We start from the raw sequence: 57,671 nt of genomic DNA, 5'->3' as shown, positions 1-57,671 counted from the left end.
CTCAAGGCCGGCGTCACTACCCTGGTGGCGGCGCTTGGCACCGACAGCCTGACCCGCACCCCCGCGCAGGTGCTCGGCAAGGTGCGCGAGTTTCGCGCCGCCGGGGTGAGCGCTTTTATGTATACCGGCTCCTACCATCTACCGGTCAAGACCCTGACCGGCACGGTGGAGTCGGACATCATCCTGATCCCCGAGGTATTGGGGGTGGGGGAGGTGGCCATCAGTGACCACAGATCCAGTGCGCCGACCCACGACGAGCTGGCCAGGCTTGCCAGCGAGGCGCGAGTGGCCGGGCTGCTTGCGGGCAAGAGCGGGGTCAGCTTCTTCCATGTCGGGGATGGAAAGGGGGCATTGGCCCCCCTGCGGGCGCTGCGCGATGAGACCGATATTCCGCTGCGCCAGCTCTATCCCACTCACTGCAACCGCAACCCCTGGCTCTTTGCCGAGGCCATCGAGTGGGGCAAGGCGGGAGGTTGGGTCGACCTCACTACATCGAGCTTTCCCGATCTGCTGGAGGATGGCGAGCGGCTGGCCGCCGATGCGCTCCTCGAGCTGCTGGCCGCCAACGTGCCTGCCGATCGCATCACCTTCAGCTCGGATGCCAACGCCAGCCTGCCGCGCTTTGATGGCGAAGGGCGGCTAATCGAGATGTGCTGTGGTCAGATTGCCAGCCTGTGGCTGCAGTGTGTGCGCGCGACCCGGCTCGGTGTCTCGCTGGAGAGGGCGTTGGCCGTGGTGACGAGCAATCCGGCGCAGGCGCTGGGGCTCTGCAGCAAGGGCCATATCGGGGTCGGACAAGATGCGGATCTGCTGCTGGTGCACGACCGGACGTTTGCTATCGAACGGGTAATGAGTGGCGGCCAGTGGCGCGAATAAGGCTGCGGGTAATATCGCAGTCAGTGCGTGGTTGCTTCAAACAGCAAAAGCCCGACAACAAGGTCGGGCTTTTTTATCTGCAATGTGGGAATCAGGCTTAGAGCGCCAGAAACCCGAGGATCAGAATGGGGCCGAGCAGGCTCAGGATAAAGCCGGAGACAATGGCCACCGGCACCACCTGAATGCCCCCTGATTTCTGGATGACCGGCAGGGTGAAGTCCAGCGCCGTGGCACCGCCGTAACCGATGGCCGCCGAGGGGTGGCGTCGCATCAGGACCGGGATGATCAGAATAGCGATAAGCTCGCGCCCAAGATCGTTGATAAAGGCAGCAGAACCGAGCACCGGCCCCAGTTTGTCGGCCACCAGAATGCCGGAGAGCGAATACCAGCCGAAGCTCGAGCTGATCGCCAGACCATGGGTAAAGGGCATACCCAGCAACTGGGCCGCCAGCAGGCTGCCCAGCCAGCTGCTGAGGATGACGGTGGCGGCTATCTTCATCCCCCAGGGGTTGAGCAGGATCTGGCGCAGCCGCATGCCGGAGTTGCGCATCTGCACCCCGATGAGAAACAGCAGCAGCATCAGGGCCCATTCGCTCCACTTGTCGATGGGCAGGGCGCGCAGATCCACCAGCAACCCGAGCAGCACACCGCCGAGCACCACAAAGCAGAGCTGCAGGGATTCCCACAGCAGATGCAGCTTGCTCGGCATCTTGGTATCACTCGCCTCATGGGTCGGCGGTGTGCGCTTGTCGAGCCACCAGAGGGCCAGCAGGTTGCAGACCGTGATCGCGGTGAGCATCACCCCGGCGACCTTGAAGATCACCGCCAGATTGCTGCCCAGGTTCTCCACATAGGCAAGCCCGAGCCCCATCAGAAACAGAATGAGGTAGACCATCTTGCCCAGACTCTGGTTGACCAGCTTGATCAGCCGGGCAGAGGAGAGGGGAATCAGATAGCCGATTGCCAGTGGCAACAGGATCAGCAACACATTGAACAGCATCGAGGCCTCGATCACAAAAACTGATAAAAACACCACCTTATCATTACTTATTGGCTCTGTGTCACATATCTCTCGCTTTCATGGCCGAAAACAGCCCTTTTGGGGGCAGATTGTTACTTTTTTGCCACAACCTCTCTGTTTGATAAGGTTCTGTGCGAGCCCGAGTGCACCAATGAAATCAAGTTGATCCGATCGGGGAGCCGATAATTCGCTCGGTAAGGGTGTGCATAAAGCCATTTTGGTGCCGGTTTGGCACACATCACGCTTTTCTCTTGCCACTGATATGATTGGGGTATAAAAAGGCGGTATCGGAATAGCCATTGAAACGGCTGTTTATGCAAACAAAGTGCTGAAAAATACGCAAAGAGCGAATAAAAATAGAGCGAATCCCCTGAAGACCCTCGTTCTGTATTGTTTTTTCACTATCCGGGTGATATTTTCGCTGAAGGTTGCCATCGGTTAACTTTTTGTTAAATGGACGATGGTTGAGTCACGCCCCCTGCGGCGTCTAGGGACAGACAAGGTTGTAATGGATGAGCGACGTTGCCGCACTGGAAGTACGTGATCTGCACAAATATTTTGGCACCCACGAAGTGCTCAAGGGCATCGACATGACCGCCCACAAGGGGGATGTGATCTCCCTTATCGGCTCCTCCGGCTCGGGGAAGTCGACCTTTCTTCGCTGTATCAATCTGCTCGAAACCCCCTCATCCGGCACCGTCTCGCTCCATGGCGAGCTGATCCGGATGAAAACCAGCCGCGCCGGCGAGCGGTTGCCCGAGGATATGCGTCAGGTGGAGCGGATCCGCAGCCGACTGGCCATGGTGTTTCAAAGTTTCAATCTCTGGTCACACATGACCATCATGCAGAACATCATCGAAGTGCCAATCCAGGTGCTCAAGGTGCCTCGCGCCGAAGCACTGGCCAAGGCGGAGCAACTGCTCAACCGGGTTGGACTCTGGGAGCGGCGTGACTACTATCCCGGCCACCTCTCAGGTGGTCAGCAGCAGCGGGCCGCCATTGCCCGTGCGCTGGCGGTAGAGCCCGAGGTGATGCTGTTTGACGAACCCACCTCGGCGCTGGATCCCGAGCTGGTGGGGGAGGTGCTCGGCCTGATGCGCGAGCTGGCCGAAGAGGGACGCACCATGCTGGTGGTGACCCACGAGATGTCGTTTGCCCGGGATGTATCGAACAAGGTGATGTTTCTGCATCAGGGGCGGGTGGAAGAGGAGGGCAACCCCAAGGAGATTTTCGCCCATCCCAAATCCGAGCGGTTCAAGCAATTCATCTCCTCCATCTACTGATGGCGGGATGCCTGGTTACCCAATCAACTGTTTTATCAAGGAGAGATACATGAACAAGCTGATGCTGGCGACAGCCGTAGTTACTGCCCTCGCGTCCGGTAGCCTGATGGCCAAGGAGTGGAAAGAGGTCCGGATCGGGGTTGAGGGTGCCTATCCCCCCTTCTCCTGGACCGAGCCCAGTGGCGAGGTGAAAGGTTTTGATATCGACATCGCCAACGCCCTGTGCGAAGAGATGAAAGTGAAGTGCACCCTGGTCAAGCAGGACTGGGACGGCATCATTCCGGCGCTGTTGTCGCGCAAGTTTGACGCCATCATCGCCACCATGGACATCACAGAAGAGCGCAAGAAGAAAGTGGACTTCACCCAGAAGTACCAGCACATTCCGGCCCGCTTTGCCGCCAAGAAGGGCACTGATGTGCAGCTCGACAAAGCCTTTATGGAAGGCAAGTCCGTCGCGGTGCAGCGTGCGACCTCTATGGATACCTTTATTACCGACAACTTCCCCAACGCCACCATCAAGCGTTACGGCACCGCCGATGAAGCTTATCTCGATCTGAAATCCGGTCGTGTGGACTATGTGCTGGCCGACTCTGCCGCCATCACCGACGGTCTGCTGAAGAAAGAGGGTGGTGATGCCTTCGAATTCGTCGGCCCGAAACTGACCGATCCCAAGTGGTTTGGCGAGGGTGCCGGTATTGCGGTGCGCAAGGCTGACAAGGATCTGAAAGAGAAATTCAATGCCGCCATTCTGGCGCTGCGTGCCAACGGCAAGTACAAGGAAATCAACGACAAGTACTTCGAGTTCGACGTTTACGGAGAGTAAAACAAAGAGACGTTTACGGCGAGTAAGTCCAAAGACGTCTACGGCAAGTAACGACAGGTTGATCCCGTCAGTAGTCATCGGGCCCGTCACCTCCCTGAAGGAGTTTACGGGCCCGCATTGATTGCAATGGAGCTGCACATATTTTATTCGGACTGCTATGGAGCCTTCTGGTTAGCAGGTGCGTGAAGATTCAGTGGCGATGGAGCTGCATATGTTTGATTTGAAAGGATACGAAGCCTCGCTGCTGGAGGGCGCCTGGGTCACCCTGGAAGTGGCGCTGGCCTCCCTGCTGCTGGCGTTGCTGCTGGGGATGCTGGGGGCGCTGGCCAAACTCTCTCCCTACAAGTGGGCCCGGGCCATCGCCACCGGCTACACCACCATTATTCGCGGCATCCCCGATCTGGTGCTGATGATGCTGCTCTTCTTTGGCGGCCAGGTGCTGATCAACGGCATCTGCACCTGGGTCAACGAGACTTACAACAGCTGGTTACTGGAGAGCAATCCCAATCAGGAGTGGGTCTCCCTGCTTCCGGACTATATCGACATCAGCCCCTTTGTGGCCGGTGTCGCGACCATCGGCTTTATCTTCGGCGCCTACATGACCGAGACCTTTCGCGGCGCCATTCTGGCGGTGGACAAAGGTGAGCTGGAGGCCGCACGGGCCTTTGGCATGCGGGCAACCCAGGTGTTTGTCCGGATCCTCTTCCCCCAGATGATGCGCCACGCGCTGCCGGGGTTTGGCAACAACTGGCTGGTACTGCTGAAAACCACCGCGCTGGTCTCCATCATCGGCCTCGATGACATGGTGCGCAAAGCCTCGCTGGCGGCGGGCTCGACCCAGCAACCCTTCACCTTCTACATGGCGGTGGCGCTGATCTTCCTGATTTTCACCGCAGTCTCCACCTCGGCGCTCAAGTGGGCCGAGCGTCACTATGCCATCAAGACGAGGTAAGCCATGGATTTCTCAATCATTCTCAAAGAGTGGCCCACCTACTGGGAGGGGCTCTATACCACCGTCTGGCTGGTGGCCCTCTCTCTGATCCTTGGGTTGATGCTGGCGGTGCCCATGGGCATCCTGCGTAATAGCCGCAACTGGCTGATCAAGGGGCCGATCTGGGCCTATATCTACTTCTTTCGCGGTACCCCGCTGCTGGTGCAGCTCTTTATCATCTACTACGGCGCCGCCCAGTGGGAGTGGCTGAAGAACAGTGCCGCCTGGTCGCTCTTCTCCGAAGCCTGGTTCTGTGCGCTGCTGGCTTTCACCCTCAATACCGCCGCCTATACCGCCGAGATCGTGCGCGGGGCGGTGCACAATATGCCGCGCGGCCAGATTGAGGCAGCCAACGCCTTTGGCATGACCCGCTGGCAGACTCTGACCCGGATCATTTTGCCCAACTCGTTTCGTCGGGCACTGCCGGCTTACAGCAACGAGGTGATCTTCATGCTGCAAGGCTCAGCGGTGGCGGGCATCATCACCATCGTCGATCTGACCGGCGCGGCGCGGATCATCAACTCTCGCTACTACAGTCCGTTCGAGGCCTTTTTGACCGCAGGGCTGCTCTATATGCTGCTCACCTTTGTCATCGTCTGGCTGTTCAAGAAGTGGGAAGCGCGCTGGCACGCCCACCTGCGCCCGCGCAATGTGTAAGGTGTGATCTGCCAAGATGAGCGAAAATGGCCCCGCCTGTTGCAGGCGGGGCCATTGTTTATCTTTATCCTCCGCCCGTCCGGTTTGCCAAATGGCGGACGAGCAGGGAGAATGCAGCACTCCCGAGCGCCGCCAGCCGTTGGCTGCGTGCCTTATCCCCCAGTTCCCGAGGTTTTATGTACCGGATATTGTTTGAGCATCCCGCTTTCCTGGTTATCGACAAGCAGCCCGGCATCGGCATGCACGACGAGAAGGGGGACGGTGAGTCGGTCAATCCGGGGCTGGTCAATCGCGTGAAGGCCGATACCGGGCTCACCCTCTATCCGGTACACCGGCTCGACAAGATGACCTCCGGTCTGGTGCTGCTGGCCCGCACCACGGAGGCGAATCGTGAGCTGAGCATGGCTTTTGCGGCCCGTGAGGTGAGCAAGCAGTATCTGGCGCTCTCCGATCGTAAACCGAAGAAGAAGCAGGGTTGGGTGAAGGGGGATATGCAAAAGGGGCGCGGTGGCAGCTGGATGCTGGCTCGCACGCTGGAAAACCCCGCCATCAGCTGGTTTGATTCGGTGTCGGTGCGCGAGGGGCTGCGGCTCTATCGCATCAAGCCCCAGACCGGCAAAACCCACCAGATCCGGGTTGCCCTCAAAAGTATCGGCGCCCCCATTCTCGGGGATGAGCGCTATGGCGGCACGCCAGCCGATCGCGGCTATCTGCACGCCTGGCGACTGAGTTTTACCCTGGCGGGCGAGCCGTTCGACTTTGTCTGTCCGCCCGATGTGGGGAGTGAATTTGTCACTCCCGAGCTCATGGCCGCCATCGCAGCCCTTGCGCCCTGATGCTGATGCGCCCAGCACCTGACACCATGATCCATTCAGCGAAAGAGCGTGATCCTGACGGACGTGCACCGCGCTGGATCCTGGCCGACTTTGACGACACCCTGGCCCCCGGCGACAGCCACGCTGGTCTGCTGCGCTATATCCTGCGCCGCCGGATCTGGCCGCTGCTGCTGTTGCCAGTGATTGCGCTGGGTGGGTTGGTCTATTTGTTACCAAGTCAGCTGCTACCCAGCCAGCGGTGGCGCGGTATCTCCCTTATCTGGTGGGCCATCACGTTGGGGCTTTCCCCTTTGGGCTGGCGCAAGCTGGTGCGCGCCTATTGCCGCACCAGGCCGGGGCTGTATCGTCAGGCTCGCGAATTGCTGCAAAGCGAGGGCGCGCGCTGCTGGGTGATCTCCGCCAGCCCCTGCGCACTGGTGCGAGCCCAGCTCTATCAGCAACTGCCCGGCCAGTTGCCCCACCGGATCATTGGCTCGCAGATGCGCTACCGTTTTGGCGGTCTGATGCCGTGCTTCTATTGCCACGGTCAGCACAAGCTGCTGCCGGAGATCTGCGCCCTCGAAGCCGAGCTGGCGCTTAGCGACAGTCTGCACGATCTGCCGCTGCTGGGGTTGGGGAAAGAGGCGTGGCTGATCAATCCGACGCCCACGCGACTGCAAAAAGCTCGGGGGCTGTTGCCTCATCTCATTCCACTGCGCTGGCAGTTGTAAGGCAAAGCTGACACCCTTGCCGTCCGCAATGAGCGTTGTGGCAAGGGGACTCACTGTTTGTCACACTTCATTTACATCTTTTGCTGCCAGTTGCGAAAAACTATCTGCAACTCGCCTCTTCTCTTCCTGCTACGCCCTGCTTCTAATGAAACAAGTTGTTAACACTTGCCGCGCCGCTGGGTGCTGCAATCCGTTTTAACCGAATCAAGAGCAAGGAGCGCCCGATGAATGCCACCTCTTCCGCCACCCATACCATCAATCCGTTAGGCACAGACGGTTTCGAGTTTGTCGAGTACACAGCCCCCGATGCCAAGGGGATTGCCGCCCTCAAGAGCCTGTTCGTTTCGCTCGGGTTTGCCGAGGTCGCCAAGCACAAACACAAGCAGTGCTGGCTCTACCGGCAGGGGGATATCAACTTTGTGGTCAATGCTGAGCCTCACTCCCAGGCGGAGCAGTTTGCCAGCCTGCACGGGCCGAGCGTTTGCGGCATGGCATTTCGGGTGAGCGATGCGGGCAAAGCCCAGCAGTACGCCATCGCCAAGGGGGCCAAGCCCTTTGTCGGCAAGATTGGCCCGATGGAGCTCAATATTCCCGCCATCTACGGTATCGGCGAGAGCACGCTCTCCTTTGTCGACCGCTACGGCGACAAAGGCTCCATCTATGACGTGGATTTTGTCTTCTACCCCGACTGGCAGGCCCGGATGGCGGAGGTGGATGCCGGTCTTATGGAGATCGATCACCTGACCCATAACGTGCATCGCGGCAATATGGATGTCTGGTCCAACTTCTATGAGCGGATCGGCAACTTCCGCGAAATTCGCTACTTCGATATCGAGGGCAAGCTGACCGGGCTGCACTCTCGCGCCATGACTGCTCCCTGCGGCAAGATCCGCATCCCCATCAACGAGTCGGCGGATGACAAGTCCCAGATCGAGGAGTACCTGCGCCAGTACAAGGGGGAGGGGATCCAGCACATCGCCATGGCCTCCAGCGATATCTACCAGACCATCCGCACCCTGCGCAGCCGCGGTACCGGTTTTATGCCGACGCCGGATACCTACTACGAGAAGGTGAACAGCCGGGTCGAGGGGCACCAGGAGGATCTGGCGGCCCTCAAAGAGCTGCGCATCCTCATCGACGGCTCCCCCACCAAGGATGGCATCCTGTTGCAGATCTTCACCGATACCGTGATAGGCCCGGTCTTCTTCGAGATCATCCAGCGCAAGGGCAACGAAGGGTTTGGCGAGGGCAATTTCAAGGCGCTGTTTGAATCGATCGAGCTGGACCAGATCCGCCGTGGCGTGCTGGATGGCGGCGAGGATGAGAAGGGGGCCCGTAAAGAGGGAGCGAGCAATGCGTAACTGGATTAACTTTCCCCACCGGGAGGGAACCCACTCCCGACAGGCCCATGCCGACCTGCCGGAACAGGCCATCTATGAGCGCGAGCTGGGGCGTAGCGGCTTTTTCGGCCCCGCCACCCACATGCACCACAAGCATGCCCCCACCGACTGGAGCAGTTGGGAGGGGCCGCTGCGGCCACGGCTGTTTGACCTCAATGCCCTGCAGGAGGAGGTGAGTTCCCTCTCCCCCTGGGTGGCCCCCGACATTCTCAGCAACCCCCACTGCCGCTATCGCATCTGGCGGCTCTCCGAGGCGATGCCGTTTCTGGTGCGCAACGCCGACGGTGACGAGCTGCTCTTTATCCACGAGGGGGGCGGTGAGTTCTTCTGCGACTACGGCCACCTGACTCTTCGCGATGGCGACTACGTGGTGATCCCCCGTGGCACCATGTGGCGCATCGAACCCAGCGCACCCATGTTCATCCTGATGATCGAGGCGACCAACGACAGCTATCAGCTGCCGGACAAGGGGCTGGTGGGCAATCACGCCATCTTCGACCCGGCGGCGCTGGATGTACCCGCCATCAACGAGCGCTTTTTGGCCCAGCAGGATGAAAATCCCTGGTCGCTGCAGGTCAAGCGTCACGATCAGGTGTCGGTTATCACTTGGCCGTTCAACCCGCTGGATGCACAAGGGTGGCACGGGGATTTGTGCGTGGTGCGCCTCAACTGGCGGGATATCCGCCCGCTGATGAGCCACCGCTACCATCTGCCGCCGTCAGCTCATTCGACCTTTGTGGCGAGCCGCTTCGTGATTTGTACCTTCGTGCCGCGCCCCATCGAGAGCGATCCCGGCGCCCTCAAGGTGCCCTTCTATCACAGCAATGACGATTATGACGAGGTGCTCTTTTACCACGCCGGGGACTTCTTCAGCCGGGACAATATCGAGCGGGGCATGGTCACCTTCCATCCCGCCGGTTTCACCCACGGCCCCCATCCCAAGGCGTTTGCGGTAGGGCAGGCCTATGCCAAGAAGTTCACCGACGAGGTGGCGGTCATGCTCGATACCCGCGATGCGCTGAACGTTGGCAGTCTGTGCGAAGGGATCGAGAACACCCGGTATGTCTCCAGCTGGCAGCGCCCGGACGCTGCTGCCGGTAAATAAGGAATCGCTTATGAAATTGGCAACATTGAACAATGGCAAGCGCGATGGCGCTTTGGTGGTGGTGAGCCGGGATCTGACCCGGGCGGTACGGGTGAGCGAGATTGCCCCGACGTTGCAGACCGCCCTCGACGAGTGGGCCGAGGTTGCCCCCAGGCTGGAGGCTGTCTATCAGCAGCTTAACGAGGGCCGTGCGGTAGAGGCGTTCCCCTTTGATGAAGCGTCTTGCCTCTCTCCGCTGCCGCGCGCCTACCAGTGGGCTGATGGCAGCGCCTACGTCAACCATGTGGAGCTGGTGCGCAAGGCCCGCGGCGCCGAGATGCCGGAGAGCTTCTGGCACGATCCGCTGATGTATCAGGGGGGCTCCGACAGCTTTTTGGCTCCCCGTAGGCCGATTGTCATGGGATCGGAGGAGTGGGGGATCGATTTCGAGTCGGAGGTGGCCATCATCACCGACGATGTGCCGATGGGGGTGAGCCCGCAGGGGGCCGCCAGTCACGTCAAGCTGCTGATGCTGGTCAACGATGTGAGCCTGCGCAACCTCATTCCGGGCGAGCTCGCCAAGGGCTTTGGTTTCTTCCAGTCCAAACCGTCCAGCGCCTTCTCGCCGGTGGCCATTACCCCGGATGAGCTAGGGGATGCGTGGCGTGATGGCAAAGTGCATCTGCCGCTTCTGACTCATCTCAACGGTGCGCTGTTTGGTGCGCCCGAAGCCGGGGTGGACATGACCTTCAACTTCTTCGAGCTGATTGCCCATGCGGCCAAGACCCGTCCCCTTGGTGCGGGCTGCATCATCGGCTCGGGGACCGTCTCCAACTACGATCGCAGCGCCGGTTCATCCTGCATCGCCGAGCGCCGCATGCTGGAAATTCTTGATTGTGATCAAGCTATAACCCCCTATTTGCAGTTTGGTGATAGAGTGTCGATCGCGATGGAAGATCGCTCTGGCCAAAACCTGTTTGGCACCATCTCTCAACAGGTGGTGCCAGCGAGCGGTCAGGGAGGTTGATGGCCAGCGCCGGTTGGCGGCAAACCTATTCGGGATATGTCCGGATCACGACGAGCCCTCAACCGGTGCCGGATACACAAGGAGGCAGGTGGCGAGCACCTGCCGGGCTTTGGGCCCAGATAAGATGCAGGGACAGATTATGTTGCAGTTGTTTGGCTATTGGCGTTCGTCGGCAAGTTTTCGGGTGCGGATCGTGTTGCAGCTCAAGGGGCTCGCCTACGAGCAGCATCCCATCAATTTGCGGCAAGGCGAGCAGAGCGAGAAGGCCTATCGCCGGATCAACCCGCAAGGGCTGGTGCCGTTTCTGGTGGATGGCGATGTGCAGATCGGTCAGTCGGTCGCCATCATGGAGTACCTTGACGAGACCTATCCCGCCTACTCACTGATGCCCTCTTCCCCCGACGCGCGGGCCCGGGTGCGCCAGATCGTCAATATGATCGCCTGTGATATCCACCCGCTCAACAATCTGCGGGTGCTCAACTATCTGGAAGAGCACTTCAGGGCCAACAACGAGCAGGAGGCTCGCTGGTATCGCCACTGGATTGACGAGACCTTCACCGCCCTCGAACAGCTGTTGATGACCACCGCCGGTGTCTACTGCGTCGGCAACGAAGTGACCCTGGCCGACTGCATGCTGGTGCCCCAGGTCTACAACGCCCGCCGCTACGAGATGACCCTGGACGATTACCCCACCATCCGCCGCATCGTCGCCAACTGCGAACAGTTGCAAGCCTTTATCAAGGCCGCCCCCGCCAACCAGCCGGACGCGCAGTGACCTACTGACTTGAATCGCGGGATGGCATCAACACGCCATCCCGCGCGTTATATCTCCTCATCTCTTTATTTCCCTTCTGTATGCGCCTTGCGTGCCTCGTGTTGACGACTGAATGTCGCCAAGGATCCTGCACTTGTCACACTTATCAATATTTTGCATTGATTGAGTCTTTATTGTTGGTGTTTTGGGCTGCCAGTCACACTCAAGTCAGTTGATTGGGCCTAGTATCGCCACGCCAGCGGAACAGCGGAAAGCAGAAATGCGCACAGGTCGCCTATCAGGGGGCCTTGGCTACCTCCCTGGTTTCCACGGTTTATCCGCACAGCTCTTTTTCGTGTTTACGGTTTGATGGCCCGCATTGTCCGGCCCGTGTCACCGCGCAGATCCCTTGTGACAGCGGCAGGTTGACTGGCGCGCTACCGCTTATTTGCAACCACTCTGTGCAACAAGGAGATCTCATGCATTCCTTCAAAAAGTGCGTCGTCGCACTCTCCATCAACCTTGCTCTCTTCTCGTCGGCGTTCGCCTGTACCACCTTGCTGGTCGGCAGTGAAGCCAGCGTCGATGGCTCCATGATGGTGGCCCGCAGCGCCGACAGCGATGCCCTGAAAGCCCAGCATTTCGTGATCCATCCGGCCAAGCAGGGGCTGAGCGGTATGCACAGCTCCAAGGCTCACAACGGTGCCAATGATTTCAGCTATCCCTTGCCGAAAAACTCCCTGCGCTATACCACGGTACCGAACTGGAAGACCCAGCTGCACGGCGCCACCGGGTTCAACGAGAAGGGGGTCGGGGTGAGCGGCACCGAGTCCATTTTTTCCTCACCCGAGGCGCTCGCCTTCGATCCCTATGTGGAAGAGAAGGGGATTACCGAAGACGACATTCCCGATGTGTTGCTCTCCCGTTCTACGTCGGCCCGCGAGGCGATCTCGTTGCTTGGCAACATCATCGAGACCATAGGCGCGGGAGAGGGATTTGGTGTCGCCGTGGTGGATGATAACGAGCTCTGGTATCTGGAGACTGCCACCGGCCATCACTGGATGGCGCAGCGTCTGCCGAAAAATCACTACTTTGCCACCGCCAATCAGGGCCGCCTGCAGCAGTACGATCCGGCCAGTCCCGACATGATGGGATCGAAAAATCTGATCGAATTTGCCACCGAGAAAGGGCTCTACCATCCGCAAAAGGAGGGGGCGTTCAATTTCTCGAAAGCCTATACCCGCGATGACGAGCGGGACCGTACCTATAACGATCCGCGGGTCTGGACCATCCAGCAGATGTTCAACCCCTCGCTCAAGCAGGCGGTGGATGCCGGTCGCCAGTTCCCGGTCACCCTCTCCCCCGAGAAGAAGATGACGCTGGAGGAGGTCAAGGCGGTGCTGCGCAATCACTATGACGGCACCGAACACGATCCCTACAGCAAGGGGTTGAACGGTCAGGAGCCGTGGCGCCCCGTCAGCGTGTTTCGCACCTACGAGTCCCATGTGATGCAGGTACGCCCCTGGATGCCGCGCGAGGTGGGGGAGGTGACCTATGTGGGCCTCGGCATGGCGGATCTGACCGCCTTCGTTCCCTACTACAGCGGTCTGGAAGCCTATCCGGCGCACTATGCCATGGGTAGCGACAAGGCCGACAGCGACTCCATCTACTGGAAATATCGCAAGCTGCAGACCCTGGTGATGACCGATTACCCCAAATTGGCCCCCATGGTGAAGCAGGCGTACCAGAGCTGGGAGGCGAAGATCGCCAAAGAGCAGAAAGAGATGGAAGCCAGCTATCTGAAAACGGTCAAAACCGACAAGGCCGCCGCCAACAGCATGCTCAACGATTTCAATCTGCGGGTGATGCAGGAGGCCGAAACGCTGACCGAGGATCTGACCAACCAGATCTTCACGGTGCGCACCCAGGATATTCAGGCCGATATCTTCTTCGCCAACATGGCGAAAAAGGATTAACCGCGACGCACTCATCATGCCAAAGAGGGGCCCCGACGGTCAGTCTGAGCGGTCGCCGGGCAGATCGGTTTCTCTGATCACTTTCCCACTATCGATGCCGGAGCCTGTGTTCTGGCATTTTTCCTTTATGACATCCCGCCAATGTGTCTGGCCCGGGTAGTGGATTTCGCTACCCGATACGAAAGCAGAGACTTTCATTCAGGTTTTTATTTCGCCTTTCAGCATATCGGTTACGTGATCAGCTACCCACTTTTGGTTATCTGAGAGCTTTTATGCGGTCTTTCTGTGTTATTTATCACTACCCATTGATTCGACTGTGATGGGCACTCTCTTTATCCATCTCATTTTTTCTCGTTAATCCAAGGCGTTATCGCTTCATCAGACGGCTGTTTGCAGAAAAAAGCGGCTGCTTTCTGAATAAGGCGACCGCGCCGCCGGATCTCGTCACGGCATCATATCCGTCACTACTCACAGGACTACCGCAATGCATATTGTCGACAGATTTTTGGGATACACCGCCATCAATACCACCACCAATCGTGAAGCGGGCGCCGCCGGGGTAATGCCCTCCTCCCCGGGGCAGCGGGTGCTGGCTGACAAGGTGGCAGAGGAGCTGATCGCCCTGGGGTTGACCGTGGAGGTGGCGGATAACGCCATCCTGACCGCCACACTTCCTGCCAATGTGGCGGGGGATCTGCCCACCGTGGCCTTCTTTGCTCATCTCGATACCAGTGCTGAACAGACCAACGATACCCATGCCCAAGTAGTGGCCTATGAAGGGGGCGATATCTGCCTCAATGCCGACCAGCAGATCACACTGCGTCTGAGCGAGTTCCCCGAGCTGGCCAACTATGTCGGTGATCGGATCATCGTGACCGACGGCACCAGCCTGCTGGGGGCCGATGACAAGGCGGCCATCGCCGCCATCGTCAATGCGGTTGCCTATCTGCAGGCACATCCGGAGATCCCCCACGGCACCATCAAAATTGGTCTGGTACCTGACGAGGAGCAGGGATTGCGCGGGGCCAAGGCGTTCGATACCGAACGTTTTGGCGCTGACTTCGCCTATACCCTCGACTGCTGCGGCATTGGCGAGCTGGTCTATGAGAACTGGAATGCGGGGGATGCGGAGTTTGTCTTTCACGGTGCCTCGGCCCACCCCATGTCGGCCAAGGGCAAGCTGAAGAACTCGCTGCTGATGGCGCACAAGTTTATCGCCATGCTGCCGGGGGGCGAAGCGCCCGAATATACCGAGGGGCGCGAGGGTTACTACTGGGTCAAGCAGATGCAGGGCAACAGCGCCCAAACTGTGCTCAAGCTGGACGTGCGCGACTTCACTCAGGATGGGTATCAGCAACGAATGACCCTGCTCGACACCCTCGGCAAGAGCTGTCAGGCCCTGTGGGGTGAGCAGAGCGTGAGTTACCACTTGAGCGATCGCTACAGCAATGTTTTCAACAGCTTGCAGGGGGAGAACCGCTATCCCATCGAACTGGCGCTGGCCGCCTACGAGACCCTTGGGATCACCCCAAACCCCATCCCGATGCGCGGTGGTTATGATGGTGCCGTGCTCTCCCAGAAGGGATTGCCTTGCCCGAACCTCTTCACCGGTGCCCACAACTTTCACTCCATCTACGAGTACCTGCCGGTCAGCTCCCTCGAGGCGGCCAGTGCCGTGGTGATCGAGATAATCAAGCTCACCCACACCCGTTTCAGTCGCTAAGGAGTCGTCATGTTTCAGGTAGTTATTGCAGTGCTGGTCATCGTGCTGGTGGCCAGACTGATCCTCAAAGGCTATCGGGCCGAACCGGTGCTGTTTGCCGCCGGTCTGGTGCTGATGGTGGCAAGCCAGCTGGCAGGGTGGGGGAGTGTGCTGCCCAAAGGGGTCGAGAGCACCGGGATGGCCCTGTTCGATCCTTTTGAGGTGATGCGGGATCTCTTCAGTTCGCGTGCGGCCGATCTGGGGCTGATGATCATGGCGCTGATGGGCTTTGCCCATTACATGGATCATATCGGTGCCAATGATGCGGTGGTTCGCATTGCGATTCGTCCGCTGCGCCGGTTGCGCTCTCCCTATGTGTTGCTCTTTTTCTCCTATCTGCTGGCTAGCGCGCTGCAACTGGCGATCCCCTCGGCGACCGGTCTGGCGGTACTGTTGATGGCTACCCTGTTCCCCATCATGGTGGGGCTGGGCCTCTCTGCGGCCTCGTCGGCCGGGGTGATTGCTACTTCCCTCGGGGTGGCCTATACCCCGACTGCTATCGATGCCATCCGTGCAACCGATGCGGTGGGAATGGGCCACAACGTGATCGAATATGTCTACACCTATCAGGGCCCTGCCGCGCTGGCGACCGTGCTGGTGGTGGGCTTGATGCACGTATTTTGGCAACGTCGTTGCGATCTGCAGGAGGGGCATCAGCATCAGGGGGCCGCTGCGGTGGACGAGTCGGCAAACGAGGTCGGTGTCCCCGGCTTTTATGCCATCTTGCCGATGCTGCCCATCATCATGGCGGTGGGCTTCTCTTCCCTGTTTGTCGATCACATCAAGCTCAACGTCATCACCATCGTGATGATCTCGATGTTTATCAGCATGGTGGTCGAGGCAGCCAGAACCCGTGACATGAAGCAGGTGTGCGGTGGTTTCAGCCACTTCCTCAATGGCATGGGGTCAGCATTCAGCAACGTGGTGGGGTTGCTGGTGGCGGCGGGGATCTTTGCCCACGGCATCAAGGTGCTGGGGGTAATCGATATCATGATTGTTGGCGCCGAACATGTGGGGCTGCCTGCATTTGCCATGGCCATCGTCTTCGCGCTGGTCACCCTGGCGGCCGCCATCATCATGGGCTCCGGCAATGCGCCCTTCCTCGCCTTTGTCGAGCTGATCCCGCAGATTGCGGCCAGCATGGGGGTCAACACAGCCGCCATGATCCTGCCGATGCAGCAGGCCTCCCATATGGGGCGTGCCATGTCGCCAGTTTCCGGGGTGATTATCGCCGTCGCCAGCGGTGCCAAGCTGACGCCGTTTGCGGTGATCAAGCGTACCTCTGTGCCGCTGATGGTCGGTTTTGTCTTCCATACCCTGATCGTGGGGATCTTCTATCTGTAACTGCACCTTCGGTTATCAGGAGATGAAATAACCAAAAGCCCTTCACCATGGTGAAGGGCTTTTTGCATCGTGTTATGCCACTTGCAGTGGGGGGCGTCCAGCTAAAAACGGTACTCGATATGGAGGGTATGGCTGTCGAGCCCCGGGTTCTTGTCATACATATAGGCGTTGGACATGTGCTCATACTGATAACCGATCAGCCAATTCTTGGTGATGGCGTAACCGAGGCCGATACCCAGGGCGAACTGGAAGGGGCCGCCGTAATCCTTGTAGCCGTGGCCACGGGTGCCAAATTGATACTGATCGAGCCAGACCATTTCGCTGGGGATCCAGGTCACCCAGTTACCCCATTGGCATTCGATACGGGCGCCGCCCCCCAGTCTGGCGGTCTCTTCATCTTCTACCTTGAGCGTACCGCCACGTACCCCCAGTCCAAATTGGCAGCTGGAGTCTCCCCAACGCCAAAACATATGGTGGAACTTGGCGTCGGCGATGTTGATGTCGAGCTTTTCATTGCTGAAGGCCTTGCCAAGCTGCAGTACCACGATATTGTCATTGGCCATTGCAGCCTGACTGGCGAGCAGTGCTGTCAGCAGGCTGATCCTTGATAGAGTGTTAGCGTCCATGCCCCCTCCTGTCTTATTGCTACCTGTTTCACTTCTGATTCAATCGAACACATATCAGGCATAGACAACGGGCAAGAGTCTTGTCAATTTGTGATAGAAAACTAAAAAAATACATATTGGCTAATAAATGGTCTATTGCGTGCTTTCCATTCGGCTGGATTTTGGATGCTGCGCTCGTTTTGTTCGTTAATTGAACTGTCAGGTTCCGTGAGGGGATGAAGTTGGAGCAATGTGTTTAATTTTATTAAACTAGTTATTTGATTAATTGGTATATCTGGAAGGCATCTATAGGTGTTAATATTTTGAAATAGATTTCCCATACATTATTGAGGTTCGTTTTGCAATAGGCTAGGCTCTCAAAAATAGATAAAGCTATGGTGTCATAGTATAAATAAGAACTCTCTAAATTGGATTTTTTCTCATCATTAACTTTTGCGTAATTAAATCTCAATTGTCATTAGTAGTTTTATGATTCATAAGTCATGTAAAAACAAAAGCTTACTTGACCTCTTATGCAAGATGGTCTCTATGGTCGGTGATTATTGAGCCTTGACTCAATCGTGGCTGATTGATACGATTCTGAAAAAATAAAATAAGCATGATGTACGTCACATAATGACGCTCAATGCACGGGCTGGATGTTTACTGCGCAATCTATGCTGTTGGTTTTTTAATCGGCAGTGCTCGCTATTCCCCCCGCTTTATTTTTTGCATTCAATTTGCCTACTTTTTGTTCGGTAAGATGTCGTTGCCGTGCGGTAGCTATGTCTATTCACTTTAGTTGCAATTGTCGTGCGGTAGCCATGCATATTTTCATGGAAACCATGGGTTCGTTGCTTGCTCTTTGCTTTTCTTCGCGCTCGTTGCCGCAAGTTAAGCCAAGCCTCCCGTACACAGGCATCGTATGCGGCAAATTCAACTTGCCAATCAGAGCGTCATCTCGGTCTAACAGAGCGAAATGCGATTGCCTCTCTTGTTTCATTTCCTCAAAAGCTCGCTTCCGCCAAGCATTTACGGAACACTATTGCGCATCTCGCAATACGAACTAATGGAAAATCTTGATACATGAACAATGTCACTCCGCTCCTGGCGGCCATCTTCGCCATTCAACTCGGTGGCTGCGCATATCAACCTAAGCAGGTCGAGGCATCTCGTCCCTTGGTTAACCCGGTTGATATGAATGCTCAGCCAGTTATGCCAAGCGCTGTACAACAGGCGCTCAATACGCTGCCTCAGGGCTCGGCGTTCACCCATCACGACACCACAATTACGCTCGGGAAGCGTTATGTCTCGGCGCTTGGGCGTGAGTGTGTCGAGCTGATTTACAGTCAGCAGCAAGGGCACCAGCAACGCAGTGCAGCTTGCAAGAGTGCTGAGCAGTGGTACCAGGTTCCTCAATTGGATCAGGCATCTTTGGGCAATCTGTTTGCCAGGTAACAACGCGAAAGGGTTAGGTTTTGAAGATTAAAAGTAGCCGTTTGAGTTTGATGTTGTGGTTGATCACTGCATCTTTCCCCGTACTCTCTGCCAGTGCCCCCAATCTGGCTCAATCAGATGGTCAGACATTTGGCTATCAACTGGCAAACAACAAAGGGTTGCATTCTGCACAAGGTGGCCAAGCCAATACCGACTCGACCACCGGCACCTTTGCCCAACAGAACCGGCAAGGAATGTTGTTGCCAGGGGAGGCTGATGTACGCAAATTGTTGCCGCAAGCAGAAGCTGGATTGCCTCCTCCTTACGGTGCCAACCTGTTTGCAGGTGGCTATGAAACCGAGCGCAGTGATGGCTTGAATGACAATTACTTGATTGCCGCTGGCGACAAACTCAATATCTGGATTTGGGGAGCAGTCAATTTTTCCAATGTGGTGACGGTGGATAATCAGGGTAATATCTTCATCCCTGATGTGGGCCCCATCAATGTCAAAAATGTGCCGGCCAGTCAGGTTAACGGGCTGGTAACCAGCCGCATTGGTGATGTATTCACCAACAATGTCAATGTTTACGTCAATTTGCTTACCACGACCCCTGTTAGTGTTTATGTCACCGGCCCAGTCATCCGTCCTGGTCAATATGCCGGTCAATCGTCAGACAGCGTGCTCTATTTCCTCAAACGAGCTGGCGGGATTGACTCCGAGCGGGGCAGCTACCGCCAGATCAAGGTGCTGCGTCAGAATCGGGTGATCCAGCAGGTCGACCTCTATGAATTTATGCGCCAGGGCAAAATGCCCATTCTCTCCTTCAAGGATCAGGACGTGATTTTGGTTGAACCGCAAGGTCCGATGATCAATGTGGCGGGCAAGGTCCGTAATCCATTCCGATTTGAATTGACCCAGCGCAACACCCTGGGGGCGGAACTCATCAACTATGCGCTGCCGTTGGCCAAAGTGAGTCACGTTGGTGTGATTGGTGATCGTGCCAATGGCCCCTTCTCTGTCTATCTGCCATATAAAGACTTTGCCAACATCCAGCTCAAAGATGGTGACAAAGTGCTGTTTAACGATGACATGCATGCACAGGTATATGATGTGCAGGTCTCGGGCAGCTATATGGGTCCCTCTTACTTTACCGTACGCAAGCAGACCAAGTTGCACGACCTGCTCAACCACATCCCTATTGATCCTCAGCTTGCCGATTACCAATCTATCTATCTGATGCGCAAGAGTGTAGCGGCGCGGCAAAAAGAGATGTTGGATGAGTCGCTCAATCGACTGGAACGCAGTGTGTTCACCGCTCCTGCAAGTTCGGATGGGGAAGCCACGATTCGAGCCAAAGAGGCTGAACTGGTGATGCGCTTCGTTGAGAAAGCAAGAAAAATCCAGCCTCTTGGCAAAGTAGTGGTCGCAGATAAAGGGATTATCGCGAACATTCAGTTGGAACAGGGTGACCAAATTGTCATACCTAACAGAACTGATTTGATTCAGGTCGGAGGGGAAGTCTTGATGCCACAGGCCGTGGTCTACAACACCAATGCGACTCTCGATGACTATGTGGCTTGGGCGGGCGGATTCACCGAGCGTGCGAATGACCAGCGGATTGCTGTGGTTCATGCCAACGGATTGGTGGAGTTTAAAGATAAGGGGAGTGTCCAGCCCGGTGATCAGATCCTGGTGTTGCCCAAGGTTGACAGCAAAACCATGCAATCGGTCAAGGATATTACTCAAATCATCTATCAGATCGCCGTGGCTGCTAACGTAGCAATTAACTAAGCCGCTTCTTGCTGTAAAAAAGCAGACTCGCCAATAGGCGAGTCTGCTATGGGTAAAGCGAACTAATGAATAAACCGATTCTTAATCAAACGCCGCGCACATCCCTGCAGGTGTTGCGAGATGTTGTCTTTGGCCTGCTTATTCGTGAGCTTAAAACCCGCTTTGGTAGTTACCGGTTGGGTTATGCCTGGGCTCTGCTGGATCCGCTGCTGATGATTGGTTTTTTCAGCCTGATTTTTGGCCTGCGGAACCACAGTGGCTTTGGTGGGGCACCGGCACCACTCTTTATCACCGCCGGGTATTTGCCCTTTCTCTTTTTTAAAAATGTGGTGAGTAAACTGCAAACGGCAGTTAGTTCCAATATGGGGCTGTTTTGCTACCGTCAGGTCACCCCATTCTCGACCTTCATTGCGCGCTTTATGCTCGAAACCATGGTGGGGATGATGGTGGGTGGTGTATTGATATTGGGGTTAATCTGGTTTGGTTTTGATGCCATCCCCGCCGACCCGCTGCAGGTTATCCTTGTCTATCTGCTGTTGATGGTGTTCTCGTTTTCCCTCGGCATTGTTTTTTGTGTTATCTGCAACCTGATGCAAGAGGCCGACAAGTTTCTCGGTCTGCTGATGATGCCATTCATGTTTGTCTCTTGTGTCATGTATCCGCTAGCCACTATTCCGGCCCAATATCGGCACTGGTTTTTATGGAATCCGCTGGTGCATGCCCTCGAGCTTATTCGCAGTGGCTGGATTGCCGGCTATAGCAGCCCATATGTTAGTTGGGAGTATCTGGCTGCTGTCACCCTGATACTGCTCACTTTCGCCATGAGTTGCTATCGGTTAAGCCACCGCCGCTTGATTGCAAGTTAAAGTGATCCACATGATTGTTCTTGATTCTGTTACCAAGTATTACCCGACCAAATTTGGCCGTAATTATGTACTGCGCGATGTCTCGCTCACCCTGCCCAAGGATCGCAATATCGGCATTCTGGGGGTCAATGGGGCAGGCAAGTCAACGTTGTTACGGCTACTCGGGGGTATGGATATGCCCAACCGAGGCAAGGTGAGCCGGCATTGCCGGGTATCCTGGCCACTGGCACTGGGGGGAGGTTTTCAGGGCAGCATGACGGGGCGTGAAAATACCCGTTTTGTTTGCCGCATTCATGGGGTGCGCGAGACGGCTGCTGTTGAAGAGTGGGTCAAGGAGTTCTCGGAAATAGGTCAGCATTTCGAGCTGCCAATCAAGGGATACTCCAGTGGTATGCGTTCCAAATTTTCCTTTGCAGTTAGCATGGCGTTTGATTTCGATATCTATCTGACTGACGAAATCACCTCGGTGGGGGATGCGCGTTTTAAGCAGAAGTGTATCGATGTATTTAACCAGAAACGTGAAACTGCCAGCCTTATTATGGTGTCGCACGATATGAAAAACCTGCGTCAGCAGTGTGATATGGGTATTTTATTACGAAATAGCCGATTGGAGGTATTTGACAATATCGACGATGCGATCCGTATTTATCAAAATCTATAATAAGCACAATTAAACATGACACAACCTATCAGAACAGAAAAGCCATCACGCTTCGTGCGGAAGCTTCGCAAACTTGGCAAAGAGCCGAAGCGTTTCTTCATTGATTCCAACGGTTATAAAATTGCCCACAGGTCTTGGCAACAGAGTCTGAAACTGGGCAGCTTTTTGTGGGTTGTAGCCTGCTTTACCATGGCATCGATCTATTTTGGCGGGATTGCTTCAGACCGTTATGTCAGCCGAAGTGACATCATTATCAAGCAGGCAGATCAAATCAAAATGTTGCCCGATGCCCTGTCTATGCTGGGGCTGGGTGGTAGCAATCATCAGGACGTATTGCTGGTACAAGAGTACCTGCGCTCCTGGGATCTGTTGGCCAAGCTGGATCGCGAATTGGCGCTTAAAGCGCACTACCAAAGCCATGATGCCGACTTCTTCTCCCGTTTATCGGGGGAGGCGACCCGCGAAGAGTTTCTTGAATATTACCGTGATCACCTGACCTTGCGTCTTGATGAACTCTCCGGGGTATTAACCATCGAACTGCAGGCTTTTGATCCCGTATATGGCCAGCAGGTAGTGAGCATGATGCTGAAAGAGGCGGAAGGTTTTATCAACAAGCTGGGCCACCAGATCGCCATGGATCAGCTCGCGTTTGTCGAGCAAGAGGTTAACCGTTCCCATCAACGCTTGCAGGCAGAGAAAGCCAAGGTACTGGCGTTTCAAAATAGCCATCAGCTAATCAGCCCGGAATCGACCAGCACTGCACGCCTTGGTGTGGTCAGTGAAATTGAAGCTGAGCTGGTGCGCCAGCAGGCAGAACTGAAGCAATTGCGCAGTTATATGAAAGAGAGCGCACCAGGGGTGGTATCGGTGCAGAGTCGTGTTGATGCGTTAAGCAAGCAACTGAAACAGGAAAAGGCCAAATTGACCACCAATGATGCTGGTGCTGGCAATCAGGTGACGCCTGAGGCGATGAACGAAATCACTGCCCAATATATGGATCTGAAAACCCAGGCCACTCTGGCTGCCGACCTCTACAAGACGGGCCTTATCAGTCTGGAGCAAGCCCGCGTTGAGGCATATCGCAAGCTGAAACACCTGCTGGTCGTGACGAAGCCAACCTTGGCGGAAGAAGCCGAATACCCACGCCGCTTGTATAACCTGATCACAATTGGTGTTCTGCTTTGCCTCTTCTATGGCCTGATTGTTATGGGGTTGGCGACCTTGCGTGAACATCAGGATTGATAGGGGGATGCAAGATAGGTCAGACCTGTATTCTTGGCAGATGAGAATATCATCTGCCAAAGAGATAACGTTGAGGAATGATGTCTGCCTGTCAGAATATAGCCAAGTGACTATTTTATAAAAATTAATTGGTTTTTAATAAAAACCAGCATGCTGTTCATATTCCACGCTATGTAGATAATGGGTGGCTATGATTTTCACTTTATTATATATGTGGATCAATTTCTTTGAGCAATAATAAACGACCATGTATTGCTTTAGTGGCCGACCAGTTTACTACATTCAGTTTGGCTCCAGACGCAGATTTAATTCAAATAACACCTATAGATTGGCAATGGAAGTTAAGGTTTTACAAACCTGACTTTTTATTTGTCGAATCAGCCTGGCGTGGTTATAAGGATAGCTGGAAAGGAAAAATAGCCAGTTATGCCCATAGTTCGCCCAATAAACCAGAGCTGCGGAGGTTGCTGGAATTTTGCCACAAGCGGAAAATCACAACAATTTTCTGGAACAAAGAAGATCCGTTTCACTTCGAACGCTTTGCTGATGCGGCCGCGTTGTTTGATGTAGTCTACACCACGGACTCCGGCTCACTGGAGCGCTATCATGCGCTCCCCCATCAGCGTTTTCAGCATGTCGGTGTGCTGATGTTTGCTGCCCAGCCACGCTGGTATCAACCTGCAGAGAAGGGAGTGCGGGGTCAGGAGGTCGCATTTCTGGGTGGCTATTATGGTAACGAGCTGGCTGAGCGAAGCAGGGTTCAGGAGGATATTCTTCTGGCATTGCGAGATAAGAATCTGATTATTTTTGACCGGTTTTGGCAGAAAGGAAATGGCTGCAGCTATCCTGAGCAACTACAACCTTACTGTAAGCCTGCGATCACTCAAATGTCGGTTGCGAAGGCATATCAGCAATATCAAATATACTTAAACTTCAATACGATTAGTCAATCTTCAACAATGCTATCCCGTCGGGTGTTTGAATTGGCCGCTGCTGGCTGCCCTATTATCAGTACGCCTTCGATCGCCATGGATAACATTTTTGGCAAGAGCATTGTCGCAGTGCAGGATGGTGCTGTGGCGCGTGAATGGTGTGCACAATTACAAAAAAACATTCGACTAAGAGACGAATTGGGCCAAAACGCAATGGAAATAGTGCTGGCCCAACACACCTGGCAACACAGGCTGACACAGCTCAACAGTGAACTCAGTCTTTATTAGTTAATTTCGGATAGATAAAACCAATTAGCTCACACGGGAGTGATTATTATGCCAATTAAGGCGCAGCGAGTATTGATCGTTTTTGGTACCAGACCGGAAGCCATCAAAATGGCCCCTATCGTCAAGGCTTTCCAGGCCAATCGCAAGGTTGACGTGCGGGTCTGCGTGACCGGGCAACACCGGGAGATGCTGGATCAGGTACTCAACCTGTTCGAAGTTGAACCGGAATATGATCTCAACATCATGAAGCCGGGCCAGGATCTTACCGATGTCACGACCGCCATCTTGCAGGGGCTCAAGCCCGTTTTTGCCGAGTTCAAACCTGACCGCATTCTGGTGCATGGTGACACGGCTACGTCGTTTGCGGCGACTCTGGCCGCTTACTACCACCGTATCGCGGTTGGCCATGTTGAAGCAGGGCTGCGCACCGGCAACATCTACTCTCCCTGGCCGGAAGAGGGGATGCGGCGTTTGACTGGCGGCATCGCCGATCAACACTACACCCCGACTATCAGCTCGCTGAAAAACCTCATCATGGAGAACATCGCACCGGAGACCATCTTCGTCACCGGTAACTCGGTGATCGACGCCTTGATTGAGGTTTCCCAACGCATTGATAAAAACCTTGGCATGAAGGCTGAACTGGCCGCGCGTTTCCCTTTCCTCGACAAGAGCAAGAAGCTGATCCTGGTCACCGGCCATCGTCGCGAAAACCATGGCGATGGCTTTGAGCGGATCTGCAAGGCGCTCTCCGTGTTGGCCGAGCGTGATGATGTGCAAATCGTCTATCCGGTGCACCTCAACCCCAACGTACAAGAGCCGGTGAATCGTAATCTCAAGGGGCTCGACAATGTGCATCTGATCGAGCCGCAAGATTACCTGCCGTTCGTCTATCTGATGAAGCAGAGCTACCTGATCCTGACCGACTCGGGCGGTATTCAGGAAGAGGCACCTACCTTGGGCAAACCGGTGCTGTGCATGCGTGATACCACAGAGCGTCCCGCTGCGGTCAAGGCGGGAACGGTTCGTCTGGTGGGTACCTGTGACGCCACCATCGTCGCAGAGACCGTGCGGTTGCTGGATGACGAGCTGGCCTATCAGGTGATGACCCATGCCAACAACCCCTATGGGGATGGCAGAACCAGCCAGCGCATCCTTGAGGCTGTTCTCGGCTTGAGCGGCGCCCTCGGCCAGCAGATTGACAGCAGCCTGCAAGTGGCCTGATTTACAGATTACATAACTGCCCTTGGGGGCATATTGCCCCCTGTTTTACTTTTGAGAGCACAAGATAATGAAATTCGAAACCATCTCCGTCGTTGGTCTGGGCTATATCGGTTTGCCAACAGCAGCAGTCATCGCCAGCAACGGTATTCGTGTTATCGGTGTCGATGTCAACCAGCATGCGGTAGACACCATCAATCAGGGCAAGATCCATATCGTGGAACCGGGCCTGGAAGATCTGGTCAAGCAAGCGGTGCAGGATGGCCACCTGAGCGCACACACCAGCCCGAAGAAGGCGGATGCCTTCCTGATTGCTGTGCCGACCCCGTTCAAGGGTGAAGATCACGAACCGGATCTGAAATATATCGAGAGTGCTTCCCGTGCCCTGGCGCCCATGCTGGAGAAAGGCAATCTGGTGGTACTGGAGTCCACTTCTCCGGTGGGGGCCACCGAACAGATGGCCAAATGGCTGGCCGAAGAGCGCAGCGATCTGACCTTCCCGCACACAGTGGCAGAAGGCCAGACCCCTGACATCTTTGTTGCCCACTGCCCGGAGCGCGTGTTGCCCGGTCAGGTGATCCGCGAGCTGGTGGAGAACGATCGCATCATCGGTGGCATGGACAAGGCCAGTACCGAAGCCGCCACTCAGGTCTACAAGATGTTCGTCAAGAAGGGTGAGTGCATCGCCACCGAAGCACGCACCGCCGAGATGAGCAAGCTGACCGAAAACGCCTTCCGCGACGTCAATATCGCCTTTGCCAACGAGTTGTCACTGATCTGTGACCAGCAGGGCATCAATGTGTGGGAGCTGATCTCCCTTGCCAACCGTCACCCGCGCGTCAATATCTTGCAGCCGGGTTGCGGCGTGGGTGGCCACTGCATCGCGGTCGACCCTTGGTTTATCGTCAACCAGAATCCTGACACTGCCAAAATCATCCACCAGGCTCGCCTGGTCAACGACTACAAGCCGCACTATGTGGTGGAGCAGGTAGAAAAAGCGGTTGCCGGTCTGAGCAACCCGAAAATTGCCTGTCTGGGTCTGGCCTTCAAACCGGATATCGACGATCTGCGTGAGAGCCCGGCGCTGGATATCACCAAGACCCTGGCAAATAACCCGGTTTATAAAATTCTGGCGGTTGAGCCCAATATAGAAGCACTTCCGCCGGTATTGGAAAACTGTAACGACGTCGTTCTTTCCACACTATCCGATGCCCTGCAACAGGCTGATGTCATCGTGATTTTGGTCAAGCACAAGCAATTCCTGGGCATGACCCTGCACGATGCAAGGTCCAGCGAGATACTCGACTACGTTAACGCCATTCAGTAATTAACTACGGGGCCATGTCAACATGGCCCCGTTCACATATATAAAAACATGAAAAAACAAATAAATAATAGAATTAAAAAGAGAAAGACAGCTGCAACGTCAAAAGCTGATCTGATAAAGCAACTGGATATTGCGACCAACACGTTTTCAGAAAAAATAGATCTTCTAGAAGGTGAGGTTTTTCTATCCAAAACCCAATTGCATGAAGCCAGGGTTAAATATAGAAATATTACCCAGCAGGCCGCCAACTATAAGGAAAAAGTCTCACTCCTAGAAAAGGAGTATGATGAAGTTTGCGTACAGAGGGATTTACTTGAAGCTCAGCTTAACCAGCTTAATAATCAGGTTGAGCAACTCAATGAACACCTATTGAAAAAAGACAGCGTCCTGTCTGTCAATACGGCGATAACACAATCTATTCAGTCTGATCAAGAACACATGAAAATGGAGTTCTTGCGTTCAAGACTTGCCCTTCATGAAATGAGGCAAGAGCTGGCGTGTGTTCATAATGAACTGGAAGAGCAGCGGGTAAAAGCTGCAAAACTTAAAAATACCCTCTCTTATCAACTCGGCCACGCACTTATTTTCTCGACCAAGAGCTGGAAGGGCTTCTTCTCTTTACCACTCAAATTATTGGCACTGAAGAAGACAGCTAAAGAACGTCGTGGAATTACCTCCTCCCCAAACATCTTGCCCAAGTTACAGCTTGACATAACTGGTGCTACCAGCCGTGCCGATCTGATACATCTTGAACGTGCTATCGAGAAACTGGTTTTGGATACGGGCGATGGTATCTCCAACGCGTTAAGACGTCTAAAAGTCGCCAGTATTATGGATGAATTCACTTATCTATCCTACGAGCCTGAGTGCAACCTACTTCAGCTTACCCCGCAGAATTGGTTGACCGAGCTTGAGTCATTCCGGCCAGAGTTGCTCATGATCGAGTCTGCCTGGCGCGGTAAAAATGACCTCTGGGGCAGTAAAGTCGGCCATATGAGCCAGGAAGTCGTCAATATTGTCGAATGGTGCCGCAATAACAGTGTACCCACCGTCTTCTGGAATAAAGAAGACCCGGTTCACTTTGAAACCTTTCTTAATACAGCAAAGCTCTTTGATTATGTCTTTACCACAGACATCGATTGTATTAGCCGATATAAGACAGCTCTTGGGCACGGTCGCGTTTATTTTCTGCCATTTGCTGCCCAACCAAAGGTTAATAACCCGATTGAGAAGTATCAGCGTAAGGATGCATTCTGCTTTGCCGGTGCCTATTATACGAAATATCCTGAGCGTACCCGTGATCTCGGGGATTTCTTGTTGAGTCTGCCCGGTTTTAAACCGGTTGAAATATATGATCGTAATTTTGGAAAAAACATTCCTGATTATCAATTCCCGGAAGAGTATCAACCTTTTATTGTCGGTACGCTTCCTTATAGCGAGATCGACAAGGCCTACAAGGGTTATTACTACTCTATCAATTTGAACTCGATCAAACAGTCGCAATCGATGTTTGCGCGCCGAGTTTTCGAGTTGCTTGCTTCCAACACGATCACCGTCAGTAACTTCTCTCGTGGAGTTCGCGCCATGTTTGGCGATTTAGTCTTCACAGGGGATTCCGGGAGTGAGTTGGTCAGGCGGTTGCAGAATGTCGCCGGCAATCCGCTAAAGGTGAAGCAGCTACGACTGATGGCCCTACGCAAGATCATGCTGGAACATACCTACCAGGATCGTCTTGCCTATATCTACTCCAAAGTCAGCGACACTCAGCTTGAAAACATGCTGCCCGCTATCTGCGTCACGGGCTACGCCAGAAGCATCGAAGAGTGTGTTCTCCTGATGCAGCACTTCAATCGTCAGCAGTATGACAACAAGCGTATGGTTATTGTCACAAGCAATGGATTGGATACCTCTGGTCTCGCGCCTCAGGACGCGATCACCTTGCTAAGTGCTTCCAACGCAGAGCAGTTGCGACTACGCGAGGTGTGCGGTGGCGCCTGGCTGTCGGTCATGGTCGCTGAAGATTACTATGGCCCCCATTATCTGACTGACATCATCATTGCGACTCGCTATACCGACGCACAGGTCATCGGTAAAGGAGCCCTCTATAAGGTCAAGAGTGATGAGCTGCAATTAAATTATGGTGAGCGAATTTATCAAGAGGTGGCTAGCCTGCCGGCGCGTAGCAGCCTGGCGTTTGGTTCAGTGGTCCCCGAGAACAACCTTCGCGAATGGGTCACCAGTCTCTATACCTATCACTATGAAAATGTTCTCGCCTTCTCGGTGGATGAATTCAACTACTGCATGAATGGTGCTGAGGTTGCTGAACGCTTCGATGCGTTCAATGCCCCCACACTGGAAACTGGTTATGGCCTGTCCGAGCTCAACCATATCGCAGAAAATTGTCAGCCATTTGAGCGTAGTGTTGATGAACTGCCTGCCCTGCACGCAACAACCCTGAATGAGATGCTGGTACCGGCCAAAAATACGCAAGTTTCAGCCGTGATGGAAAATGGCCTGCTGACCCTGAGTTCCTCTCTTCCGGACGGAAAACATGAATACTGGTATGCCAAGCGCGAACACCACCTGTCGGAACTCAATGTACAAGATGGCAAGCTACGCCTGCACATGGAAACCACACCGGGGCTGAACCTGCAATTTGTCCTCTTCTTTATGGACAGTAACAAGGAGCGGCTTTCTCATGTGGTGAAACCTGCCAATCGCAATGTGGAGATCCCTCTCCCCAGCGGGACGGCATCGGTCAAGTTTGGCCTGCGGATCTATGCTGCTGGCTCGGCGTCGCTGTCATCGCTCATTCTTGACTTCAAGCCTCAGACACCCTGCCAGCAACTGGCGTGCAACCCGTACCTGGTGATTACCAATAACTATCCCAGCTACAACGACCTTTATAAAAATGCCTTCGTTCACAGTCGCGTCAAGGCTTACAAAGAGGCTGGTGTAGTCTGCGATGTCTTCCGCTTCAAGGCTGATACAGCGCTCTCTTATCATGAGTTCGAAGACATAGATGTCACCACAGGGGGAGCCGAAGCTCTCGAGGTACAACTACGGCACGGTCGTTACAAGCACATCGTGATCCATTTTATCGATCGCGGAATATGGGATGTTATCAAGCAGCATCTGGACCAGGCGCAGGTGACCGTCTGGACCCATGGTGCTGATATTCAGTCCTATGAGCGACGAGCCTTCCTCTATGACACACCGGAGCAACATGCCAAAGCACAGACCTTGAGTGATGCCCGTCTTTCTCTGTGGCGAGAGATGCTCAGCCCCATGCACCCAAATCTGAAGATAGTCTTTGTGTCACGGTATTTGGCGGAAACCTCTATGGAAGATCTGGGAATCCAGATCCCACCGCAGCAATATGCAATCATCCATAATCCGATTGACACTGACTTCTTTGAATACAAACCAAAAAGTGTTGAGCAGAGAAAGAAAATTCTTTCTATCCGACCTTATGCCTCCCGCGTTTATGCTAATGACCTGATGGTCAAAGCCATTTTGGAGTTGCAGAAATACGAGTTCTTTAAAGAGCTCGAATTCAGAATCATTGGTGACGGCCCACTATTTGACGAGATCCTAGCTCCCATCGCCGGACTGGAGAACGTCATTATCGAACGGCGTTTTGTCAATCGTCATGAGATCAAGGCACTCCATCAGCAGTATGGGCTCTTTATGTGTCCCACACGGATGGATACCCAAGGTGTCTCTCGAGATGAGGCAATGTCATCAGGGTTGGTTCCATTAACTAATTATGTAGCCGCTGTTCCTGAGTTCATTGATAAAGACAATGCAATATATGATAGTAATGAAGAGGTTATTAATATAGTGTCTGGAATTGCTAATATAGTATATTCCGATGACATTTTTCACAGCTTGTCATCAAATGCAGCTAATAAGGTTAGAGATATATCCTCACATGTAAAGATTATCAATAATGAGCTTGACTTTATTTGTAATAGAATAAAGCATTTAAATATAATGGTGAAAAAATGAAAATAGATTCTGTACAAAATCACTCCAATCATAATTTTCAACATATAGTTACAACTAATTTCGGTATTGGTATTTTTGACTACGAATGGCTAATAAACCGATTGGAAATATTTAAACTAACAACCCTAACTTCACTTTCAAACCAGTCATGCACCAACTTTGTTTGGTACATATTTGTCCATAGAGATATACCAGAATCGATTCTTGGATTATTAGAGGAATGCCTGAAACAAAAAAATAATATTTCATCTCATATTGTAAAAGTTCCTGCATATGATATGGTGCACATTGCAGTTAATAAAATAAAAAATGAAATTGACGCTGACTTTCTAATTTCGTCAAGAATTGATGATGATGATCTAGTGTATGAAAATGCAGTTTATGATATACAAAAAGAAGCATTAAAAAGAAAGAAAGAACATGCCATAATTGCTTTAGTAACCGGTGCTGACTATCTCCCGATTGATGATATTGCGATACCAAGAAACAGTGAGTCGATAGCATTAATGCTATCATTAGTTTCTGTAAAACAAGATAATAAAATTCTAAGCATTAATGAATTCGCTCATCATTTAGTCGTTAGCACTTTGGCCAACAGAGGGATTGACTGTGAGTATATAGGTATTGAAAGAACTGAACCATTATACTTATATGTTAAACACCCATTAAGCGATTCTTTTTATGCTGGCGCTAGAGCTAGGATAATAAATTCCCCTCAAAAATATAGTTTAAATCATGACCAATTCAAACGATTTGGAGTTGATAATAAAACTAGAGAAAAGCTAAAATCGATCTGTAGTGCAGTTCCTAATGGCATGCCTTATAAATACTTAGAACAGCTTAACTCCATCAGAAAGAAAACTCTTGATAAGGAACCCAAAGAATCTAATAATGCAAAATTTCTTTATCGAAAATTATCACACAAAGCAACTAAAAGTAGACCTTGGTTAACCGAAAAAAGAAAAATAAGACTTGCCATATTGGGCTCCAATGTATCAAGAGACTTATTTGACATATGCCCAGAAATTAATGACACCTTTGAAATTTGCTTCTTTAATGCTAGAACCTCATTACTATCTTACGTATCACCACCCAGTTTTAACTCAAAGCTAAAAACTCCAAACAAAACCTTTGAAGACTTATGTGCAACTCTTGATATAAATAAGAAATATTGGGATGAGCTCGAAAATTCTTGTCCTGATATGATCTTGATTGACTTTATTGATGAGCGAATTGGAAGTGTTCGCCATGATTGCACTTGGATAACGGCCAGTGGCCCAATAATAAAGTCTTTTGAACGTGAAAACTTAGACATTGAAGTAATTAGACCGTGGTCAAATATAATCAACCATCTTAGGCCATGGGCACTAAAAATGTTTATGAATAAAATACTTTCGATCACAGATAACGTTGTACTTCACCAAGCTTCTTGGTCAGAAAAGATGCTTTCTGATGAAGGAAATAAGATTGATGTCGATGAGAAATGGCATAAACTAATTGAACTTAACAATCTTATTCTAAAAAAATTATTTACGCTTGTTGATGATAACTTCCCTATGGTTGAGAAGATTGGCGGAATAGATACAGGCATGTACGCTGGTGGAAATCATCTATGGGAATTTACTCCATTTAATTATGACAAATCATATTACAAATCTCTTTCGAAACAACTTTTATATCGAGCATTTTGACCACTAAGGATATGAAAGTATCTAACTACAAGACAGACCTAAGTATAGTTATTCCATTTTCTGAGCGACTTTTTATTAAAGAAGACTTTAGATTGGAAAAGCTAGTTTGTCATGCAATAGAAAAAACCTCCTGTGAGGTTTTAATAATTTATTCTGGCTCACTTTCCTCGCATCGGCATAAATGGAGTCAAGGTCATGAGAGAGTAACATGGTTACATGCACCTGAATATGACGTTTTTAGCCCAGGAGCGCTAAGGAATTTTGCAGCAAAGCATGCCAATGGAAAATATATTTTCTTTGTAGATGCGGATCTAGACCTCTCACATAACAATTGGAAAACACTAATATGTAAATTACAAAAAATAATATATACCAACCAACAAGCATTCTTGATGTACCCCTGCCTCTATCTGACCAAAGAAGAGACGGAGCGCTTTGACGGGGATTTTCAGGGGTGCCTGGAATCCTTTCTACGCGGGGAGAATCACCGGGTGGAGGGCATCGCCCTAGCCAGCAGTTGCCTGCTGATCAATCGCGAGTGGTTTTTGCAGCTGGGGGGCTTTGACGAGCAGTTTGTCGGCCATGGCGGCGAAGATCTCGAACTGATAGACCGCCTTACCCGTCATTACCCCATCGGGCCGAGACCGGATGACTATGCCCTTAATATCAAGGCACAGCATCCGGGGGATTATCAGGGGTTTCGGCGCTATTTCAGCTATTATGCGCTGCCCCATCTGTTTGCCGGCCGGTTTCTGGTTCACCAGTGGCATCCGCGCCCCCTGACTCACCCTTACCACAAGCGGCGGGCTAACAATGATCAGCTGCTTGAGCAGATGCTAGCCTGCAGCGAAGCAGAGCGAGGCCCGTTGAAAGGGCCTGTGGTGCCCTGTGACGATCTTGGCGGGGAGTTGCCGGATTTTCGCGAGTGGATGATCCGTTTGCAGGAGGAGGCTGGCTATCCGGTGAACGAATATCCGGGGCTGTTGCGCTGGCAAGAGGGGGTGCAGCGCAAGCGGCCACTGTGGCGCAAGCTGCGCAAGCTCTATCTCAACCCTCGGGCCTTTTTCAGAGATATGTTTAAGCCCACATCTCGCTGAACTTTTTATCTGAGCAATTTGCATGACTCTATGGACACAATCCAGCGGCATACTGGCCCGCAGCACTCAAATCAGCGCCTGTCTGGGACAGCCATTGGCGCGCTTTGCGTCCCCTGATGCCGTACAGCCGGGTGATGTGCTGATCGGCTGGGGCCAGAAGGCCAATACCCACCAGATCAAGGAGCAGGCCAAGACTCTGAGTTTGCCCTATTGGCAGCTGGAAGACGGCTTTATCGGTTATATCGGTCACCCCGCCAGGGGGGCAAGGCGGTCTCGTTGATCGCCGATCCGGTGGGGATCTATTACGATGCCCGCCAGCCTAGCCAGCTTGAGCAGTTGATTGCCACCCCGTGCGAGCCACAGATGTTGGCACGGGCCGAACGACTGATTGGTGAGCTGGTACGCCTCGGGGTCACCAAATACAACTGTTATGCCACTGCCCCCGGTCAGTCGATTGTCAGCGGCAGCGTGACCGCCCTCTCTGCCGTCGGGGACTATGGCGGCTTGCCATCAGGGCTTGCCACTCGTCTGCAGCAGAGCGCCAAACCCAGGATCCTGCTGGTCGATCAGGTCTCGGGGGATCTCTCCATCCCGGGCGCCCTAGCCAGTGAAGCAGATTTTGTGGCGATGGTGGAGGCGGCCCGCCGCAATCATCCCGATGCGCGCCTGTTGCTGCGCACCCATCCCGATACTCGCTTTGGCAAGAAGAGTGGGGTGTTGGCCCGTCTGAACCTGGATGATGTGGAGATTGTTGCCGATCACTGCCATCCCCATGCGCTACTCAAGGTGGTGGATGCTGTCTATACGGTGTCATCCCAACTTGGTTTTGAGGGCCTGTTGCTTGGCAAGCCGGTCTATTGCTTCGGTATGCCGTTTTATGCCGGTTGGGGGCTGACCCATGACAGCAAGCAGTGTGAACGGCGCAACGTAAGAGTGTCGCTCCCCCAGCTGGTTGCTGCAGCCTTAATCTGCTACCCGCGCTATCTTGACCCCGTGCTTGGCCAACGTTGTGAAGTGGAAGAGGTCGTTGCCATCATTGCTCGCCAGCAAAAGCCTGCTCCACGTTGGCGCAGGCTTTATCTGGTCGGTTTCTCGCTGTGGAAGCGCGCCTTTATGCAGGCGTTTTGTCATCACTTGGCCGAGGAGCTTTGTTTTGTTAGCAAGCCTCCCAAGCGGTTGACCGGTGACGAGCAGATATTGGTGTGGGGTAGTCGTCACCCTGATCTCGCCTCTGCGATCCGGGTTGAGGATGGCTTTATTCGCTCCAGGGGGCTTGGCTCCAATCTCTGTCGCCCCTCCTCGCTATCACTTGATCCGGTCGGGATCTATTTCGACAGCCGTACCCCCAGCGGGCTTGAGCAGTTGCTCAACTACCAGCGGGTGACGGAGGTGGAGGTCAAGCGCGGTGACGCCCTGATAGCGTTGCTACGTGAACACCGGGTCAGCAAATACAATGTGGGCGAGCCGCAGCATTACGCCAAGCCGGATGATGGTCGTGAGCTGGTGCTGGTGGTCGGGCAGGTAGATGGTGATGCCTCCATTCTGACCGGGAGCCCGCATATTCGCAGTAACGAGCAATTGCTGTGGGCGGTGCGGGCGGCTAAACCCGAAGCCCATATTCTCTACAAGCCTCATCCTGATGTGGTGGCGGGCAATCGTGGCGGGGCGATTTCAGCGGCCTGTCTGGCGGAGTGTGTCGATAGTCAGGTGCTCGATATTGGTCTCACCAGCCTTTATCCCCATGTGGATGAGCTGCATACCATGACATCGCTCAGCGGCTTTGAGGCGCTGGTGCAGGGGGTCAAGGTGACGACCTGGGGCCAGCCCTTCTACAGTGGCTGGGGGTTGACCACGGATGCCAATCCGCCTGTTCGCCGTCAACGTAGTCTGCCGCTGGCGGCTCTGGTCTATCTGACGCTGGTTGCCTATCCGCTCTATATCGATTGGCAGACCGGCCTCTGGATTAGCCCGGAGCAGTTGATCCGCCAGCTGGCTAAGCAAGGGCACTCATTGGCCCAAAAGGCCAGCCGTTGGCAACGCTGGCAGGTCAAGCTCGGTTACTTGTTCCAGACGCTCATGCAGCGCCCGGCTCCGTTGAGTTTTCGCTTCCCCCGTTTTTGAGAAACATCGTCAATGAAGATTTTGTTACTGCAAGGACCGCTTGGCCCTTTCTTTCAGGCCTTGAGTCGTCAGCTGACCGAAGCGGGACATCAGGTGGTGAAGATCCATTTCAATGGCGGGGATGAGTGCTGGCCCTGTGCTGGGGAAAATCTGCGCTTTTGTGGTAAACCGGAGAGCTGGAATGCATTTTTGCGCCGGGTGCTCAAGCATCACGCTATCGATTCGGTGATCTGCTACGGAGATTGCCGTTACTACCATCTGGTTGCTGGCCGTATCTGCAAGCTGAAGAAGTTGCCATTTTGGGCAATGGAGGAGGGTTATCTCAGACCCGATTACGTCACGCTGGAACAGGGGGGGGTCAATGCCTTCAGCCCCTGGTATGAGCGTCGTGATCAGCTTGCCGAGCTGGACTGGCCTGTGCCTTATGACAGTTCGCTGAAGGTGGGCAAGACCTTTGCTGTGCGCGCCTGGAATGCCAGTCGTTACCATATCAGCAAGGCGCTGATGCAGTGGCGTTATCCCCATTTTGTCAATCATCGCCCCTGGAATCTGGTGCAGGAGGCGATGGGGTGGGTCTGCGGCGCCATGGTGAAATACGGCAACTTGCGCCAGGATCGCGCTTTGCTCAAAGCGTTGCCGCAGTACGCCGGGAGGATCTTCTTTGTGCCACTGCAAGTGACCGAAGATTTTCAGATCAGGGAACACTCTGACTTGAGCGGGGTAGAGGAGATGGTTGCGCAGGTGATCAACTCCTTTGCGCAGCATGCCAAACCCGAAGATGTGTTGCTGTTCAAGCATCACCCCATGGATCGGGGCTATGTCAGTTATCGCGCCCAGATAAACAGACTCATCGCAGTGCTTGGCCTGGAGGGGAGGGTCTTTTACGGTTATGAACTGCCGCTGCCAACCCTGTATCCCTTGCTCAAAGGGGTTATCACCATCAACAGTACGGTCGGTCTCTCTGCGCTGTTGCATGATGTGCCTACCTTCTGCATGGGGCGTGCACTCTATGACATTGACGGCCTTACCACCACAGGCTCACTGGAATCCTTCTGGTACAAGCAGAGCCCCGTATGTGCCGAGACATTCAAACGGGTGCGCCACTCCTTGCTCCATCTGACCCAGCTCAATGCCAGTTTTTACCGTCATCTGAATATGAGTGCACTGGCGGTAATGGAAAAAATGAAGCTTTCACAGCAGCCTCTGAGTGATGAAGCAGTATCACCGGAACGCCGCATGAGGGTGAATAAAACGATGTGCCTTACATTACCCTGGTTGGCTACTATCGATAGTATTTCTGACCCGTTTACATCTGTGGGATCAACGGTTCTGATGTTACTCGTTTGAATTCTTACCAATTGTGACTTAGTGTTAGTGAGAGGTGAATAAATCCAGGAAGGTTAACATGAACATTCAAGGTTGCTTGTTATCCATTGGACTCTTGGGGTTGTCGACTTTTTCCATGGCGGCTAATCATGATTTTTCACTAATTATTCATGGCGCATCAATTCATAGTGATTGTGAGTCAACAGGCAAAAAAACCAAAAGTTGTGACCTCAATGGATTTAATCCTGGGTTAGGGCTGGATTGGTTTTTTTTGGGTGGGGATGATACAGGAAAGCTGTCGTTACGTGGTGGGGTGTATCGTGATTCTTTCGAAAAATCAGCTGGTTACATAGGATTTTCGTACCGTAAAGAGTGGTTTTTTTCTGAACATACCTATCTGGGATTAGGATTGCATGCAGGCTATCTTGATGGTTCAGGCATTGAGGGGTTTGCTGGATTACCATTCGTTATTTTGGGCTATAAATCACTTGCGTTAGAGGTTGGTTATGCGCCCAAGGTGAAGTGGGTACCTGGTGATACCAAGGTTGCGGTAACAACATTCTCCTTACGTTGGACGTTTTAAACTTTTTTGCAGGTGAAAAATCTTGATTTGCAATATGTATTATTCGATGTGTAGACTATAATTGAACACTTTTCTAGGATTATTGTTATTTTCGATTGCATATAATATAATCTTTTGACGGTTTTTTAATTAAAAGTCGGCATACTGTTTTTTAATAAAATTATTCGTCACTATTTAAATAAAAAGCCCTTCACCATGGTGAAGGGCTTTTGCTATCTGACGTTATGCGCTCGGTTTGGCGTACAGGCTTAGTAGCCCTGCTGGTGCACGTCCATCACGGCGCGGCCGGACGGGTCGGCCATCTCCTTGAACTTGGCATCCCACTCCAGCGCGGTGGGGGTGGAGCAGGCGACCGACTTGCCGTAAGGCACGGTACGGGCGGCGGCTTCCAGCGGGAAGTGCTCGTCGAAGATGGTGCGGTAGAAGTAGGCCTCCTTGGTGAGCGGGGTGTTGATGGGGAAGCGGAATGCGGCCGCCTCGAACATCTGATCCGTCACTTCCTGTTCCACCATGGCTTTCAGGCTGTCGATCCACGAATAGCCCACGCCATCGGAGAACTGCTCCTTCTGGCGCCACGCCACTTCGTGGGGCAGCAGATCTTCGAACGCTTCGCGCAGGATGTGCTTCTCGATCTTGCCCTTGCCACACATCTTGTCGGCAGGTTGCAGGCGCATCGCCACGTCCATGAACTCTTTGTCGAGGAAGGGCACGCGCCCCTCGACACCCCAGGCGGCCATCGATTTGTTGGCGCGCAGGCAGTCATAGAGGTGCAAAGAGGCAAGCTTGCGCACGTTCTCTTCGTGGAACTCGCGGGCATTGGGCGCCTTGTGGAAGTAGAGATAGCCACCGAACAGCTCATCGGAGCCTTCGCCGGAGAGCACCATTTTGATCCCCATCGCCTTGATGTAGCGGGCCATCAGATACATCGGCGTGGAGGCGCGGATGGTGGTGACGTCATAGGTCTCGAGGTGATAGATGACGTCGCGCAGGGCATCCAGACCCTCCTGCACGGTGAAGTGGATCTGGTGGTGGATGGTGCCGAGGTGATCAGCCACCTTGCGGGCGGCGGCGAGATCTGGCGACCCTTCCAGACCGACGGCGAAGGAGTGCAGTTGCGGCCACCAGGCTTCGCTCTTGCCATCGTCCTCGATGCGGCGCGCCGCATAGAGCTTGGTGATGGCGGAGATGACGGAGGAGTCCAGCCCGCCGGAGAGCAGCACGCCATAAGGCACGTCGCACATCAGCTGGCGTTTGACCGCAGCTTCCAGCGCGGCTTTCAGCTCGGCCTTGTCGCTGACGTTGTGCTCGACCGCGCTGTATTCCATCCAGTCGCGCTTGTACCACTGTTTGAGCTCGCCATCCTTGCTCCACAGGTAGTGTCCCGGCGGGAAGGTCTCGACGCTCTTGCAGACTGGTACCAGCGCCTTCATTTCGGATGCGACATAGAAGTTGCCGTGCTCATCGCGACCGGTATAGAGGGGGATGATCCCCATGTGGTCGCGACCAATCAGGTAGGCATCCTGTTCGGCGTCATAAAGAATGAAGGCAAAGATGCCGTTGAGATCGTCCAGAAACGCCGGGCCCTTCTCCTTGTAGAGAGCCAGCAGCACTTCACAGTCAGATTTGGTCTGGAACTGGAAGTCGACCTTGAGGCTCTTCTCCAGCTCTTTGTGGTTGTAAATCTCGCCGTTGACCGCCAGCACATGGGTGCGCTCGGGGTTGTAGAGCGGCTGGGCGCCATTGCCCGGGTCGACGATGGCCAGACGCTCGTGCACCAGAATGGCTTTGTCTGAGCTATAGACGCCGGACCAGTCAGGCCCGCGGTGACGCAGTCGCTTGGACATCTCCAGCGCCGATTTGCGCAGGGCAACTGCATCGGACTTGATATCCAGAATGCCGAAAATTGAACACATTGGCGGTAATCCTCTTGATTTTTATATGAGCCCCCCACGTTTGGGCTCGAAATTCCATTTACATTCCTCGTCAGACACAATGCCTAGCGGAAAAACCTTTTGCAAGCGGGAAAACCGCAGAAAATCATGCCGTAAGCGTCAAGCAGATCAACAGGATAAGGGCTGCTGCAACGGGGCAGGGTGACGTGAACGTCAAGCAGAGGCGGGTTCGAAGATGACGTAGACCTTGCGACAGGGAGTAAGGGTCTCCCACTCGCCGACAAAGCCTGCCGGAATCACGAATTGATCGCCGGGTTTGAGAGCAAGCTGGCCGCCCTCACTGTCGTGGATCACCACATCCCCCTCCAGCAGCTGGCAATACTCGTGCTCGGTGTAGTGGATGGCCCAGCGGCCCGGCTCGCAAGCCCAGAAGCCCACGTGAAACTGCTGGCTTGGGTCGGAGTAGTGGTTCCACACCGTTTGCGCCGGGTTGCCTGCTTTAATGCGCTCGGATGCAGGCATCAGCGGGGTAGGGGCCGCCTCATGGCGATCGAGCAGGATCCAGTCGTTGAGGGTCTTCATGGTGCCTCCTTGGCTTCGGCAGATAGGAACGCGGGGCCATCCCGGCCCCGCGTTTGTTCGTTTTATTAAACGAGGTTGTGCATAACTTAAACGATGCGCATTCCCTTGCCAAGGGCTGCTGGCCGATAACTCAAAGCGGCTGCAAGCGGCGGATCACATGGCGGGCAAAGCCGCTGCCCGCTTCGTTGTAGACGTTGAATACCGCATCCACTCCCTGCTCCTGCAAGGAGGCGATATCGTCCTCGAAACGGACGATGGCGGCGATCTTGCCGTTGAATCCGTGGCTGCGCAGCTTCTCGATGGCGTAGAGATTCCCCGAATGGTGGGGCATCGCCAGCAGCACCAGATTGACCTGATTGGAGAGCAGCACCTTGTCCCAGAAGTCGGTATCGGTGGCATCCCCCTCGATGACGTTCATCCCCTGGGCGCGCAGGGTGGGTAGCTTCTCGCTGTCGTTCTCCACCCCGAGGATGACGTTGCCGTACTTGTTCTCCAGCTCGAAGTAGGCCCCCTGACCGATCCGCCCCATACCGAGGATGATCACCTCCGCATCGCCCAATTCGATGGGTCTGTCTTCCGGATGGAGGTTGCTTGCCTGCAATCCCCGCAGCCAGTGGCCGATGCGGTGGTAAATGCGCTCGCTCTGGGCATTGAGCGGGGCAGAGATCATAAAGCTCGCCGCCAGTGCCAGCGAGACTGCCACCAGCCACTCGTGGGAGAGCCAGCCCGCCTTGGCGGCGATGGCGGCGACGATCAGGCCAAACTCCGAGAAGTTGGTGAGCGCCAGGGTCGAGAGCAGGGCGGTACGTACCCGCAGGTGAGCGCCGCTGTAGACCAGATAGTAGAGGACACTTTTGAGCGGCAGGGCCAGTACCAGCGCCAGCGCCAGCAACATGGTGTCGTGAGTCGGCAGACCGTTGAGACCAATGGTGAGAAAAAAGCAGACCAGAAAGAGGTCTTTGAGATTGAAGAGCGCCTTTGCAAGCCCTGCCGCAGCCGGATGAGAGGCGAGCAGCATGCCGATGATGAGGGCCCCCAGATCCGGCTTGAGGCCGACCACTTCAAAACCGGCAGCCCCGACCACCAGTGCCAGAAAGACTCCGAACAGCACCTGCAGCTCGCCGTGACCGGCCCGCTCCAGCAGCTTGAACAGCAGCGGGCGCAGCAGCGGCAGTCCCAGCACCCAGAGCGCCCAGATGCTGGGCCACTTGCCGCTGGAGAAGGCCAGAAACGCCACGGCGAACACATCCTGCATCACCAGCACCCCGATGGCGATACGGGCGTAGAGGGCATTCATGTCGCTGCGATCTTCCAGCACCTTGACCGCAAAGACGGTGCTGGAGAAGGAGAGGGCAAAGCCCAGCAGCAACGCCAGTTTCCAGTCCAGCGAGAGGGCAAGTTCAAGCCCCAGCCCCTTGCAGACCAGCAGCACCACGGTAAAGAGCAGGGTGGAGAGCAGCAGATGCAGGCTGGTGGTGCCCCACACATCGCGTCGCATCAGGGTTTTGATATTGAGCTTGAGACCAATGGTGAACAGCAGCAGGGTGACGCCGAGATCGGCCACTTCGCTCAGGGCGGGAGTATTTTCATATCCCATGCCGTTGAGGATAAAACCGGCGGCCAGAAAGCCGAGCAGGGGGGGCAGGCCAATCAGATTGACTACCATGCCGCAACCAAAAGCCACGGCGATCAGAATGGGTTCCATAACAGATCCTGCAAGGGCAGGAGAGACCTGCCCTGTTTAACGCTTGGGTGGTGATTAGACGATATCGATGTCGACCACGGAGTCGAAAATATGGTTCGGTCTGAACGGCATGCGGTCGATATCGGCGACCTTGCTCACCCCGGAGAGCACCAGCACCGTTTCGAGACCGGCCTGAAAGCCTGCCAGAATGTCGGTGCGCAGGTTGTCGCCGATGATGATGGTGTCGTCGGAGTGGGCCTCCATCCGGTTGAGCGCCGCACGGATGATCCAGGCGCTCGGTTTGCCGACATAAAACGGCTTCTTGCCGGTCATCCGCTCTATGGGGGCGCACAGGGCGCCGCAGGCCGGGTGCATCATGGGGCCGTGGGTGTCGGGGTTGGTGGCGATAAAGCGGGCCCCCTGATCGACGAACTTGGCCCCCTGTTGCATCATGGTCCAGTTGTAGTTGCGGGTCTCCCCCACCACCACGAAGTCGGGGTCTATGTCGGTGATGGTGAAACCGGCCTTGTAGAGCTCGTGGGTCAGCGCCCCTTCACCGATCACATAGGCCTTCTTGCCATCCTGACGCTTGAGAAAGTCGGCGGTGCCCATGGCGGAGGTGTAGAAGCACTCCTCCGGCACCTCGATCCCGGCGGAGCGGAAGCGGTTTTGCAGATCTTTCTGGGTCTGGGCCGGATAGTTGGTGAGGAACAAGAGCTTACTGCCCTGCTCCAGCAGGCGATGGACGAAACGGTCGGCACCGGGGATGAGATCGTTGTTGTGCAGGATGACACCGTCGATATCGCAGATGACGTTCTTCTTCATGAAAACTCCTTGTCAGGACGCAGGCGAGCCGCCAATCGTTAAGATGTTCAATCATTTATGATTTTTGTGACGCCATTATAAGTCTGTTTGATGACAAGTCTCCCCTGTCTCGCCACTTCGGTGCACAATAAAGCTGCCGTCGGGTCAGTCTGGTGGAGGGGCTGACGCCGGATCACTTTGCTGATGGAGCCGTCGCTATGGACACCCCGATTTCCAAGCCAGTCACACCCGAACACCTCACCGCCGCGCAATTTATCGCCGGACTGCCGAAACTGGAGCTGCACCTGCATATCGAGGGCAGCCTCGAACCCGAGCTGATGTTTGAGCTGGGCCGCCGCAACAGTATTCTGCTGCCCTGGCCCGATGTGGCCAGTGTGCGCGCCGCCTATGACTTTGACTGCCTGCAATCCTTTCTCGATCTCTACTATCGCGGCGCCAGCGTGTTGGTGAGCGAGCAGGACTTCTTCGACCTCACCTGGGCCTATCTTGAGCGTTGCGCCGCTGACAAGGTGGTGCATGTGGAGATCTTCTTTGACCCGCAGACCCACACCGCCCGCGGCGTCTCTTTTGCCACTGTGCTCGGCGGCATCGAGCGGGCGCTGCAGACCGGAGAGCGGGAGTTTGGCATCAGCTGGCGGCTGATCATGAGCTTCTTGCGCCACCTGAGCGAAGAGGAGGCGTTTGCTACCTTGGCAGAGGCGGAGCCGTTCCTCGCCCGCATTCACGGCATCGGCCTCGACTCGGGGGAGAGGGGCAATCCGCCCAGTAAGTTTGCCCAGGTCTTTGCCCGCTGCCGCGAGCTGGGGCTGCCGGTGGTGGCCCATGCCGGTGAAGAGGGGCCCGCCGACTACATCTGGCAGGCGATCAACGAGCTGCAGGTATGCCGTATCGATCACGGGGTACGCTCGGCCGATGATCCCGAGTTGCTGCGCTATCTGGCCGATACCAGGCTGCCACTCACCGTCTGCCCCCTCTCCAACACCCGGCTCAAGGTATTCGGCAATATGGCCCAGCACAATGTGTTGCGGCTGCTGGAGCAGGGGCTCTGCGTCACCATCAACTCGGACGACCCTGCCTACTTTGGCGGCTATATGAATGCCAACTTTGTGGCGCTGGCCGATGGCCTTGGCGCGACCATGAGTCAGCTCTGCCGCTTGTCGCTCAATGCGGTGGAGGCGAGCTGGCTAAGCTTGGCCGACAAGGCGCGGCTGACCCGGGAGATCCGCAGTTATGCCGAGACTCACGGGGTGATCCTGCATTGAGTCAGGCGCCAATGAAGTCGAGATGAGATGCAGTAGATATAAATAGAGGCCCGCCATCACTGGCGGGCCTCTTTCGTTTCAATGGTCGGTGTGGTTATCAGGGAAGGTCAGCGTTATGCCACTTGCACCAGAAACTTCTCGCCCTGTCCTTCGCGCTTGAAGCGCTCGAGCAGGGTAGGCAGCGCCTCGAAGTCGCCCACCACCAGCGGCGGCAGGGTCAGCTCGCCGCTCGCCATCTGCGCCATCATGGCGACACCGGCGGCGACCAGCCGACTCCACTGCTTGTCCGAGCCAAAGGCGTGCTGGGCGCCCAGCGCAATCTCGTGCAATGAGTGGCAATGGCTAAAGGCGGGTAGCGGGTTGTGCGGGATGCGCCCGAGCACAGTCACCATGTGACCGTAGTAGCCAAGGGCAGGCAGCAGGCTCTCAGCCTGTTGGCTGGAGACCAGATCGATGATCCCCTCAAACGGCTCGTTGCCGTTGGCAGTCTGCAAGGTGGCCAGCCAGTCGGGATCTCTATAATCGGCCACCCCCTGCACACCTATCTGCTTGAGCCACGGATGATGACGTGGACTGGCGCTGGCAAAGACTCGCGCTCCTTGCTTGAGGGCGAGCTGTACCGCAAAACGGCCGACACTGCTGCCAGCACCTGTGATGAGCAGCGCTTCCCCGTGCAGGCGCGGCAGCTTGGCCAGCGCCTGCCAGGCGGTGAGGCCAGGACAGGGCAGGGTGGCGGCCGCCTCATCGCTCAGGGCATCGGGCACTGGCAGCAGGGCGCGGGCTGGTACCCGGGTGTGGCGGGCAAAGCTGCCGTGGTGGCGCAGGTCGGTGTGATAGGCGACCCGGGCGCCGAGACGCAGATGGCTGACGTTGGCGCCGAGGGCCACGATAGTACCCATGCCATCGACGCCGGGCACCTGACCATCCTGCCAGTTGGAGTGGCCATATTCGATCAGCTTCCAGTCCACCGGATTGAAGGCGATGACCCGGTTTGCCACCAGCACCTCGTCAGGGGCGAGCGGTGCCAGGGGCAGATCGGCGAGGGTAAGCTGGGTCGGTTCACCGGGGGCATGCCAGCACCAGGCTTGGGTGTGATTCATGATGACTCCTTGTGAAAGCGAGGGGAGAGAAGAACGAGATTATTGAAGCAGTGATTCGGTCAGTCATATCACTGTTGCTAATGCGCAACAATACGGCAGGCCCCAACCTGTGGGGCCTGCGTTACGTAGCCGGTTGGCCATCGACAATCAGCGGCTGGTGGTTGCGTCCTCGGCCTGATAGACGGGGTAGTCGGTCAACCCTTTTTCGCCGCCGCCAAACAGGGTGGCCGGATCGTGGGGGGCCAGCGGATAGCCGTGACGCAGACGGTTCGGCAGATCCGGGTTGGCGACGAAGGGGCGGCCAAAGCCAATCATGTCGGCCCAGCCCGCTTCTAGGGCGGCTCGAGCCCGCTCGCCATCATATTTGCCAGCATAGATCAGGGTGTTGGGGAAGGCATCCCGCAGACCCTGCTTGAAGTTCTCCGGCATCAGGGGGGCATCGTCCCAGTCCGCCTCGGCAATGTGCAGGTAGACCACGTTGAGCTGGCCCAGCAGACGGGCGGCCGCCAGATAGGTCTCCTGCGGATTGGCATCCACGGTGCCGTTGAGGGTGGTGAGCGGCGCAAGACGCACCCCGACCCGGTCGGCGCCGATTTCGCTACTGACCGCCTCGGTCACCTCTTTGAGAAAGCGCAGCCGGTTTTCCAGCGATCCGCCATAACTGTCGGTGCGGGCGTTGGATTCGGAGTCGAGGAACTGGTTGATCAGATAACCGTTGGCGGCGTGAAGCTCGATGCCGTCAAAACCGGCGCTGATGGCGTTGCGTGCTGCCTGACGGAACTGGCCCACCACCGCATCGATATCGGCCTGAGTCATGGCGCGCGGAGTGACGGTCTCGACAAAGCCCGGCGCATCGCTGCCGTTATCGACGAACACCTTGACGCCCACGGCGGGCAGGGCCGAGGCCGAGATGGGTTGGGCGCCGCCGATGTTGTCCGGATGGGTGACCCGGCCCACGTGCCAGAGCTGGGCGAAGATGGTGCCCCCCTTGGCGTGCACGGCATCGGTCACAAGCTTCCAGCCAGCGATCTGCTCTGCGCTGTAGATGCCCGGCGTCCAGGCATAGCCCTTGCCCATGGGGTCGATTTGGGTGCCTTCGCTGATGATCAGGCCCGCCTCGGCGCGCTGGGCGTAGTAGCTGGCCATCATGGCGTTGGCCACATCACCGGGCTGACTGGCACGGGAGCGGGTCATGGGGGGCATGACAATGCGGTTGGCAAGGTGCAGCTGGCCGAGGCGCAGCGGGCAGAACAGGTGATCGTGGCTGATCTTGAGTTCCTCATGGTGGAAGTGAGGCCACTTTATGCCGCCATCTTGTTGTGAAAAAGAGGGGTAATTGCACAAGAGAATTGTGCTTGATGCAGCAATCAGTGCAACCCGCCGGGAAAGAGGCGTTTAGGCATAAAAAAGAGGGCCGTCTGGCCCTCTTTTGTATTCTGCTGGTGGCAGGCTCAAGCCGCGGCGGGCATCACTTTCACCCGCTCGATGCGCCGCTCGCTCACCTCGATCACCTCGAAGTTGAGCTGCTGCAGTTGCAACTGCTGACCCGGGGTGGGCAGGGTGCCGAAGTGGGAGAGCAGCATGCCCGCCAGGGTCACGTATTCATCGCTCTCGCTCACCAGCCCCTCGTGCTCCAGCACCTGCTCAACATGGTGGATGTTGGTGCTGCCGTTGATCAGCCACCCTTCGCCATCGCGCACGATATCCGGGGTTTCGTCCTCGTCCGGCAGCTCGCCGACGATGGCCTCCAGCAGATCGTGGGTGGTGACCAGCCCCTGGATCACGCCAAACTCGTCGGAGACCAGAATAAGGCTCCCCTTGGCTTTGCGCAGCTCCGCCAGCAGACGGATCACGTTGATGGTCTGCGGCACGATAATGGGATCGTTCTGCTTGGCCAGTTCGCTCAAAGATTGCCCTTCGTTCAAGGCAAACAGCAGATCGCGCGCCTTGACCACTCCGATCACCTCGTCCAGATCCCCGTCACAGATGGGGAACAGGCTGTGGGGTTCGCGCTGCAGCAGGGCGCGGATCTCGTCGCTGGAGTCGTTGATATCAATCCAGGCCATCTCCGAGCGCGGGGTCATGATGGTGCGAATGGAGCGCTCGGCCAGCGACAGCACCCCGGTCACCATATAGCGCTCCTCCTCGCCAAAGCTCACCGGCGCTACGGCCGGGGCATCCAGATCGTCATCCGGCTGATCCTGATAGGCCTTGCTCCCCATCAGCTTGAAGATGGCGGCGGTGGTGCGCTCGCGCAGGGGCTGTTTGGATTCGTGACGCATGGCGCTGCGCTGGGCCAGTTGGTTGAAAAACTCGATCAGCACCGAGAAGCCGATGGCTGCGTAGAGGTAGCCCTTCGGAATGTGGAAACCGAAGCCTTCCGCCACCAGGCTGAAGCCGATCATCAGCAGGAAGCTCAGACAGAGCACCACCACGGTGGGGTGGGCGTTGACGAAGCGGGTCAGCGGCTTGGAGGCGAGCACCATCACCACCATGGCGATGGTCACGGCGGCCATCATCACGCCAAGGTGTTCCACCATGCCGACGGCAGTGATGATGGAGTCGAGCGAGAAGACCGCATCTAGCACCAAAATTTGGGCGATCACCACGCCGAAGCTGGCGTAGGCGCCGACCGGGCCGTCATCGTGGGGTTTGGCTTCCAGCCGTTCATGCAGCTCGGAGGTAGCCTTGAACAGCAGGAACAGGCCGCCCCCCATCAGGATCAGGTCCCGACCGGAGAAGGGGTGATCCCACAGGTGCAAAATCGGGGTGGTCAGGGTGACCAGCCATGACATGACGCTCAAGAGCCCAAGTCGCATCAGCAGGGCCAGCGACAGGCCGATGACGCGGGCCTTGTCCCGTTGGGCGGGGGGCAGTTTTTTCACCAGAATGGCGATAAAGACCAGGTTGTCGATCCCCAGCACAATTTCCAGAATGATCAGGGTAAACAGACCGATCCAGATATGGGGATCCAGCAGCAATTCCATTGTGACGACCTCAATAAAAACAGACAGAGCAAACAGTGATCACGGCGCAAGATGGCCGCAGTAACAGCAAGGCAAAGGTGTTATTCAGAGGCGCTGATTAAGCAGAAAAAGATAGGCTTTGACAGAGAGAGACGAAGGGCAACTTCGGGGATTGTCCATGATGGGCAATAAAACCTCGGGTGAAAAATGAGCCCTGATGATAGCGGCTGGCGCCAATTTGGCAAGAGCAGCGTCAGCGAGGCGTGATGGGGTTGTGATGCGACAGGGGAGGCGGCGGTGCCGCGCTCCCCCGTGCGGTCGTTACAACCAGCGCTTTTCGCGGGTGAAACAGACCGAGAGCCAGGCATCCCCCAGGGTGTCGCCAAGGCGAGACCAGAGCTCCTGACGCAGGGCATCCTGACGTTCGACGGGCCACTCCTGACCCGGCGCCACCAGAATGTTCAATTCCAGATCGAAGCGGCGACCGCTTTTGGCCAGATGGCTGTAGCACTCGATGCCGTGGCGCTGGCGCAGCGCCTCGATCTCCTGCTCGACTTGCCGTGGCACATCTCCCTTGGGGGCGATCTTCAACACTTCCCGCAGGTTGCGACCGAGCACCTTGATGGGAATGAGGGTGGCGCAGAGGGCCAGCAGCGAGACCAGCACCGGGTCTATGTAGCGGTTGTATTGGCCGTAGCCGATGGCATCGAGGCCAATGGCGACCACGAAACCGATAAGCAGGGTGGCGCTGAGCAGGGTATCCACCAGCCACTCCTTGGAGTCGACCCGCACCAGCTCGGAGTCAACCTGTTCGGCAACCTGGGCTTCAATACGATAGATGATGGCGCAGAAGAAGGTGGAGACGGCGGCATAGATGAGGGCGTGGCCGAGATCGATCTCCCGTCCGCCATCCAGCAGGGTGGTGATGCCGCTATAGAGAGCGCCAAGGCAGAGCAGCAGAATAATGGTGCCATTGATGACGTTGGTGATGGGCTCGAAGTGGGCATAGCCGTACTGGAAGCGCGCATCGGAAGGGCGGGTAACGAGATAGGCAGTGATGAGGCCAAGGCCCGTCATACCCATGCTGAACAGGGTGAAGATACCATCGAGCATGATGGCGTTGGAACCGACGAAGAGGCCGTAGCCGATGCCGAAGATGGCAAAGGTGATACAACCGAACAGCGACAGGGTAAGCGCCTGTTTTTCGGTGGTGACCAGCGTACTGATAACATGGCTGTGGTGAGCCATAAAAGTCCTCCTTTCAAATGGTGAATATTGCCAAGCGCAAGCGGTTTTCTAGCTGATATACTGCCCGCTCACATGTGAGCGGACTGGCCTGACTGCCATTGACAGGCGGCTGGCCAGTCGTTGTCGCCGGCGTGCCGGCATCAAGCAAAGGATGGGAACAAGGATTCATGATCCCGAGACTCGATTACCAGGACAGTTTGTCACCCGCAACCCTGCAGTTTCTTGAGTTGCTAGAGCGCAGCGCATTTCGTGGTGATATCGAAAAGTCTTATGCAAGCCGGTTGGCGATGGCGACGGATAACAGCGTCTATCAGGTAGTACCTCAGGCGGTTCTCTATCCGCGCAGTGCGGACGACATAGCAGCAATGCTCAAGCTGGCCGCAGAGCCGGCGTTCGCCTCCCTGAGTTTTTTCCCTCGCGGTGGCGGTACCGGCACCAATGGTCAGTCATTGGGCGGCGGCATTATCGTCGATCTCTCCCGTTATATGAACCAGATCATGGAAATTAATCTGGAGGAGGGGTGGGTGCGCGCCCAGGCCGGGGTGGTGAAAGACCAGCTCAACGCCTATCTCAAGCCCCACGGCTACTTCTTCTCGCCGGATCTCTCCACCTCCAACCGCGCCACCTTAGGCGGAATGATCAACACAGATGCCTCGGGGCAGGGGTCACTGGTTTACGGCAAAACCTCGGATCACGTGCTGGGGCTCAAAGCGGTGCTGGAGAATGGCGACATCATGGCCACCGAGCCGCTGACCGGTGAGCGACTGACCGACAAGCTGGCGCTGGAGAATCGGGAAGGGGAGATCTATCGCACCCTCTATCGTATCGGCAAGGAGCGCCGCGCCGACATCGAGGCGACCTTCCCCAAGCTCAACCGCTTTCTGACCGGCTACGATCTCAAGCACCTCTATCAACCCGATACCGACACGCTGGATGTGAGCCGGGTGCTGTGCGGATCTGAAGGGTCTCTCGGCTTTATCACCGAAGCCAAACTCAATATCACGCCAATCCCGCGCTACCGCACCTTGGTCAACGTCAAGTACGACAGCTTCCCCTCCGCCCTGCGCAACGCCCCCTTTATGGTTGAGGCCCAGGCGCTATCAGTGGAGACGGTGGATTCCCGGGTGCTCGGGTTGGCCCGCGCCGACATCATCTGGCATTCGGTGAAAGAGCTTATTCAGGATGTGCCCGGCAAGGATCTGCAGGGGCTCAACATCGTCGAGTTTGCCGACACCGACGAGGCAGAACACAGGGCCAAGGTGGCGGAGCTCTGCCGTCGTATCGACGCGCTGCTGGCCAAGGGCGAGGCAGGGATCATCGGCTATCAGGTGTGTGACCACTTGCCGAGCATCGAGACCATCTACACCATGCGCAAGAAGTCGGTGGGGCTGCTGGGCAACGCCGAAGGACGCAAGAAGCCGGTGGCCTTCACCGAAGATACCGCGGTGCCGCCCGAGTCATTGGCCGATTTCATCATGGAGTTTCGCGCCCTGCTGGATGCCCACGGCCTCGACTACGGCATGTTCGGCCACGTCGATGCCGGTGTGCTGCACGTGCGCCCGGCGCTAGATTTGTGCGATCCCGAGCAGGAGGTGCTGCTGCGCCGCATCTCCGATCAGGTGGTAGCGCTCACTGCCAAATATGGCGGCTTGATGTGGGGGGAACATGGCAAGGGCTTTCGCTCCGAATACAGCCCCGCCTTCTTTGGCGAGTTGTGGGAGGAGCTGCAGCGCGTCAAGGGGGCGTTCGACCCGGCCAACCGTATCAACCCGGGCAAGATCTGTATCCCCTACGGTAGCGATGCCGAGCTGGTGTCGGTGGATGGGCCCAAGCGCGGCAAGTTTGACCGCCAGATCCCGCTCGCGGTGCGAACCAGCTACACCCGTGCCATGGATTGTAACGGCAATGGTCTGTGCTTCACCTTCGAGACCGACTCCCCCATGTGCCCCTCGGTCAAGATCAGCCGTGATCGTCGCCACTCCCCCAAGGGGCGGGCGGGCCTGATGCGCGAATGGCTGCGTCAGCTGGCAGAGCAGGGCTTCGATCCGTTGGCGGAAGAGGTGGCACTGCAATCCGGTGGCGTGCGCTTCAAACAGCTGGTGGACAAGGTGCGCAACAGCTGGGCTAAACAGCGCGGCGAGTATGATTTCTCCCACGAGGTGATGGAGGCGATGGCGGGCTGTCTGGCCTGCAAGGCATGCACCAGCCAGTGCCCGATCAAGGTGGATGTGCCCGATTTTCGCGCCCGCTTTATGCAGCTTTATCACGGCCGCTACCTGCGTGCGCCGAAGGATTACTTCGTCGGCACGGTGGAGAGCTATGCGCCGTTGCTTGCCAAGGCGCCGAAGCTGGTCAACTTTTTCCTCGAAAAAGAGTGGGCCCAGAAGGCGACCGAGAAGAGTATCGGCATGGTCGATGTGCCTCTGCTCTCGGTGCCGACCCTTGCCGAGAGCCTGCACGACAACCGTGCCCACTATTTTGATCTGCCGGGACTGGAGCGGATGAGTGCCGAGCAGCGCAAGCAGGTGGTGCTCATCGTGCAGGACCCCTTCACCAGTTATTACGACGCCCCCGTGGTGCGCGACCTGGTGAAACTCGCCAGCAAGCTCGGCTTCCAGCCCTACTTGCTGCCCTTTAAACCCAACGGTAAACCCCAGCATATCAAGGGGTTCCTGCGCGCCTTTGCCCGCACTGCTGCCAACAGCGCCCAGTTCCTCAACAAGGTAGCGGCGCTTGGCATTCCCATGGTGGGGGTGGATCCGGCCATGGTGCTCTGCTATCGCGACGAGTATGCCAAGGCGCTGGGGTCGGCTCGCGGCGATTTTCAGGTGTTGTTGCCGCAGGAGTGGCTGCTCTCGCTGCCAGCAGATCAACTGCCTGCCAGCACCGACAAGACCAAGAGCGAGGAGGGGAGCGAGCCCTGGTATCTCTTTGCCCACTGCACCGAGAAGACCGCCAAGCCCTCCACTCACGGTGACTGGAGCACCCTGTTTGGCCGTTTCGGGGCCAGCTTGCAGCCGGTCTCTGTGGGGTGTTGCGGTATGGCGGGCACCTATGGTCACGATGTCAAACAGGTGGAGAACTCCAAGGGCATTTATGGGTTGAGCTGGGCTGACCCGCTAGCCCGTTTGCCCAAAGCGCGCTGTCTGGCGACCGGCTATTCGTGCCGCAGTCAGGTTAAGCGGATGGAGGGGGAAAAGCTCAAACATCCATTGCAAGCCCTGCTGGAGCTGCTCTGATGCTGACGTTTCCCAAGCGGTTTCGGGTGCCGAAGGCCTATCGGCACCCGCGTTTCTTACTGTTACCCGCCACTCCCGCTCAGGCGGTGGTGGAGTTTGTCGCCATGTTGCGCGAGCGCGAGCAGCTCCATCAGCTGTTTCGCCCGAACGATCTCTGGCCCTCCGCCAATTTCAGTCTGAGCCAGCACGAAGGGGATCTGGAGTGGCAGCAGTCGGAGTTTCTGGCCAAGCGCTCCTTTGCCTATGGCCTCTGGAGTCCGGATCGGGAGCCGCAATTTTGGGGCGGGGTTTATCTCTACCCCTCGGTGTTGCCGGAGGTAGCGGTGGAGCTCTTCTTCTGGAAGGTGGCCGAGGCGCCTATCACGGATGAGGAGCTGGAGATTCAGCTGCGCGACTGGCTCGCCAGGGTGTGGCAGTGGCCAGAACCCCGTCTGCCGGGGCGAGAAGTGCCTTGGTCCGAGTGGCCCGGCGTTACCTACCCGTGGTAAGGGGGTAGGTTTCAGGTTTCTCTTGCCCCGGCTGCTGGCCGGGGCAGGCTTGTTGTGCAATGCAGTGATGCTCCATTTTCCCCATGCAATTGAAGGAGTTCTCTTTTCATGAGTCAGGAATCATCCCCTATCTGGCGCAGGCCCATGAGCCTTGAAGGGCTCAACGCCACCTCTCGCAACACCCTGATGGCCCATCTCGATATCGTCTACACGGCTTTTGGCACCGATTGGCTTGAAGCGACCATGCCGGTGGATCACCGCACCCACCAGCCCCTGGGCATGCTGCATGGCGGCGCATCCGTGGTGCTGGCGGAAACCTTGGGATCGATTGCCGCCAATATGGCTGTCGGGCCAGATAGCTACTGTGTGGGGCTGGAGGTGAATGCCAACCATCTGCGAGCCAAACGGGAAGGGGTGGTGACCGGGCGTTGCACGCCGCTCCATCTGGGAGCAACAACCCAGGTGTGGCAGATTGAAATTCGGGACGAACGTGAGCGTTTATTGTGCACCAGCCGACTGACCATGGCGGTGCTCAAACACAAGCGGGGCAAGGACTCCAGCGAGGAGTGATCTGCAATAACGCACTATGAGTGCAAAATAAGCAAGCCATACTCGTCAGATCCCTCTATAATTGCCAACGTCTTGAGAGGCTTATCACATTTTTCAAGACAGCAGAACAAAGTGGCGCTATAATCGCCGCCTTTTTGCTATTCCGCGGTGTTAGCCGCCTGCCTTAATCTGGAAGAATCTATGTCTGATACCGAACAACTGCCCCTTTTTAGTGAGCTTGGACTGGCCGCGCCTGTATTGAAAGCGCTGCAGGACGTGGGCTATGAGCGCCCGTCACCGATCCAGGCCGCAGCAATTCCCCACCTGATGGCGGGACACGATCTGCTGGGGCAGGCGCAAACCGGTACAGGGAAGACCGCTGCTTTTGCCTTGCCTCTGTTGTCTCGTCTGGAAGCTGGTAACCGCAACACCCAGATCCTGGTGCTGGCGCCTACCCGCGAACTGGCGCTGCAAGTGGCTGAAGCGTGCCAACGCTACGCCCACCACATGCCTGATTTCCACGTACTGCCGATCTACGGTGGTGCCTCCTACGAAACCCAGACCCGCGCCCTGCGTCGCGGTGCTCAGGTTGTCGTCGGTACTCCGGGCCGCGTGATGGATCTGATCCGTCGCAAGAACCTGGATCTCTCCGGCCTGAAAGCTCTGGTACTGGACGAAGCTGATGAAATGCTGCGTATGGGCTTCATCGACGACGTTGACTGGATCATGGAGCAGTGCCCGAGCACTCGTCAGGTTGCCCTGTTCTCTGCCACCATGCCGGAGCAGATCCGTCGCGTGGCCCAGAAGCACCTGAAGCAGCCCAAAGAGATCAAGATCGCCTCCAAGACTGCTACCGCTACCACTATTCGCCAGCGTTACTGGCAGGTAACCGGTCTGCACAAGCTGGACGCCATGACCCGTCTGCTGGAAGTGGAATCCTACGAAGCCCTGCTGGTATTCGTACGTACCAAGAACGCTGCCGAAGAGCTGGCTGGCAAGCTGGCCGCCCGTGGTCACGCCTGTGAAGCGCTGCACGGCGACATCCCGCAGAAACTGCGTGAGCGTACCGTTGACAAACTGCGTCAAGGCCAGCTGGATATCCTGATCGCCACCGACGTTGTCGCCCGTGGTCTGGACGTTGAGCGCATCACTCACGTAGTGAACTACGACATTCCGTACGACACCGAATCTTACGTTCACCGTATCGGTCGTACCGGTCGTGCTGGTCGTAAAGGCGAAGCCATCCTGTTCGTCGCTCCCCGCGAGCGTCGTATGCTGCGCGCTATCGAGCACGCAACTCGCCAGGCCATCGAGCCGATGAAGATGCCGAGTACCGAGGACATCAACCAGCATCGTCTGGCCAAGTTCAAAGAGCGCATCCGCGAAACCATGATGGGTGAAGAGCTCGAGATCTACCACAACCTGGTCAACGAGCTGATCGAAGAGGATTCTGCCGATCCGCTGGAGCTGGCTGCTGCACTGGCCAAGCTGGTACAGGGTGACCAACCGCTGCTGCTGGATGACTCCATTCCGGATCCGCTGTTCAACAACAGCAACGATCGTGGTGGCTTCGAGCGCCGTGACTTCAACGACCGTGGCGGTCGTGATTTCGGTGACCGTGGTGATCGTCCTGCCCGTCGCATGCCGTCCCTGGAGCCGCGTCCGCTGAAAGACAACCCGGACGTGGAGATGGAGCGCTATCGCGTAGACGTGGGTGCCCATCACGGCGTCAAGCCGGGCCAGATCGTAGGCGCCATCGCCAACGAAGCGAACATCGAGAGCCGCTTCATCGGCAACATCGACATCGCTGATGACTTCTCCACCGTCGATCTGCCGAAAGGCATGACCGCAGATGTACTGGAAGTGATCAAGAAAGCCCGTGTTTGCCAGCGTCCGCTGCAAATCACCCGCTACACCGAAGTGCCGGCCGGTGGCAACACCAGCAGCCGCCCGCCCCGTGGCGATCGTCCGTTCCGTGGCGACCGTCCTTTCAACAAGGATCGCCGTCCCCAGGGTGACCGTCCGTTCAACAAGAGCGGGGAGCGCCGTGAAGGTGGCTTCAACAAAGATCGCAAATTCGGTGGCAAGCGTCGCGAAAGCTGATTGCTGATCCCGTTATGAAGAAGGCCGCTCCTTGAGCGGCCTTTTTTTCTGCCTGCGGTTTACCCTGTGTGCTTACTGGAAACACCACGTGGTTGGGTATCGGCATAAGCCGTTACATGGGTGAGCGAATGAAGGCCACTATTTGATAACTGGATGTCGGGGAAAGAGAGAATACCGTTTCTACTCGACAGGCGGTTGTGACGTGGTTGGGTATCATCCGCCATTCTGCCATAGGTCTGGGCTGGCAGCCGTTTCTTTGTATTGGCAAGCGTTGGGACGTGTGCACTTGGGCGGATAGTTGGATGGGGAGTGACAGCATTGCGCCCGCTGACTCCGGCGGTCGCAAGGGGTGGCGACTAGTTGGCCGCTCAGAGGCTTTGTCTGGCTGGCAGCCATTATTCATATCGAGCGGGGTAGGTTGGCATCAATGAAGAAGGCGACCATCAGGTCGCCTTCTTGTTGTGCATTGTGACGTGCAGAGTTCGCAGCCTGAAGGGCTATCAGAGCACCATGGCGGCAATCCAGCCGAAGATCACCAGCGGGATGTTGTAGTGAATGAAGGTGGGCACCACGCTGTCCCAGATATGGTCGTGCTGGCCGTCGGCATTAAGGCCTGAGGTAGGGCCCAGCGTCGAGTCGGAGGCCGGTGAACCCGCATCCCCCAGCGCGCCTGCAGTACCGACCAGGGCGATGATCGCCATCGGTGAGAAGCCGAGCTGCAGACAGAGCGGCACATAGATGGTGGCGATGATGGGCACGGTGGAGAAAGAGGAGCCGATCCCCATGGTGATGAGCAGACCCACCAGCAGCATCAGGAAGGCGGCGATCCCCTTGTGCTGACCGATGCCTGAGGCAACCACCTGAACCAGAGAGTCGACACCGTGAGTTGCTTTCATCACCGCGGCAAAACCGGCGGCGGAGATCATGATGAAGCCGATCAGCGACATCATCCGCACCCCCTGAGTGAAGGCATCCTGGCTTTCGCGAAACTTGATGACGCCGCCGCAGGTGAAGATGACAAAACCGGCCAGCGCACCCAGTACGATGCTGTTGGTCATCAGTTGCAGCCCCAGCGCTACGCCAATGGCCAGCAGAGCCACCCAGATGTGGGTGAGGTTGAGCTCGACCGCTTCGGGCTCGGCATCCAGGATCTTGGCCAGATCGTACTGGCGCGGTTTACGATAGCTAATGAATACCGCAATCAGCAGGCCCAGTACCATACCGGCAACCGGAATGGCCATCGCCAGCGGGATCTGGCTGGTGGTGATGGGCACGCCGTTATCAATCAGGTTCTTGGCCAGAATATTGTTCAGGAAGATGCCACCAAAGCCGACCGGCAGCACCATATAGGTAGCTGTCAGACCAAAGGTGATGACACAGGCCACCTGACGACGGTCTATCTGCATCTGCGCCATCACATGCAGCAGCGGCGGGATCAGGATGGGAATAAAAGCGATATGAACCGGGATCAGGTTCTGGGAGGAGATCGCCACAGCCAGCACGGAAGAGAGCAGCAGGGTTTTGACCCACATGATACGGGTCGAGCTGGCATCCTTGCCCAACTGGCTGATCACCTTGCGGGCCAGCAGGTCGGTGATCCCGGAGCGGGAGATGGCAACCGCAAAGGCGCCCAGCATGGCGTAGGATAGAGCAATCTCGGCGCCACCACCCAGACCACCGCTGAAGGTGGTGAGGGTATCAGTCAACGACAGCCCACCGACCAGGCCGCCAGCAATGGCCCCCAGCGCCAGCGAGACCACCACATTGATCCGCAGCAGACTGAGCACCAGCATCAGCCCGACTGCGATAACAACTGGATTCATTTGATTTCCTTATAGTTTGTTATTGCTGTCTGTCATGTGAAGGGGAGTTAGTTTGCGAAAAATGTGACAAATGTCGAGAAAAAAATCAGTCAAACCCCTCATATCGCAGCAGCATGTGGCACAAGGTTGCTCAACATGAGGGTTTGTGACCTGTTTGTCTCCGTT

Annotated in this window: 45 protein-coding genes (1 of these 45 running past the window's edge); 34 read left to right on the top strand and 11 right to left on the bottom strand. The window is 55.7% G+C overall.

The window, feature by feature from the left end; genetic code table 11:
- Nucleotides 1-876, top strand: partial view of a beta-aspartyl-peptidase gene (gene iadA, locus ACTG2J_RS13105; protein ID WP_439997917.1) — the 3' portion only. Its footprint begins 255 nt before the window's first position; the window shows 876 of its 1,131 coding nt (coding positions 256-1,131); the start codon falls outside the window, past its left edge; the stop codon is at nucleotides 874-876.
- Between the two features lie 97 nt (nucleotides 877-973).
- Here iadA and ACTG2J_RS13100 read toward each other — a convergent pair whose 3' ends face one another.
- The gene (locus ACTG2J_RS13100) at nucleotides 974-1,876 is read right to left on the bottom strand and encodes a lysine exporter LysO family protein (RefSeq protein WP_439997584.1); all 903 of its coding nucleotides are present in this window, start codon (nucleotides 1,874-1,876) and stop codon (nucleotides 974-976) included.
- Between the two features lie 533 nt (nucleotides 1,877-2,409).
- Here ACTG2J_RS13100 and ACTG2J_RS13095 point away from each other — a divergent pair.
- The 13 genes from ACTG2J_RS13095 (at nucleotide 2,410) to dcuC (ending at nucleotide 16,544) form a co-directional block, all read left to right on the top strand.
- Nucleotides 2,410-3,180, top strand: a complete 771-nt coding sequence (locus ACTG2J_RS13095) for an ABC transporter ATP-binding protein (RefSeq protein ID WP_005337310.1) — start codon at nucleotides 2,410-2,412, stop codon at nucleotides 3,178-3,180.
- 49 nt (nucleotides 3,181-3,229) lie between these two features.
- Nucleotides 3,230-4,003 (top strand): ABC transporter substrate-binding protein, encoded by a 774-nt coding sequence (locus ACTG2J_RS13090; RefSeq protein WP_005337307.1) that lies wholly within the window; start codon nucleotides 3,230-3,232, stop codon nucleotides 4,001-4,003.
- A 211-nt stretch (nucleotides 4,004-4,214) separates the two neighbouring features.
- Nucleotides 4,215-4,955, top strand: a complete 741-nt coding sequence (locus ACTG2J_RS13085) for an ABC transporter permease (RefSeq protein ID WP_005352911.1) — start codon at nucleotides 4,215-4,217, stop codon at nucleotides 4,953-4,955.
- Nucleotides 4,956-4,958: 3 nt separating this feature from the next.
- Nucleotides 4,959-5,651, top strand: a complete 693-nt coding sequence (locus ACTG2J_RS13080; RefSeq protein ID WP_005337302.1) for an ABC transporter permease — start codon at nucleotides 4,959-4,961, stop codon at nucleotides 5,649-5,651.
- Between the two features lie 176 nt (nucleotides 5,652-5,827).
- Nucleotides 5,828-6,487, top strand: coding sequence for a TIGR01621 family pseudouridine synthase (locus tag ACTG2J_RS13075; protein WP_439989550.1), 660 nt, complete (start codon nucleotides 5,828-5,830; stop codon nucleotides 6,485-6,487).
- A gap of 26 nt (nucleotides 6,488-6,513) precedes the next feature.
- Nucleotides 6,514-7,197, top strand: a complete 684-nt coding sequence (locus ACTG2J_RS13070; protein ID WP_439989551.1) for an HAD family hydrolase — start codon at nucleotides 6,514-6,516, stop codon at nucleotides 7,195-7,197.
- Nucleotides 7,198-7,421: 224 nt separating this feature from the next.
- Nucleotides 7,422-8,558, top strand: a complete 1,137-nt coding sequence (gene hppD, locus ACTG2J_RS13065) for a 4-hydroxyphenylpyruvate dioxygenase (protein ID WP_421221660.1) — start codon at nucleotides 7,422-7,424, stop codon at nucleotides 8,556-8,558.
- Nucleotides 8,551-9,702, top strand: coding sequence for a homogentisate 1,2-dioxygenase (locus ACTG2J_RS13060; protein WP_439989552.1), 1,152 nt, complete (start codon nucleotides 8,551-8,553; stop codon nucleotides 9,700-9,702). Before hppD ends, ACTG2J_RS13060 begins: the two co-directional genes overlap by 8 nt.
- Nucleotides 9,703-9,712: 10 nt before the next feature.
- Entirely contained in the window at nucleotides 9,713-10,708 is a 996-nt protein-coding gene (locus tag ACTG2J_RS13055; RefSeq protein WP_439997583.1) for a fumarylacetoacetate hydrolase family protein, read from the top strand.
- Between the two features lie 139 nt (nucleotides 10,709-10,847).
- Nucleotides 10,848-11,483, top strand: a complete 636-nt coding sequence (maiA, locus tag ACTG2J_RS13050) for a maleylacetoacetate isomerase (protein ID WP_168176930.1) — start codon at nucleotides 10,848-10,850, stop codon at nucleotides 11,481-11,483.
- Nucleotides 11,484-11,941: 458 nt separating this feature from the next.
- Complete coding sequence (locus tag ACTG2J_RS13045; RefSeq protein WP_421314083.1) at nucleotides 11,942-13,438, top strand: C69 family dipeptidase; 1,497 nt, start codon at nucleotides 11,942-11,944, stop codon at nucleotides 13,436-13,438.
- Nucleotides 13,439-13,922: 484 nt separating this feature from the next.
- Nucleotides 13,923-15,161 carry a peptidase T gene (gene pepT, locus ACTG2J_RS13040; protein ID WP_439997582.1) on the top strand — a complete coding sequence of 413 codons (1,239 nt, stop codon included), beginning with the start codon at nucleotides 13,923-13,925 and terminating at the stop codon, nucleotides 15,159-15,161.
- A 9-nt stretch (nucleotides 15,162-15,170) separates the two neighbouring features.
- Nucleotides 15,171-16,544 (top strand): C4-dicarboxylate transporter DcuC, encoded by a 1,374-nt coding sequence (gene dcuC, locus ACTG2J_RS13035; RefSeq protein ID WP_113739290.1) that lies wholly within the window; start codon nucleotides 15,171-15,173, stop codon nucleotides 16,542-16,544.
- A 101-nt stretch (nucleotides 16,545-16,645) separates the two neighbouring features.
- Here the strand turns inward: dcuC and ACTG2J_RS13030 are convergent, their stop codons facing one another.
- Nucleotides 16,646-17,170 carry an acyloxyacyl hydrolase gene (locus ACTG2J_RS13030; protein ID WP_439997581.1) on the bottom strand — a complete coding sequence of 175 codons (525 nt, stop codon included), beginning with the start codon at nucleotides 17,168-17,170 and terminating at the stop codon, nucleotides 16,646-16,648.
- Between the two features lie 1,065 nt (nucleotides 17,171-18,235).
- Between ACTG2J_RS13030 and ACTG2J_RS13025 the strand changes: the two genes are divergently transcribed.
- The 15 genes from ACTG2J_RS13025 to ACTG2J_RS12955 all read left to right on the top strand — a co-directional run bounded on the left by ACTG2J_RS13025 (nucleotide 18,236) and on the right by ACTG2J_RS12955 (nucleotide 37,745).
- On the top strand, nucleotides 18,236-18,607 hold the full coding sequence (locus ACTG2J_RS13025) for a hypothetical protein (RefSeq protein ID WP_144712657.1): 372 nt from the start codon (nucleotides 18,236-18,238) through the stop codon (nucleotides 18,605-18,607).
- 20 nt (nucleotides 18,608-18,627) lie between these two features.
- Entirely contained in the window at nucleotides 18,628-20,379 is a 1,752-nt protein-coding gene (locus ACTG2J_RS13020; RefSeq protein WP_235690384.1) for a polysaccharide biosynthesis/export family protein, read from the top strand.
- A gap of 65 nt (nucleotides 20,380-20,444) precedes the next feature.
- Nucleotides 20,445-21,245, top strand: coding sequence for an ABC transporter permease (locus ACTG2J_RS13015; protein ID WP_439997580.1), 801 nt, complete (start codon nucleotides 20,445-20,447; stop codon nucleotides 21,243-21,245).
- 10 nt (nucleotides 21,246-21,255) lie between these two features.
- Complete coding sequence (locus ACTG2J_RS13010; RefSeq protein ID WP_439997579.1) at nucleotides 21,256-21,906, top strand: ABC transporter ATP-binding protein; 651 nt, start codon at nucleotides 21,256-21,258, stop codon at nucleotides 21,904-21,906.
- Between the two features lie 15 nt (nucleotides 21,907-21,921).
- Nucleotides 21,922-23,148, top strand: a complete 1,227-nt coding sequence (locus ACTG2J_RS13005) for a sugar transporter (RefSeq protein WP_439997578.1) — start codon at nucleotides 21,922-21,924, stop codon at nucleotides 23,146-23,148.
- Between the two features lie 227 nt (nucleotides 23,149-23,375).
- A complete protein-coding gene (locus tag ACTG2J_RS13000) occupies nucleotides 23,376-24,368 on the top strand; it encodes a CgeB family protein (RefSeq protein WP_439997577.1) in 993 nt (330 codons plus the stop codon).
- A 48-nt stretch (nucleotides 24,369-24,416) separates the two neighbouring features.
- On the top strand, nucleotides 24,417-25,592 hold the full coding sequence (wecB, locus tag ACTG2J_RS12995) for a non-hydrolyzing UDP-N-acetylglucosamine 2-epimerase (protein WP_439997576.1): 1,176 nt from the start codon (nucleotides 24,417-24,419) through the stop codon (nucleotides 25,590-25,592).
- A 67-nt stretch (nucleotides 25,593-25,659) separates the two neighbouring features.
- Nucleotides 25,660-26,916: a UDP-N-acetyl-D-mannosamine dehydrogenase gene (wecC, locus tag ACTG2J_RS12990; protein ID WP_439997575.1), complete on the top strand. Its 1,257-nt coding sequence runs from the start codon at nucleotides 25,660-25,662 to the stop codon at nucleotides 26,914-26,916.
- 48 nt (nucleotides 26,917-26,964) lie between these two features.
- Entirely contained in the window at nucleotides 26,965-30,927 is a 3,963-nt protein-coding gene (locus tag ACTG2J_RS12985) for a glycosyltransferase family protein (protein ID WP_439997574.1), read from the top strand.
- On the top strand, nucleotides 30,924-32,618 hold the full coding sequence (locus ACTG2J_RS12980) for a DUF6270 domain-containing protein (RefSeq protein ID WP_201989232.1): 1,695 nt from the start codon (nucleotides 30,924-30,926) through the stop codon (nucleotides 32,616-32,618). Before ACTG2J_RS12985 ends, ACTG2J_RS12980 begins: the two co-directional genes overlap by 4 nt.
- Before the next feature lie 11 nt (nucleotides 32,619-32,629).
- On the top strand, nucleotides 32,630-33,715 hold the full coding sequence (locus tag ACTG2J_RS12975) for a galactosyltransferase-related protein (protein WP_201989233.1): 1,086 nt from the start codon (nucleotides 32,630-32,632) through the stop codon (nucleotides 33,713-33,715).
- Between the two features lie 22 nt (nucleotides 33,716-33,737).
- Entirely contained in the window at nucleotides 33,738-33,995 is a 258-nt protein-coding gene (locus tag ACTG2J_RS12970) for a hypothetical protein (protein ID WP_439997573.1), read from the top strand.
- Nucleotides 33,992-35,836, top strand: a complete 1,845-nt coding sequence (locus ACTG2J_RS12965) for a capsular polysaccharide biosynthesis protein (RefSeq protein ID WP_439997572.1) — start codon at nucleotides 33,992-33,994, stop codon at nucleotides 35,834-35,836. Before ACTG2J_RS12970 ends, ACTG2J_RS12965 begins: the two co-directional genes overlap by 4 nt.
- 12 nt (nucleotides 35,837-35,848) lie before the next feature.
- Entirely contained in the window at nucleotides 35,849-37,183 is a 1,335-nt protein-coding gene (locus tag ACTG2J_RS12960) for a capsule biosynthesis protein (RefSeq protein WP_439997571.1), read from the top strand.
- Between the two features lie 58 nt (nucleotides 37,184-37,241).
- Nucleotides 37,242-37,745 (top strand): hypothetical protein, encoded by a 504-nt coding sequence (locus ACTG2J_RS12955; protein ID WP_439997570.1) that lies wholly within the window; start codon nucleotides 37,242-37,244, stop codon nucleotides 37,743-37,745.
- A gap of 248 nt (nucleotides 37,746-37,993) precedes the next feature.
- Here ACTG2J_RS12955 and asnB read toward each other — a convergent pair whose 3' ends face one another.
- The 4 genes from asnB to ACTG2J_RS12935 form a co-directional block, all read right to left on the bottom strand.
- On the bottom strand, nucleotides 37,994-39,658 hold the full coding sequence (asnB, locus tag ACTG2J_RS12950; RefSeq protein ID WP_439997569.1) for an asparagine synthase B: 1,665 nt from the start codon (nucleotides 39,656-39,658) through the stop codon (nucleotides 37,994-37,996).
- Between the two features lie 192 nt (nucleotides 39,659-39,850).
- The gene (locus ACTG2J_RS12945; RefSeq protein WP_019446570.1) at nucleotides 39,851-40,219 is read right to left on the bottom strand and encodes a cupin domain-containing protein; all 369 of its coding nucleotides are present in this window, start codon (nucleotides 40,217-40,219) and stop codon (nucleotides 39,851-39,853) included.
- Nucleotides 40,220-40,349: 130 nt separating this feature from the next.
- The gene (locus ACTG2J_RS12940) at nucleotides 40,350-41,924 is read right to left on the bottom strand and encodes a cation:proton antiporter family protein (RefSeq protein ID WP_005344770.1); all 1,575 of its coding nucleotides are present in this window, start codon (nucleotides 41,922-41,924) and stop codon (nucleotides 40,350-40,352) included.
- Between the two features lie 54 nt (nucleotides 41,925-41,978).
- A complete protein-coding gene (locus ACTG2J_RS12935; RefSeq protein ID WP_005337281.1) occupies nucleotides 41,979-42,728 on the bottom strand; it encodes an HAD-IIA family hydrolase in 750 nt (249 codons plus the stop codon).
- A gap of 197 nt (nucleotides 42,729-42,925) precedes the next feature.
- Between ACTG2J_RS12935 and ACTG2J_RS12930 the strand changes: the two genes are divergently transcribed.
- Nucleotides 42,926-43,990: an adenosine deaminase gene (locus ACTG2J_RS12930; protein WP_439997568.1), complete on the top strand. Its 1,065-nt coding sequence runs from the start codon at nucleotides 42,926-42,928 to the stop codon at nucleotides 43,988-43,990.
- Between the two features lie 113 nt (nucleotides 43,991-44,103).
- On the opposite strand, the gene ACTG2J_RS12925 is transcribed toward ACTG2J_RS12930, so the two are convergent.
- From ACTG2J_RS12925 to ACTG2J_RS12910, 4 genes are all read right to left on the bottom strand, one after another.
- Entirely contained in the window at nucleotides 44,104-45,090 is a 987-nt protein-coding gene (locus tag ACTG2J_RS12925; protein ID WP_439997567.1) for a zinc-binding dehydrogenase, read from the bottom strand.
- Nucleotides 45,091-45,237: 147 nt separating this feature from the next.
- Nucleotides 45,238-46,359, bottom strand: coding sequence for an alkene reductase (locus tag ACTG2J_RS12920; RefSeq protein WP_439997916.1), 1,122 nt, complete (start codon nucleotides 46,357-46,359; stop codon nucleotides 45,238-45,240).
- 182 nt (nucleotides 46,360-46,541) lie between these two features.
- Nucleotides 46,542-48,077, bottom strand: a complete 1,536-nt coding sequence (locus tag ACTG2J_RS12915; RefSeq protein ID WP_040066465.1) for a TerC family protein — start codon at nucleotides 48,075-48,077, stop codon at nucleotides 46,542-46,544.
- A gap of 300 nt (nucleotides 48,078-48,377) precedes the next feature.
- On the bottom strand, nucleotides 48,378-49,304 hold the full coding sequence (locus tag ACTG2J_RS12910) for a cation diffusion facilitator family transporter (protein WP_139429511.1): 927 nt from the start codon (nucleotides 49,302-49,304) through the stop codon (nucleotides 48,378-48,380).
- A 167-nt stretch (nucleotides 49,305-49,471) separates the two neighbouring features.
- Here ACTG2J_RS12910 and ydiJ point away from each other — a divergent pair, with 167 nt between their 5' ends.
- The 4 genes from ydiJ to ACTG2J_RS12890 all read left to right on the top strand — a co-directional run bounded on the left by ydiJ (nucleotide 49,472) and on the right by ACTG2J_RS12890 (nucleotide 55,683).
- Nucleotides 49,472-52,543 carry a D-2-hydroxyglutarate dehydrogenase YdiJ gene (gene ydiJ / locus ACTG2J_RS12905; RefSeq protein WP_439997566.1) on the top strand — a complete coding sequence of 1,024 codons (3,072 nt, stop codon included), beginning with the start codon at nucleotides 49,472-49,474 and terminating at the stop codon, nucleotides 52,541-52,543.
- Nucleotides 52,543-53,031: a hypothetical protein gene (locus ACTG2J_RS12900; RefSeq protein ID WP_120414494.1), complete on the top strand. Its 489-nt coding sequence runs from the start codon at nucleotides 52,543-52,545 to the stop codon at nucleotides 53,029-53,031. Before ydiJ ends, ACTG2J_RS12900 begins: the two co-directional genes overlap by 1 nt.
- Nucleotides 53,032-53,139: 108 nt before the next feature.
- The gene (locus tag ACTG2J_RS12895; RefSeq protein WP_421293927.1) at nucleotides 53,140-53,601 is read left to right on the top strand and encodes a hotdog fold thioesterase; all 462 of its coding nucleotides are present in this window, start codon (nucleotides 53,140-53,142) and stop codon (nucleotides 53,599-53,601) included.
- 180 nt (nucleotides 53,602-53,781) lie between these two features.
- Complete coding sequence (locus ACTG2J_RS12890; RefSeq protein WP_047438936.1) at nucleotides 53,782-55,683, top strand: DEAD/DEAH box helicase; 1,902 nt, start codon at nucleotides 53,782-53,784, stop codon at nucleotides 55,681-55,683.
- A 500-nt stretch (nucleotides 55,684-56,183) separates the two neighbouring features.
- On the opposite strand, the gene ACTG2J_RS12885 is transcribed toward ACTG2J_RS12890, so the two are convergent.
- On the bottom strand, nucleotides 56,184-57,506 hold the full coding sequence (locus tag ACTG2J_RS12885) for a Na+/H+ antiporter family protein (protein ID WP_005344933.1): 1,323 nt from the start codon (nucleotides 57,504-57,506) through the stop codon (nucleotides 56,184-56,186).
- Between the last annotated feature and the right edge of the window lie 165 nt (nucleotides 57,507-57,671).

The sequence above is a fragment of the Aeromonas sp. 6P genome (assembly GCF_051919525.1).
Taxonomy (GTDB): Bacteria; Pseudomonadota; Gammaproteobacteria; order Enterobacterales; family Aeromonadaceae; genus Aeromonas; species Aeromonas veronii.
Note: the sequence above shows the minus strand (reverse complement) of the source record. Positions and strands in the feature narration are given on the sequence as shown.

Bases quoted from the DNA above. Each gene is read 5' to 3' on its own strand.
- ACTG2J_RS13100 (WP_439997584.1), bottom strand. From the start codon at position 1,876: ATGCTGTTCAATGTGTTGCTGATCCTGTTGCCACTGGCAATCGGCTAT.
- ACTG2J_RS13095 (WP_005337310.1), top strand. From the start codon at position 2,410: ATGAGCGACGTTGCCGCACTGGAAGTACGTGATCTGCACAAATATTTT.
- ACTG2J_RS13090 (WP_005337307.1), top strand. From the start codon at position 3,230: ATGAACAAGCTGATGCTGGCGACAGCCGTAGTTACTGCCCTCGCGTCC.
- ACTG2J_RS13085 (WP_005352911.1), top strand. From the start codon at position 4,215: ATGTTTGATTTGAAAGGATACGAAGCCTCGCTGCTGGAGGGCGCCTGG.
- ACTG2J_RS13080 (WP_005337302.1), top strand. From the start codon at position 4,959: ATGGATTTCTCAATCATTCTCAAAGAGTGGCCCACCTACTGGGAGGGG.
- ACTG2J_RS13075 (WP_439989550.1), top strand. From the start codon at position 5,828: ATGTACCGGATATTGTTTGAGCATCCCGCTTTCCTGGTTATCGACAAG.
- ACTG2J_RS13070 (WP_439989551.1), top strand. From the start codon at position 6,514: ATGATCCATTCAGCGAAAGAGCGTGATCCTGACGGACGTGCACCGCGC.
- hppD (WP_421221660.1), top strand. From the start codon at position 7,422: ATGAATGCCACCTCTTCCGCCACCCATACCATCAATCCGTTAGGCACA.
- ACTG2J_RS13060 (WP_439989552.1), top strand. From the start codon at position 8,551: ATGCGTAACTGGATTAACTTTCCCCACCGGGAGGGAACCCACTCCCGA.
- ACTG2J_RS13055 (WP_439997583.1), top strand. From the start codon at position 9,713: ATGAAATTGGCAACATTGAACAATGGCAAGCGCGATGGCGCTTTGGTG.
- maiA (WP_168176930.1), top strand. From the start codon at position 10,848: ATGTTGCAGTTGTTTGGCTATTGGCGTTCGTCGGCAAGTTTTCGGGTG.
- ACTG2J_RS13045 (WP_421314083.1), top strand. From the start codon at position 11,942: ATGCATTCCTTCAAAAAGTGCGTCGTCGCACTCTCCATCAACCTTGCT.
- pepT (WP_439997582.1), top strand. From the start codon at position 13,923: ATGCATATTGTCGACAGATTTTTGGGATACACCGCCATCAATACCACC.
- dcuC (WP_113739290.1), top strand. From the start codon at position 15,171: ATGTTTCAGGTAGTTATTGCAGTGCTGGTCATCGTGCTGGTGGCCAGA.
- ACTG2J_RS13030 (WP_439997581.1), bottom strand. From the start codon at position 17,170: ATGGACGCTAACACTCTATCAAGGATCAGCCTGCTGACAGCACTGCTC.
- ACTG2J_RS13025 (WP_144712657.1), top strand. From the start codon at position 18,236: ATGAACAATGTCACTCCGCTCCTGGCGGCCATCTTCGCCATTCAACTC.
- ACTG2J_RS13015 (WP_439997580.1), top strand. From the start codon at position 20,445: ATGAATAAACCGATTCTTAATCAAACGCCGCGCACATCCCTGCAGGTG.
- ACTG2J_RS13010 (WP_439997579.1), top strand. From the start codon at position 21,256: ATGATTGTTCTTGATTCTGTTACCAAGTATTACCCGACCAAATTTGGC.
- ACTG2J_RS13005 (WP_439997578.1), top strand. From the start codon at position 21,922: ATGACACAACCTATCAGAACAGAAAAGCCATCACGCTTCGTGCGGAAG.
- wecB (WP_439997576.1), top strand. From the start codon at position 24,417: ATGCCAATTAAGGCGCAGCGAGTATTGATCGTTTTTGGTACCAGACCG.
- wecC (WP_439997575.1), top strand. From the start codon at position 25,660: ATGAAATTCGAAACCATCTCCGTCGTTGGTCTGGGCTATATCGGTTTG.
- ACTG2J_RS12985 (WP_439997574.1), top strand. From the start codon at position 26,965: ATGAAAAAACAAATAAATAATAGAATTAAAAAGAGAAAGACAGCTGCA.
- ACTG2J_RS12980 (WP_201989232.1), top strand. From the start codon at position 30,924: ATGAAAATAGATTCTGTACAAAATCACTCCAATCATAATTTTCAACAT.
- ACTG2J_RS12975 (WP_201989233.1), top strand. From the start codon at position 32,630: ATGAAAGTATCTAACTACAAGACAGACCTAAGTATAGTTATTCCATTT.
- ACTG2J_RS12970 (WP_439997573.1), top strand. From the start codon at position 33,738: ATGACTCTATGGACACAATCCAGCGGCATACTGGCCCGCAGCACTCAA.
- ACTG2J_RS12960 (WP_439997571.1), top strand. From the start codon at position 35,849: ATGAAGATTTTGTTACTGCAAGGACCGCTTGGCCCTTTCTTTCAGGCC.
- ACTG2J_RS12955 (WP_439997570.1), top strand. From the start codon at position 37,242: ATGAACATTCAAGGTTGCTTGTTATCCATTGGACTCTTGGGGTTGTCG.
- asnB (WP_439997569.1), bottom strand. From the start codon at position 39,658: ATGTGTTCAATTTTCGGCATTCTGGATATCAAGTCCGATGCAGTTGCC.
- ACTG2J_RS12945 (WP_019446570.1), bottom strand. From the start codon at position 40,219: ATGAAGACCCTCAACGACTGGATCCTGCTCGATCGCCATGAGGCGGCC.
- ACTG2J_RS12940 (WP_005344770.1), bottom strand. From the start codon at position 41,924: ATGGAACCCATTCTGATCGCCGTGGCTTTTGGTTGCGGCATGGTAGTC.
- ACTG2J_RS12935 (WP_005337281.1), bottom strand. From the start codon at position 42,728: ATGAAGAAGAACGTCATCTGCGATATCGACGGTGTCATCCTGCACAAC.
- ACTG2J_RS12930 (WP_439997568.1), top strand. From the start codon at position 42,926: ATGGACACCCCGATTTCCAAGCCAGTCACACCCGAACACCTCACCGCC.
- ACTG2J_RS12925 (WP_439997567.1), bottom strand. From the start codon at position 45,090: ATGAATCACACCCAAGCCTGGTGCTGGCATGCCCCCGGTGAACCGACC.
- ACTG2J_RS12915 (WP_040066465.1), bottom strand. From the start codon at position 48,077: ATGGAATTGCTGCTGGATCCCCATATCTGGATCGGTCTGTTTACCCTG.
- ACTG2J_RS12910 (WP_139429511.1), bottom strand. From the start codon at position 49,304: ATGGCTCACCACAGCCATGTTATCAGTACGCTGGTCACCACCGAAAAA.
- ydiJ (WP_439997566.1), top strand. From the start codon at position 49,472: ATGATCCCGAGACTCGATTACCAGGACAGTTTGTCACCCGCAACCCTG.
- ACTG2J_RS12900 (WP_120414494.1), top strand. From the start codon at position 52,543: ATGCTGACGTTTCCCAAGCGGTTTCGGGTGCCGAAGGCCTATCGGCAC.
- ACTG2J_RS12895 (WP_421293927.1), top strand. From the start codon at position 53,140: ATGAGTCAGGAATCATCCCCTATCTGGCGCAGGCCCATGAGCCTTGAA.
- ACTG2J_RS12890 (WP_047438936.1), top strand. From the start codon at position 53,782: ATGTCTGATACCGAACAACTGCCCCTTTTTAGTGAGCTTGGACTGGCC.
- ACTG2J_RS12885 (WP_005344933.1), bottom strand. From the start codon at position 57,506: ATGAATCCAGTTGTTATCGCAGTCGGGCTGATGCTGGTGCTCAGTCTG.